Genomic DNA, 44,626 nt, shown 5'->3' on the forward strand with positions numbered 1-44,626 from the left:
GGACGATCCCGTCCGACACCGGCTCGGCTCCGCGTTCGTACCGCGCCGCCAGTGGGGCCAGCACGGGTGCCTCGGCGAGCGACTGATCAGCGTTCACGCCGTCCCCAACGCGCCCGCGCATCTCCTGCTTCCTCAGGGGATCGGGACGCGGCGCAGCACACCCTCGGCGGCATCGGCGCGCTCGACCTCGTCCCTGGTGATGCCCAGGACGAAGAGCACGACGTCCAGGTACGGGTGCGACAGCGCCGTGTCGGCGACCTCGCGCAGCGCAGGCTTGGCGTTGAAGGCGACGCCGAGCCCGGCGGTGGAGAGCATGTCGATGTCGTTGGCGCCGTCGCCGACCGCCACGCACTGCTCCAGGGGCACCCCGAAGCCGTCGGCGAACCGGCGCAGCGCCACTGCCTTGCCCGGCCGGTCGACGATCTCACCCACGACCCGCCCGGTGAGCCTGCCGTCGACGATCTCCAGCTCGTTGGCGGCACAGAAGTCCAGCCCCAGCTCGTCGACCAGACCCTTGATCACCCGCGTGAACCCGCCGGAGACGACCCCGCAGCGGAACCCGAGCCGCTTCAGCGTGCGGATCGTGGTGCGGGCGCCGGGCGTGAGCTCGAGCTTCGCCGCCACCTCGTCGAGCACCGTCTCGGGCAGCCCCTCCAGCACGGCCACGCGGCGGCGCAGCGACTCGGAGAAGTCCAGCTCGCCGCGCATCGCCGCCTCGGTGACGGCGCGGACCTCGGCCTCGGCTCCGGCGTGGGCCGCGAGCATCTCGATGACCTCGCCCTGCACGAGCGTCGAGTCGACGTCGAAGACGATCAGCCGCTTGCTGCGTCGGGCCAGCCCCGCGCGCTCGACGGCCACGTCGACGCCCGCGGTGCGCGCCACCTCCACGAGCCGCGCCCGCAGGGTGCCGGGCGGGTAGTTCTCACTGCCGCCGCCCGGCTCCGGCGAGACCATCAGCTCGAGCGCGGTGACCGGGTAGTCGGCCACGCGGCGGATCGAGTCGATGTTGGCGCCCACGTCGGCGAGCGCGGCCGCGACCGACCCGAACGCGCGCGCGGTGATCGGCCTGCCGAGCAGCACCACGACGTGCGAGGAGTACCGGCGGGCCGCCAGGTCGTCGCGCACCTCGAGCGTGGTGTGCACCTGCATGGCGATGCTCGCCATCGCCTGCTCGACGGCCTCCTGCAGGCCCTCCGGGTCGTGATGGGCCTCCACCACGACGCCGAGGGTCAGCCGGCCGCGGATCACCACCTGCTCGACGTCGACCAGGTCGACGCCGTGGCGCGTGAGCGCGGCGAACAGCACCGAGCTCACACCGGGCCGGTCCGGGCCCGTGACCGTGATGAGGACGCTCGTGCCGGTGTCTGTCATCGACTGGTGGTCATCGATGCGGTGGCCGCGCTGCCTAGCGCGACTTCGGATCGTCGCTGGGCAGCGTCTCCCCACCGATCTTCGCCGAGGCGAGCTCGCCCGGGTCGGCGTGCCCGATGTGCGCCTCGTTCCGGAAGCGCTCCACCAGGTGCGGGTAGTGCAGCTCGAACGCCGGGCGCTCGGAGCGGATCCGGGGCAGCTCGGTGAAGTTGTGCCGCGGCGGCGGGCAGGACGTGGCCCACTCGAGCGAGTTGCCGAAGCCCCACGGGTCGTCGACGGTGACCACGCGCCCGTAGCGGTAGCTGCGGAAGACGTTCCACAGGAACGGCAGGGTGGAGGCGCCGAGCACGAACGCCCCGATCGAGGACACCGCGTTCAGCGCGTTGAACCCGTCGATCGGCAGGTAGTCGGCGTAGCGGCGCGGGAAGCCCTCGTTGCCCAGCCAGTGCTGCACGAGGAACGTGAGGTGGAACCCGACGAACGTGAGCCAGAAGTGGACCTTCCCCCACGTCTCGTCGAGGAACCGGCCGGTCATCTTCGGGAACCAGAAGTAGATCCCGGCGTAGGTGGCGAACACGATCGTGCCGAACAGCACGTAGTGGAAGTGCGCCACCACGAAGTAGGTGTCCGAGACGTGGAAGTCCAGCGGCGGCGAGGCCAGCAGGATGCCGGTGAGGCCGCCGAACAGGAACGTGGCGAGGAAGCCGACGCTGAACAGCATCGGCGTCTCGAAGGTCAGGCGGCCCTTCCACATGGTGCCGATCCAGTTCACGAACTTGACGCCCGTGGGGATCGCGATGAGGAAGGTGGTGAAGGAGAAGAACGCCAGCAGCACGGCGCCCGTGGCGTACATGTGGTGGGCCCACACGGCCACCGACAGGGCCGCGATCGCGATCGTCGCGTAGATCAGCGTCTTGTAGCCGAACACCGGCTTGCGGCTGAACACCGGGAAGATCTCGCTGACGATGCCGAAGAACGGCAGGGCGACGATGTAGACCTCGGGGTGGCCGAAGAACCAGAACAGGTGCTGCCAGAGGATCACGCCGCCGTTGGCGGGGTCGAACACGTGGGCACCGAAGTGGCGGTCGGCCAGCAGGCCCAGCAGCGCGGCGGTGAGCACCGGGAACGCGATCAGGATGAGGATCGCCGTGACCAGGATGTTCCAGGTGAAGACCGGCATCCGGAACATCGTCATCCCGGGCGCGCGCATGCAGACGATCGTTGTGATGAAGTTGACGCCACCGAGGATCGTGCCGAGACCGCCGATCACCAGGCCGACGATCCACAGGTCGGCGCCCGCGCCCGGCGAGCGGATCGCGTCCGACAGCGGGGTGTAGGCGAACCAGCCGAAGTCGGCGGCCCCACCCGGGGTGAGGAAGCCGGACAGCACGGTGAGCCCGCCGAACAGGAACAGCCAGTACGAGAAGGCGTTCAGCCGCGGGAACGCGACGTCCGGGGCCCCGATCTGCAGCGGCACGATGTAGTTCGCGAAGCCGAACAGGATCGGCGTCGCGTACAGCAGCAGCATGATCGTGCCGTGCATCGTGAACAGCTGGTTGTACTGCTCGGTGGACAGGAACTGCAGTCCGGGAACGGCCAGCTCACCGCGGATCAGCAGCGCCATCGCCCCGCCGGCGAGGAAGAAGGCGAACGACGTGACCAGGTACAGGATCGCGATGTCCTTGGGGTCGGTCGTCCGCAGCATCTTCAGGAAGGTCGAGCCCTTGGGCGACTGTCGCGCCGGGTACTCCGGCGCGATCGGCTTGGGGGCGACGGCGGTCACTGGTCCTCCTGGAACTGCCGGCGGCACGAAGGTGGGCCGGGTGGCCCAGCTCGGGATGTTAGCTCTACCCGTCGTCGAAGGCCGAGCCCGGGTGGTGGGCCCCACGTTGCGGCTCCACGCGGCGCGCGGCCGGGAGGGTCGATGATCCCGGCATGGGATCGACCGGGGTCGTCATCGGACCGGGGCTCGCCGTCGCGGGTGTGCTCGCGGTGGCAGTGGTGCTCGAGCTCGTGGTGCGCGGCCGGCTGCGCCGCCCCGTCACAGAGGCGGCGTGACCATCGAGGCGCGATGGGCCTGGTGCGAGGAGGGGGAAGGGAAGTACGAGTTGTGCTCGACGTGGTCGCCGACCAGTTCGCGGACCGCGCCGACGACCTCCACGGCGAGATCCGTCGCCGCACCGGGCGCGCGGCCCGACACGTGCTCGAGCAGCTCGCGGTCGGCCACGAACCCGACCCCGGCGAGCACGGCGTCCAGCTGGCGGGCCACGGCTGCCCCGTCGCCACCGGGGGCGGTGCTCCCCGGCACCCGCAACGTCTTCCGGACGATCGTGCGCAGCAGCGGGTCCACAAGATCACCGTAGCGGCGTGAACAGCTCCTCGAACAGCTCGGACGCCGCCGGGCTGGGCACCGGGTCGACGATGTAGAACTCCGTGCCCATCCCCAGCGCGAACACCGGGTCGGGCATCGCGAGCAGGAAGTGGTCCGGCGCCATCTGGCTCGCGTGCGCCCGCATCGAGGCCCGCTTCTGCTCGACGAAGTCGACGGCCTCGACGCGGTGGGTGATCTCCGCCTCCGGCTTGCCGAACGTCGGGGCGTCGAAGTTCGGGGGCTCCCAGCCCTCCGGCATCTGACCGGACTCGGCCATGCCGCGCATCCCGCGGATCATCCAGTCGCGGTTGATCGTGTGCTGCGCCACCACCGGGACGGCGGACAGCTCGGCGGCGCGCATGCCGACCCGGTGCACCTGGATGTGGTCGGGGTGGCCGTAGCCGCCGTTGTCGTCGTAGACGGTGAGGACGTCCGGCTCCTCCTCGTCGAGGATGACCGCGAGGCGGCGCGCCGCGTGCTGGACGTCCGCCTGCCAGAAGCAGTAGGGCGCGTCGTTGGCCGGCTCGCCCATCATCCCGGAGTCGGTGTAGCCGAGGAACTCCACGCGCTTGGCCCCGATCGCCGCTGCCGAGGCGTAGCACTCCGCGGAACGGCGCACGGGGAGCTGCTCGCCCGGCTCCAGCACGCCCGGGACGGGCTCGCCGAGCTCCCCGCGGGTGGCGAAGACCAGCACGACCCGGTGGCCGGCCGCGGCCGCCTTGGCGAGGGTGCCCGCGGTGGCGATCGACTCGTCGTCGGGGTGTGCGTGGAAGGAGACGATGGTGCCCACGCAGATCACCCTACGCAGGAGCCGAACCGCGGGCGGGGGGTCGTGCGAAGGCATGGGCAGACCGGCACGACCCGGACCCACACGCCCGGGTCTGCGGCCGGCGGTCGATCCGTTCACCAGAACCGGGACGGCGGGGGCCGTTCACCCGGTCGTCTCGTGCTGCCCATGGAGGGAAGCGCATGTCCCGTCGCACATCAGCCGTCTCGGCGGCAGTCGGCACGGTGCTGCTCGGCGCCGTGCTGGCCGGCACCGGAGCAGGTCCGGCCGCTGCCTCGAGCCACCGCGAAGCGCCCTTGATCGCCGCGGACCCGGCCGTGGACAACACGGACCTGTACGCGTTCGTCAGCCCCGACCGGCCGGACACGGTGACGTTCGTCGCCAACTGGTTCGGGCTCCAGGAACCCAATGGCGGGCCCACGTTCTACCCGTGGGCCACCGACGCGAACTACGACATCAACATCGACACCGACGGCAACGCGAAGCCCGACGTCGGCTACCGGCTCACGTTCACCACGCAGGACCGGCGGGGCAACGACACGTTCCTCTACAACGACGGCCCGGTCACGAGCCTGGACGACGAGAACCTGCTGTTCCGCCAGCACTACACGCTGTCGGTCAGCAAGGGCGGCGGCTGGACGAAGCTCCTCGAGGGCCAGGTGGCGCCCTCGCAGCTGGGGGCGGCGTCGATCCCGGACTACGCGGCGCTGCGCGACCAGGCGATCAAGGACGTGCCCGGCGGCGGGAAGGTCTACGTCGGCTCGGCCGAGGACCCGTTCTTCGCCGACCTGCGCGTGTTCGACCTGCTCTACGGCGGCGACCTGTCCGAGGTCGGCCAGGACACCCTCGCCGGCACCAACGTCAACACGGTGGCGCTGCAGGTGCCGCTCACGGAGGTCACAGCGAACGGTGACCCGGAGCGCAACCCCGTGATCGGCGTGTGGAGCGACACGGAGCGGCGCTCGCTGCAGCTGTCCCCGGGCACAGCGACCGCGGTCGGCGAGCCGGTGCAGGTGTCGCGACTGGGCAACCCGCTCGTCAACGAGGTCGTGCTGCCCGCGGGCCTGAAGGACGCCTTCAACGGGCTGACCCCGGTGAAGGACGCCACGATCCCGGACGTCGTCGCACGGGTGACCGAGCCGGAGGTGGCGAGGCTCCTCGACGGCATCTACGGCGTGCCGGCTCCGGCGACGCCGCGCAACGACCTGGTCGAGATCTTCCTGACCGGGATCGCGAAGAACGCGCCGACGCTGGACGGGTCGCCGCCGCCGATCCAGGCGGACCTGAACAGCCACGTGCTCAACGCCGACACCGACCCGAAGCGGTTCCAGCCCTCGGAGATGCTGAGGCTGAACACGTCGATCGCTCCGGCGGACGACCCGAACCGGCTCGGCGTGCTGGGCGGCGACCTGCAGGGCTTCCCGAACGGGCGGCGGCTCACCGATGACGTGATCGACATCGAGGTGCAGGCGGTAGCGGGCGCGGCGCAGGCCGGGACGCTGGTCGACGCGCTGGCCGCGGGCGACGCGGTGGACGCCAACGACGTCGCGTTCCTCGACGAGTTCCCCTACGTCGCGCTGCCCGGCAACGAGACCCGGGCGGACACGGGCGGCACGAAGCCGTCGGCGGTGACCGGGCCGTCCACCACCGGCGGAGGGGACGCGGGCATCCCGACCGCCAGCGACTCCTGGGTCGGCAACGCGGCGTTCAGCTCGCCCATGATGCCGATCGCGCTGGGCGCCGGGATCGGTGGCGCGCTGCTCGCCACCAGCGTGGCGCTGCTCGCCGTGCGGCGACGCGGCCGGGCCGCCCCCACCGCACCGGGGCCGGCCGACCACGCCGGTCCGCCGGCGCCGCCACGCTGACCGGCCGGGGGCGGCCCTGACCGATCGGGCCGCCCCCGTGCCCCCCACCCCTCCCGCCCACGGACAGGACTTCGCATGTCGACCTCCACCCTGCCGCCCGCTCCGCGGGCGCTGTGGCGCCGGGTCCTCCCCGTCGCCGCCCTCGTGATCGCGGGCCTGTTCGTCGTCGGGCAGGCGTTCTGGCCGGCCACGCTGCCGGCAGCGGTCCCGCAGCCGGTCGGCGACCGGCTCACCGCCTCGATCGAGCAGCTGCGGGACCGCCTGCGCCGGGTCCCCGACGACCCGGTGACGTGGGCGAACCTGGGCGCCGCGTACGTCGAGCAGGCCAGGGCGCTCGCCAATCCGGCCTACTACCCGCAGGCGCAGGGTGCGCTGGACCGTTCCGTCCAGCTGCAGCCCGACGGGAACGCCGCGGCGCTCACCGGACTCGGCGCGCTCGCGGGCGCCCGGCACGACTTCGCCGCCGCCCGCCGGTACGCCGAGGACGCGGTGGCCCTCAACCCGGCGAGCGTGGAGGCCCACGGGGTGCTCGCGGACGCCACCACTCAGCTCGGCGACACCGCCGCCGCCACGGCCGCGGTGCAGCGGATGCTCGACCTGCGCCCGGGCGTCGCGTCGTTCACCCGGGCCTCGTACGAGCTGGAGCTGCACGGCCGCACGGACGGTGCCGTGGCGGCCATGCAACGGGCCCTCGAGGCCGCGACCGGCCGCGACGAGATCGCGTTCTGCCGCTACCACCTGGGCGAGCTGGCATGGGGTCGCGGGAACCTCGACGAGGCGGAGAGCCAGTACGCCCGCGGCCTCGCCGCGGTGCCCGGTGACCCGGCGCTGCTGCAGGGCCGGGCGAAGGTGCTCGCCGCGCGCGAGCGCACCGACGAGGCCGTCGAGGGCTACCGGCTGTTGACCGAGCGGGTGCCGCTCGCGCAGTACCTGCTGGAGTACGGGGAGTTGCTGGAGTCGGCCGGTCGGGTCGACGAGGCGCGGGCGCAGTACCGGCTGATCGCCGACCAGCAGCGGCTCTACGCCGCGCAGGGCTCGTCCGACGATCTCGTGGCGGCCCAGGTCGCGGCCGACCACGGCGACCCGGCGGAGGCGCTGCGTTCGGCGCAGGCGGAGTGGGACCGGCGGCACAGCGTGTTCACCGCGGACGCGCTTGCATGGGCGCTGCACAAGGCCGGCCGCGACGCCGAGGCGCTCCCGTACGCCGAGCAGGCCGCAGGGCTCGGGCGGCGCGACGCCACGGTCGCCTTCCACCGCGGCATGATCTTGACCGCGCTCGGCCGCACCGGCGACGCCATCGGTGCCCTCGAGGAGGCGTTGCGCACCAACCCGCACTTCTCACCCCTGCACGCCCCGGTCGCCCGGCAGACCCTCGACGCACTGGGGGCCGCGCGATGACCCGCTGGTGGTCGCGGGCAGGCGCGGCCGCCGCGCTCGCCGCGGTGGCCACGCTCGCGCTGCCCGCGCAGGACGCGCAGGCCCACCCGCTGGGCGACGTCACGGTCAACCACCACGACGGTCTGCGCCTGTACGCCGACCGGGTCGAGCTCTCCGCGGTGGTCGACCACGCCGAGATCCCGACGTTGCAGCTGACCCCCGTGCTGGACCGCGACGGCGACGGCACCGTCTCGCCCGCCGAGGCGCAGGGCGGCGCGGATGCCGAGTGCGCCGCGGTGTCCGGGGCGGTGTCGCTCACCGTCGACGGCTCCGAGGCGGCCTGGACGGTGGTGCACGCCGGCCTGACGACGCCTCCCGGCGAGGCAGGCCTCGCCACCACCCGCGTCGAGTGCGAGCTGCGGGCGGAGGCGGCGCTGGACCGGGCCGCCGAGGTGCGGTTCGCCGACTCCCACCTCGCCGACCGGATCGGGTGGCGGGAGATCACCGCGACGGGCGCGGGCGTGCGGCTGGCCGGCTCGACGGTGCCCGTGGAGAGCGTGAGCGGGCAGTTGCGGGCGTACCCGGTCGACCTGCTCGCCGATCCCCTCGACGTGCGCTCGGCGGTGCTCCGGGTCGAGCCCGGGGTCGGCGGGGGCGCCGGCGCGGGGCCGTCCGGGTTCGCACCGGTGACCAGCTGGCTGGGTGAGGTCGACCGGTGGTTCACCCGCCTCGTCGGCGGCGCCGAGCTGACCGCGGGCGTCGGCGTGCTCGCCGTGGCGCTGGCGCTCGTGCTGGGGGCGTCGCACGCGCTGCTGCCCGGGCACGGCAAGACGGTGATGGCGGCCTACCTGGCCGGCCGCCGCGGCACCCGCCGGGACGCGCTGCTGGTGGGCGCCACCGTCACCGCGACCCACACGGCCGGTGTGCTCGTGCTCGGGCTGCTGGTCAGCGTCTCGACGGCGGTGGCGCCCGACGGCGTCCTGCGCGCTCTCGCGGTGGTGAGCGGCGTGCTCGTGGCCGGGGTCGGGGTGGGCCTGCTGCGCTCCGCGGTGCGCGGGGAGGCCGCGGTCGCGGCCGGGCACGGCCACGGTCACGGGCACGGACATAGGCACGGCCACGGGCACGGGCACGACCGGCGCTACGGCCGCGCCGCGCTGGTCGGGCTCGGGGTGGCAGGCGGGCTGGTACCGAGCCCAACGGCCCTGCTCGTGCTGCTCGGCGCGATCGGGCTCGGCCGGAGCTGGTTCGGCGTCGTCCTCGTGCTCTGCTACGGGCTCGGGATGGCCGCCACCCTCACCGCGGCCGGGCTGCTGCTCGTGGGTCTGCGGGACCGGCTGGAGCGGATCCGCGTGCCCGAGCGCCTCCGGCGGCGGGCGGCCGGCCGAACCCCCGTGCTGACGGCCGCACTCGTCCTCGTGGTCGGTCTCGGCATCGCCGTTCGGGGGTTGGCAGGCGCCCTCTGAGCCCTATGGTTCACATCACACGAACCGGTGACCACTCCGGTGCGAACGACGTCACGTGAGGACCGCGCCGGTGGCCGAGGCCGATGCGCCCGACGAGGAGCTCGTCCGCGCCGTCGCGGCGGGGGCGCATCCGGCGCTCGCCGCGCTCTACGACCGGTACGGCCGGCGGGCCTACTCCCTCGCACGCCGGGTGTGCCGCGACGACAACCTCGCCGAGGACGTCGTACAGGAGGTCTTCCTCGCCTTCTGGCGCGATCCCGAGCGCTTCGACCCCGGCCGTGGCGGTTTCGCGACGTGGATCCTCACGCTCGTGCACCACAAGTCGGTCGACGCCGTACGGCGCGAGAGCGCGGTGCGCCGCCGCACGGTGGCCGTCATCGACGAGGGACAGGAGTGGTCGATCCCGCCGGCACCGGGCGCGGATCTGGGAGCGTTGCAGTCGATGGAAGCGGGACAGGTGCGCGATGCGCTCGGCCGGCTGCCCCCCGAGCAACGGGAGGCGCTGACACTCGCCTACTTCGGCGGGTACTCGCAACGCGAGGTCGCCGCGCTCACCGGGGTGCCGTTGGGAACGGTGAAGTCGCGGATGTTCACCGGCATGCGACGGTTGCGCGGGGCCCTCGGCCCGGTGCTCGGCGAGATCGCCACCGAGATGGGAGGGGGTGCGTGATGGACCACCGGTCCGGCACCGACGGCGCGCAGCCCTGCCCGTGGGACGAGGAGGCGGTGGCGCTCGCCCTGCACGCCCTCGCCCCCGACGAGGAGGCGGCGGTGCGCGATCACGTCCTGGGCTGCCGCGCCTGCTCCGAGGCGGTGCGCGAGACCGAGGTCGTCGCCGCCGCGGTGGGCGGTGCCGTGGAGCAGGTCGACCCGCCGGTGCGGCTGCGCACGAGCCTCATGGCCGCGGCGGCCGAGACGCCGCAGGTCGGCGCCGTGCAGCCGCATCCCCGGTTCGCCCGGCCACGACCGGCCAGGACGCGGTCCCTGGTCGCGGCCGCCGCAGCGGCCGCGCTGATCGCGATCGGCGGCCTCGGCGGCTACGCCGCCCAGGTGCACCGCGAACGCGACGCGCTGGCCGCGCAGGCACAGGCGCTCGCCGTGATCGTCACCCAGCTCGACACCCCCGGCAGCGCGCACGCCGTCCTCAGCACCGGGTCCGGGCAGCCCGTGGCCGCCGTGCTCGTCACCGCCGACGCCGGCACGGTCGTCACCACCGGGCTCGGCGCGAACGACACCAGCGCCACCACCTACGTGCTGTGGGGGCTCGGCACGGGCGATCCGCGCCCGCTCACCGCGTTCGACGTCGCAGGCACCGGTCCGGGGATCCACGAGATCGGCGCCACCGGTGCGCCGTACACGTCCTACGCCGTGTCCCTCGAGCCCGGACGCGAGATGCCCGCCGTGCCCACCGAGGTGGTGGCGAGCGGCCCGGTGCAGACCTGAGCGGAGTGCCAGCATGGTGGCTTTACTGGCGCAATGTGCCAGTAAAGCCACTTTGCCGGCATTCGGGGAGGAAGCCGGCCAGGGTGCTGCGGCTGCTCTGCAGCTCGTCGATCCTGGCGTCCATCTCGGCGAGCTCGCGCCGGATCGTGCGCACGAGGTCCGGGCACAGCTCCAGCTCGATCGGGTCGCCGCCCTCGGCGACGCACGGCAGCACGTCGCGGATCACGTCGGTCGACAGCCCCGCGCCGAGCAGTGCGCGGATCCGGGCCACCGTGCGGACGGACCCGGGGCCGTAGCGCCGGTAGCCGTGCACGTCACGCTCCGCGCGCAGCAGGCCCTGCTGCTCGTAGTAGCGCAGCGACCGCCGGCTCACCCCCGTGCGCCGCGCCAGCTCCCCGATCAGCACGTGATCTCCCCCACGACTCGTTGGCCCTGACACCGGTGTCAAACGCCAACGTCGGCCGCATGGCAGAACATTTCGCGCACGTCATGCGGGGCTCCGGCCCGGGAATCCTGCTCGCCCACGGCGGGGGCGGCAGCGTGGCGGGCAACTACGGCCCGATCCTCGACGACCTCGCCACCACCCACACCGTCGTCGGCCCCGACTACCCGGGCTCCGGGGACACGCCGCGCAGCGCCACGCCCCTCGTCCTCGACGACGTGGCCGACGCGCTCGTCGCCACAGCGGTAGACGCCGGCGTCGAGCGGTTCACGGTGCTCGGCTACTCGCTCGGCACCGCGGTGGCCGTGCGGATCGCGGTCCGGCACCCGGAGCGGGTGAACGGGCTCGTGCTCACGGCGGGGTTCGCGTACCCCGACAACCGGATCCGGCTCGCGGTGCGCGTGTGGCGGGACCTGCTCGCCACCGGCGACCGGACGCTGCTCGCGCGTTACCTCACCCTGCTCGGCACGGGCGCCTCCCACCTCGACGCGCTGAGCGGCGACCAGGTCGAGGCCGGCGTCGCCGCGCTCGCCGACTACATCCCGGCGGGCAGCCCGGAGCACGTCGACCTCGTGGCCGCGGTCGACACCCGGCCCGACCTGCCGCGGATCCACGTGCCGACGCTCGTGGTCGCCACCGCGGAGGACGACCTCGCCACCCCGGACCACTCCCGCCGGCTCGCCGCCGGCATCCCCGGCGCCGAACTCGTCGAGATCGCGGCGGGGCACGGCATCGGGGCGGAGGCCCGCGACGAGTGGCTCGCCGCGATCCGCTCGCTGCTCGCCCGGGTACGGTGAGCCGTGGATCTCGAGGTGGTGCTGCCCGACGAGTCGCCCGACATGCCGCCCGGCACGCTCGCGGAACTCGCGGGCACCGCCGAGCAGCTCGGCTACCGCACCCTCTACCTGCCCGACCACCTCCTCCCACCCGCGCCGTACGGCACCACGTACGGCGGCGTGTACGAGCCGCTGATGACCCTCGCCCACCTCGCGGCCGTCACGTCGACGATCCGGCTCGGCACGTCCGTGCTGGTGCTGCCGATGCGCAGCCCGTTCGTCGTGGCGAAGCAGGTGGCCACCCTGGACCGGCTGTCCGGCGGGCGGGCCGTGCTCGGCGTGGGCGTGGGCTGGGACCGTGCGGAGTTCGCCGCCGTGGACGCCGACTTCGCGACCCGCGGCGCCCGCACCGACGAGGACATCGCCCTGCTGCGCCACCTCTTCCGTGACGGCGGCGCGTTCCACGGCCGCTTCCACCACGTGGAGCAGGGCGTGTTCGCGCCGGTGCCCACCGGTCCCCTGCCGATCATGGTCGGCGGGTCGAGCCCCGCGGCCCTGCGCCGCGCGGCGACGCTGGCCGACGAGTGGCAGGGGGTCGGGCTCGACGCCGCCGGGTTCGCGCGGTGCGCCGCGCGGCTGCACGAGCTGTCCGATCACCCGCCGCGGCTCGGCACCCGGCTGGCCTGGACCGGCGGCGCGGACGAGCTGACGCGCACCGTGGACGAGGCGCACGCCCTCGCCGAGGCGGGCGCCGACGCCGTGGCCGTCTGGTTCGGCGAGGCGGACGGCACCGCGGACCGGATGGCGGAGTTCGCCGCCCGGATGTAGTCGCCCAGCAGGCGGGCGGGGCCCGGGCCTCACGGCCCATGATCGGGGAGTTGGCGCGTTCCCGGGTCGATTTCGCCCGACAATGCGCCAACTCGATGATCATGCCCTCATTGCACGACCTCCTGGTGGCGCCGCGCATTCTCCGGGGCGCTTCGCGGGCCGGCCAGCGGCCTGCCTGACCTGGCGCGGCGCCACCAGGAGGCAGCTTTCCTTGGAGGGGCGGAGCCGGAGGTTTCACCGCGATCAAGGGCAAATGGTCGCTCCCAGAGATCATCTAACGACCATCTCCCCTTGATCGACCACCCCGGGCCGCAAATTCGGCCCATGATCAGAGAGTTGGCGCATTCCCGTGTCGAAAACGCCCGGGAACGCGCCAAAGCCCTGATCATGGCCGCGGGACCGGCCGGAGGTGGCGCCGCGCGCCCACCGGGCAGGCCCTGCCTGCCCACGTGTACGCCCGGGAGGGGCCGCAGAGGCTCACGGGTCACGGGGCGCGAAGCGCTCGCGCAGCGACGCCGAAGGCGCCCTTGACGCGTGAGGAGCGGCCCCGCACGATGCGCGGCGCCACCGGAGGACCAGGCCGTCTCCCCACGAGCGGCAGCCGGCGCGGGGCAATCCCTAGCTTGGCGGGGGAAGCCGGCCGGCCGCCGCCGAGGCGAGGGTGGTGGCGGTGCTGCAGAGGTCGGCTCCGGTGCCGGAGCCCCAGTACGTCACCCAGACCGACTCGATGCGGTCGGTGCCGCCTGCGACGTAGGAGCGCTGCACGAACTGCACCCAGCAGTTCCCCTCCCGCGCGAGCACGGCGCCGGGGTGCCCGGCGAACACGGCGGGTGCGCCGTCGGCCTCGCTGAGTGCGTAGCCGCGGTAGTACGTCACCACCACGCTCTCGCCGGTGGCGGAGTTCCAGTTGCAGCCCCAGTCGCCGAACCGCGACCGGGCGGGTGGGGCGTCGCCGACGGCGGCGCTGATCTCCTCCCGCGCGAGCAGGCTGCAGGCGGGGACGCGGGCGAGCGGGCTCGTGGCGCTGAGCGGCGGGCGGGTGCCGATGCCGCGCTCCACGAGCCGGGCGACGGTGGCCGCGCGTCCGGCGTCGGCGATCGCGCAGAGGTCGGTGGTGCCCGTCGGGTCGCCGTAGTTCACGGCGGACACGAGCACGGCGTTGCTGTCGGCGAGCCGGATGCGGTGCTCGCAGACCCCGTCCCTCGGCGGGTAGCGCACGACCGGGTAGCCCGACTCCTGCGACTCGGTCCCGCCGGCGACCTGGGCGGTCTCGGCCGCATTCTCGAACGCGATGGTGAACCCGACGGAGCCGCCGTCGGGGCGCTCGATGTCGGCGCGGCAGCCGACGAAGGAGACGTTGTCGGCGTCGAGGGTGGCGGTTCCGAACGGCTGCACCGACGCCACGTCGAGGAGCGAGCACGGGTCGGCCGTGTCCGGGTCGGCGATGGTCGCGGTCTGCGGGGCGGCCGAGATCGCGGTGGGCGGTGGGGGCACGTCGTCGCCGGGCCCCGTGCCGGCGCGGGCCACGAGGGCGCCCGCCACCACGGAGAGGGTGATGGCGACGGCCACGGCCGCGCTCCGCCTCCCGCGCCGCGGCCCCGGGTCGGCGGGCGCGCCGTCGAGCGGTGGAGCGGCGGGCGGGCGGCCCTCGGCGATCGCCCGGAGCGCGGTGTGCGCCTGCGCGGCGGTGGGGCGGTCTGCGGGGTCGTCGGCCGTGAGCAGGCTCAGGAGCTCGGTGAGCGGCCCGGCCCGCTGCGGGACGGGCGCCCCGCCCCGTCCGATGCGTGCGAGCAGGGCGAGGACGTTGCCCGGCTCCGTGCCGAACGGCGGCTGCCCCTCCACCGCCGCGTACAGCGTGGCGCCGAGCGAGTACACGTCGGTGCGCGGATCCGTGCCCTCCCCCCGCGCCGTCTCCGGCGCGAAATACGCCGGCGTGCCCGTCACCACGTGCGTGGCCGTGAGCGCAGGCGCCGCGGCCGTGTGCGCGATCCCGAAATCGGTCAGCTTGACCACCGGCCCCGCGGCCGAGGGCCGCGACAGCAGCACGTTGTCCGGCTTCACGTCCCGGTGCACGATCCCCGCCGCGTGCGCCGCGGCCAGCGCACCCGCCACGTCCGCCCCGATCGCCGCCACCTCCAGCGGCGGCAGGGTGCCACGCTCCGCCAGCACCCCACCCAGGCTGCGCGACGGCAGGAACTCCAGCACCAGCCACGGCACCCCCTGCTCCACCACCACGTCGAAGATCGACACGATGTTCGGGTGGTGCAGCGCGGCCACGATCCGCGCCTCGCGCATCGTCCGCTCCCGCGCGAGCTCCGGATCGACGTCCGCGGGGTCCAGCCGCACCTGCTTCAGCGCCACGTCGCGGCCGAGCAGCTCGTCACGGGCCCGCCACACCGCACCCATGCCCCCGGTACCGACGAGCTCACTCAAGCGGTACCGGCTCGCGACGACGGCAGCCGGGGGACCGTCGGAGCTCCCGGTCATCTTCTCCCCCCACGTGAGATCGAACGGAGGATAGAGCAGCCGTTCGGGACGCCTCCCGGATCGATCTTCGCTACGCTCCGTGGCCGGGGGGGTGAGACGTGGGGGTCACGTTCGGGCGACGGGTCGTGTTCGGCACCGCCACCCCGCACCGCCTCGCCCGGCTCCGCGCGCTGCTCGTCGTCGCCTGCCTCGTCACCGCCGTGGTCAGCGCCGTGGCGGGCTGGTCGAGGGCCGACGCCGTGGGCACCGGTGGCACGCGGGTGGCCGCCGCGGCCACCGACGGGGGCCAGCTCTACCGGTCGCTGCACGAGGCCGAGACGATGGCGATCAGCGGCTTCACGAGCGACGGGCCGCCACCACCGGGCGTCGTCGCCCGCTACGACGACCACGTCGCGCGCGCCACCCAGCGGCTGGCCCACGCGGCGAGCCTGCTCCCGCCGGGCGGCCGGGAGGCCGCGTTGATCGAGCGGATGGCCGACCTGCTCCCCCGGTACACAGCGCAGGTTCGGGAGGCGCAGACGCTGCGCGCGCAGGGGGCGCCGGGCGCCCGCGACACCCTCACCCGCGCGTCCGACCTCATGCGCACGACCGTCCTGCCCGCGGCCGACGCCCTGCGGCGCGCCCAGGACGCCGCGCTCGCGGAGAACTACCGGCGGGCGGGCGAGTCACCCGCGTTCGTGCTGCTCGTCGGCCTCGTCGCGCTCCTCGGCACCGGTTACGCCGGGTTCCGGGAGCTGCGGCGCACCAACCGCATCCTCAACCCCGGCCTCGTCGTCGCCTTCGGTCTGCTCGCGGCCGCGCTGGCGTGGTGGGCGGTGGCCACGGTGGCCGCGAGCGACCGGCTCGACGCGTCGCGCGGGCACAACGCGGTGGCCGCGGCCCTGGACGAGGCCCGCATCACCGCCCTGCAGGCCCGAGCCGCGGAGAGCAGCGGGAACTCCCGGGAGTTCACCTACCGGATGGAGGCGATCACCGGTTCCGGCGGGCTGCTCGACGTGGCGGCCGGGCAGGCCGCGGGCGACACCGCCACGGCGGGTATCGACGGGGTGCGCGACGCGGCCACCGGGTGGTGGCAGGCGGCCCCGACCGGCCCGGACGCCTCCCGCAGCGCCTTCGACAGGCTCGGGGCGGCGCTGGCGGACGTGATCGGCGCCGAGCGCACGGCGCTGGCCGCCGACGTCCGCGGCGCGGACGACGTGCTCGCCGGCACGGCGGCCGGCCCGTCGGTGCTGGCGGTGCTCGCGGCGGCGGCCGCCGCGTTCGGGATCGGCAGGCGGATCGAGGAGTACCGATGACCGAGCACTGGTCCCGCCGCAGGCTCCTGCTGGGCGCCGCGGCGCTGGGTGGCGGCGCCCTGCTCGCGGGCTGCGCGTCGGACGGCTCCACCCTCGGCCGCGCTCGCGACGCCGGCGTCGTCACCATCGGCATCGCCAACGAGGCGCCCTACGGCTACACCGGTGCGGACGGCGCCGTCACGGGCGAGGCGGTGGAAGTGGCCCGCGCCGTGTTCGGCGCGCTCGGCGTGCCCGAGATCCGGCCGGTCACGGTCGACTTCGGCGAGCTGATCCCGGGTCTCCTCCTCGCCCGTCAGTTCGACCTGATCGCGGCGGGCATGTTCGTCACGCCGGCCCGCTGCGGCGACGTCGCGTTCTCGGTGCCGGACTACACCGCCCCCACCGCGTTCCTCGTGCCTGCGGGCAACCCGCAGGGCGTGCGCACCTTCGCCGACGTCCGCGACCGCAGGCTGCGCCTGGCCGTGCTCGGCGGCGCCGTGGAGTACCGCTACTCGCTCGACAGCGGGGTGCCGGACGACCAGGTCCAGCAGCTCGCCGACCAGCAGGCGCTGCTCATCGCGGTGGCGGAGGGGCGGGCCGACTGCGCCGCGCTCACCGGCATCTCGCTCAGGAACGCCCTCGCCGGCGCCCAAGACACCCCGGTCGAGGTCACGCCCGGGTTCTTCCCGGTGATCGGCGGGCGGACGATCGTCCCGGCCGGCGCGTTCGCGGTCCGGCCCGGCGACGACGACCTGCTCGACGGCGTGAACGCCCAGCTGCGGGCCCTGCACGAGTCCGGGGAGTGGCTGCGCATCGCCCAGCCGTTCGGGTTCGGCCCGGGCAACGTGCCGGGACCCGACCTCACCACGGAGCGCCTCTGCTCGGCCTGACCCGACGGTCAGGCCAGCACGCGTGTCAGCGCGGGCCCCACCTCGGCGAGCCTGCGCACGGTCTGCGCCCGGCCGCCGCGGCGACCGGCCAGCGCCGCCGCGGCCGCCTCGGCGTCGGCGCCGCCGAGGGGCACGAGCACCTGCAGCCGGTCGATGCCCTCCAGCGCGGTGGCGGGGTCGTCGCCTGCGGTGTGCAGGCAGTCCGAGAGCAGCACGACGAGCCGCTGGTCGACCGCCGCGCCCGCGAGCTGCCCCGCGGCCTCGCGCAGCCCGGCGGCGAGGTCGGTGGTGCCGTGGCCCCGCAGGGCGACGAGGTCGGACAGCAGCTCCTCGGGTGGGCGTCGCACGCCGTGGGCCTGCAGCACGCGCACGCCCGTGCCGAACGCGACCACGGCCGGCACGAGCCCGTCGCCCGCAGCCAGCACCACCCCGGCCGCCGCGACGGCCGCCAGCGCCACGGCCTGCCCCTGCATCGACCCCGACACGTCGACTGCGAGCGCGACCGCCCGCCGCGACGCGGTCCACCCGCGGGTGACGATGTCCTCCGCGCGCGGTCGGCGGCCGGCGCCGGGCTCCCACGCGTCGAGGGTGCGGTCCAGGTCGAGGTCGCCGTCGCCGCGGGGCACCGGTGCTAGCCGCCGCGTGCCGCGGGCGCGGGCGGGGCCGACCCGGCCCAGCCGCAGGAACACCCGGCCCGCGAGCTGCCGAGCCGCCGCGCGCAGGCCTTCGTCGGTGGCCACGGCGAGGTCGGCGAGCAGCGCGGCCGCGCCCTCGGGGTCGCGGGCGAGCAGGGCGTCGAACGCGGCGTCGTCGAGCGCGCCGACCTCCGGCGAGACGTCGGCGAACGCCGCGTGCTGCGCCGCTAGCTGGGCCCGCCCCTGGGTGCGGCCCGCGCGGTCGCGACCGGGCCGCGACCGCGGCCGGAAGCCCGCCGGTGGGGCCGGCGGGCCCTCAGCTTTTCCCGAGCCGTCCGGCGGCGGGTCGTCGGTGGGCCAGAGCGCGTCGAGAAGCTCGTCGATCACGGACTCCGGGGTGCGGTCCACGCCGTCGGCGATCCGGATCCGCCCCGACAGCGCGGCGTACGCGGCGTCGCGGCCGGTCTCGCGCGCGGGCACCGCCTCCTCGCGCAGCTCGGCGAGGCCCGTGAGCACGAGCGCCATGTCGATCGCGCCGCGCACCGAGGAACCCATCCGGACGTCGCGGTGCGTGCGGGTGGCCCGCGCCATGGCGACCGCCAGATCGACGACCTGGCCGTTCAGGCCCGTCACGGCGCGGGTGATGTCCTGCTCCGCCGGTTCGTCCTGGTAGCCGAGGACGACCCGGCACATCCGGTCGGCGATCGCCTGGCTCACCCGCGCGGTGCCGATCGCGTCGAACGGGTTCATCGCCGCGATCAGCCGGAACTCCGGGCCGGCCCGCACCGGCCCCAGCCTGGGCACCGCGATCTCGCCCTCGGCGAGCACGGTGATCAGGACGTTCAGCGTCTCCTCCGGGACGCGGTTGAGCTCCTCCAGGTAGAGCAGCCCGCCCTCGCGCATCGCCGTGAGGAGCGGGCCGTCCACGAAGCTCGCGGGGTGGTAGCCCTCGGCGAGGACCTGCGCCGGGTCGAACTGCCCGACGAGCCGCGCAGGCGTCAGCTCCGCGTTGCCCTCGACGAACACGACCGCCCGCCCGTTCTCGCGGGCGATCGAGCGCAGCAGCGTGGACTTGCCGGTGCCCGGCGGTCCCTCGATGACCACGTGCCGGCCGGTCGCGAGCGCGACGGTGAGGACCTCGCGCTCGCGACGCAGGCCGACCGGTGCGACCTCAGTAGACGATGACGCCACGGATGTTCTTGCCGTCGTGCATGTCCTGGTAGCCCTGCGCGATCTCGTCGAGCGAGTAGGTCTTGGTGATCAGCTCGTCGAGCTTGAGCACTCCGTCGCGGTAGAGCTGCAGCTGCCGAAGGATGTCCCAGTTGGGGTTGGACATGCCGAACATCGCGCCCTGCAGCCGCTTCTGGAACAGCGTGAGCTCGGAGATCGCGATCGGCAGGTTGGCCTCGGTCATGTCGCCGAGCCCCGTCACCACGGCGGTGCCCGCCTTCCGGATGGCCGAGAACGCCTGCGCGACGTGCTCACCGGTGGTGACGCCCACCGTGACGATCGCCGAGTCGGCGCCCTGGCCGTTGGTGAACTGCCGGGCGAGCTCGGTGGCCTCCTCCATGGACTCCACCGCGTGCGTGGCGCCCAGCTCCTGCGCCTTCTCCCGTTTGAACGCCACCGGGTCGACGGCGATGATGTTGGACGCTCCGGCGTGGGCGGCGCCCTGCACGGCGTTGATGCCGATCCCGCCGATGCCCATGACGATCACGGTGTGGCCGGGCTGCACCTGCGCGGCGTTCACCGCGGAGCCCCACCCGGTGCCCACGCCGCACCCCACCAGGCAGGCCTTGTCCAGCGGGATGTCGTCAGGCACCTTCACCGCGGAGTCCGCCGACACCGTGGTGGTCTGCAGGAACGTCGAGATGCCGCACATCTGGCCCACCGGCTGGCCGCTGTCGGCGAGCTTGACCCGGAAGTCGGTGGGGTCGCCCCACCGCGCCCCGGACAGCAGGGTGGCGCCGAGGTCGCAGAGGTTCTGCATGCCCGACGCGCACCAGCGGCAGTGCCCGCAGGCCGGCAGGAACGAGAAGACGACGTGATCGCCCTCCTTGAGCCCCTTGCCGTTGCGCCCCGCCTTGGTGACGATGCCTGCGCCCTCGTGACCGCCCGCGAACGGGTAGATGCCCGGCGTCATGTCACCGGTGGCCATGTGGTCGTCCGAGTGGCACATGCCCGACGCCACCATCTGGACCTGCACCTCGTTGTCGCGGGGGTCGTCGATCTCGAGATCCACGACCTCGTACTGCCCAGGTGCTTGCCGGATGATGGCTCCACGGGTCTGCAATGTCTTCTCCCTTGAAGAGCGGTCGGATCCCCGTCGTTCATAGCAGCGCGCGCATGGATCGGAAAGCGGAGCCACCGGTGAATCTTCTACGGATCGTTGACGGAGCGTGAGCAAGCAGTAGAGTTCGGACCCACCCGTGATCGGACCGGAGCCGCTCCATGACGGAACTGTTCAACGCCGCCGCCTACCTCACCGAGCGCCGCGTCCAGGCCGGCGACGGCGAGCGGGTCGCCATCCGCCACCCGGGCGGCACGCACACGTACGCCGAGCTCACCGAGGAGGTCCGCCGGGTCGCCGCGGGCCTTGCGGCCATCGGCGTGCGCCCCGAGGAACGGGTGCTCCTGTGCATGGCCGACGACATCGAACTGGCCACGGGCATCCTCGCCGCGATGTACGTGGGCGCCGTGGCCGTCCCGGCGTCCACGATGCTCACGGCGGGCGAGCTGGCCACGCTCGTCGTCGACTCGCGGGCCCGGGTGCTCGTGGGCAGCCCGCAGTTCGCGGAGGCCGTCACGGCAGCCGCCGCCGACGCCCCGGACCTGCGGCACGTCGTGCTCACCGGCGACACCGCACCCGACGTTCCCGGCCGCACGGGCCTCACCTGGCAGGACCTGCGCACCGCCGAACCACTCGCCGCGCCCTACGCCACCTGGGACGAGTCCCCGGCACTGTGGCTGTACACGTCCGGCACCACGGGCAAGCCCAAGGGCGCGATGCACCGCCACGTCGACATCCGCTACGTCTGCGAGACCTACGCGGCTCAGGTGCTCGGCATCGGCCCGGACGACGTCTGCCTGTCGGTGGCGAAGCTGTTCTTCGCCTACGGCATCGGCAACTCGCTGTTCTTCCCCCTGTCGGTGGGGGCGAGCAGCGTGCTCGAACCGTCCCGGCCCAACCCGGCGCTGTACGCCGACCGCGTGGCCGAGCACGGCGTCACGCTGTTCTTCGGCGGGCCCAGCTTCTGGGGCCCGCTGATGGCCGCCGACCTGCCGCGGGAGGCGTTCGCCACCGTGCGCAGCGGGGTGTCGGCGGGCGAGGCGCTGCCGCCGCGGATGTTCCACGGCGTCCGCGACCTGTACGGCTTCGAGATCCTCGACGGCATCGGCTCCACCGAGGCCCTGCACATCTTCATCTCCAACTACCCCGGCAAGGTCGTGCCGGGCAGCTCCGGGTACCCGGTGCCCGGCTACGAGGTGGAGCTGCGCCGCCCGGACGGCAGCGTGATCGAGGGCGCGGGCGAACCCGGGATGCTGTACGTGACAGGCGAGTCGCTGTGCACCGGCTACTGGTGCCGCACCAGCGTCAACCGGGCCGTGTTCCACGGGGAGTGGATGCGCACCGGCGACCAGTACGTCCGGGGCGACGACGGCAGCTGGACCTGCCTGGGCCGGGCCGACGACGTGCTCAAGGTCGGCGGGATCTGGGTGAGCCCCGCCGAGGTCGAGACCCGGCTGCTCGAGCACCCCGCGCTCGCCGAGGCCGTCGTCATCGGCGTGCCCGACGAGGACGGGCTGGACAAGCCGGTCGCCTACGTCGTCCCCCGGCCGGGAGCCACCGTCGACCCGGACGAGGTGATCGCGTTCTGCCGCGCCGGGCTGGCGGCGTTCAAGCGGCCCCGCCTGGTGGTGCAGGTCGACGAGCTGCCCCGCACGGCCACCGGCAAGATCCAGCGCTACCGCCTGCGGGAGCGGGCGGCGGCCACCCTCACGCCGCCGAGAGCCGCCGACGAGGTGGCGGAGGTGAAGGCCTGAAGTTCTACAACACCTTGCCGTTGAGGCAGGAGTCTGTAGAGTGACAGGGGTCCGCCGCGCCGCCGCAGGAGGTTCGTCAGCGATGACCACCAGCCCCGCCGAGCCGGCCCCGGAACCGCAGGTCTCCTTCGACGCCGAACCGGGCTCCTACCGGCACTGGCAGCTCGACGTGCAGGGCGAGGTGGCCTACCTGCGGCTCGACGTCGCCGAGGACGGCGGGCTGGTGCCGGGCTACGAGCTGAAGATGAACAGCTACGACCTGGGCGTCGACATCGAGCTGCACGACGCCGTCCAACGGCTGCGCTTCTCCCACCCGCAGGTGCGGGCGGTGGTGCTCACCAGCGCGAAGGACCGCAACTTCTGCGCGGGCGCCAACATCCGGATGCTCGCCCAGAGCAGCCACCCGTGGAAGGTGAACTTCTGCAAGTTCACCAACGAGACCCGCAACGAGATCGAGGACGCCACGGCCCACTCGGGGCAGACCTGGATCGCCGCCGTCAACGGCACCGCGGCCGGCGGCGGGTACGAGATGGCGCTCGCGTGCGAGCAGATCCTGCTGGTGGACGACAACTCCTCCGCCGTGGCGCTGCCCGAGGTGCCCCTGCTGGGCGTGCTGCCCGGCACCGGCGGCCTCACGCGCGTCACCGACAAGCGAAAGGTGCGCAAGGACCGCGCCGACGTGTTCGCCACCCGCTCCGAGGGCATCCGCGGCAAGCAGGCCGTGGAGTGGCGGCTGGTGGACGAGGTGATCCCCAAGCGGCAGTGGGACGAGACCGTGGCCGAGCGCGCGGCCGAGGCCGCGGCCCGCTCCGCCCGGCCCGCCGACGCCCGCGGGGTGGACCTGCCGCAGCTGCAGCGCGAGGAGACCCCCGACGGCCTGCGCTACCAGCACGTCGAAGCGCGGTACGACCGCGACGGCGGGATCGTCGAGATCACCGTGCACGGCCCGGAGGGCCACGTCCCCGACACCGTCGAACGCGTCCACGAGCTGGGTGCGCAGTTCTGGCCGTTGGCCATGACCCGCGAGCTGGACGACCTCATCCTGCGACTGCGCGCCAACGAGCGTGAGCTCGGCACGTGGCTGATCCGCACGAAGGGCGACGTCGAGGACGCGCTGGCGTTCGAGCGGGTGATCGCCGAGCACTCGCGCGACGACTGGTTGGTCAACGAGATCCGCCACTACTTCAAGCGCGTGCTGAAGCGGCTCGACGTCACGTCCCGCTCGCTGATCGCGCTGATCGAGCCGGGCTCGTGCTTCGCGGGCGCCCTGCTGGAGCTGGCGCTGGCCTGCGACCGGCAGTACATGCTCGACGGCTTCCTCGAGGAGGACTCCCAGGAGGGCGAGCCGGCGCAGCTCGTGCTGTCCGAGAGCAACTTCGGCACGTTCCCGATGGGCAACGGCCTGTCCCGGCTCGCGAGCCGCTTCTACGACGACGAGGACCACGTCGCCAAGCTGCGCCAGGAGACCGGGCGCCGGATCGACGCCGCCGAGGCGCTGGAGCTGGGGCTCGTCACCGACGCCCCCGACGACATCGACTGGGAGGACGAGATCCGGATCATGCTGGAGGAGCGGGCCTCCCTGTCGCCGGACGCGCTCACCGGCATGGAGGCCAACCACCGCTTCGTCGGGCCGGAGACCATGGAGACGCGGATCTTCGGCCGGCTCTCCGCATGGCAGAACTGGATCTTCGTACGACCGAACGCGGCGGGCCCCGACGGCGCGCTGCGCCGGTACGGCACGGGCCGCAGGGCCGACTTCGACCGCAGGCGGGTGTGAACAGCATGTCGATCGACTACTCCGAGAAGATCCCGAACAACGTCGACCTCGCGGGCAACCGCAAGCTGCAGCGGGCGCTCGAGTCGTGGCAGCCCAACTTCCTGAACTGGTGGCGCACGATGGGCCCGGCGGTGCCCACCGAGGACGTCTACCTGCGCACGGCCGTGGCCGTCGGGCGCGAGGGGTGGGCGCACTTCGACCACGTCCCGATGGACGAGTACCGCTGGGGCGTCTTCCTCGCCGAGCGCAACTCCGACCGCCGCATCGCCTTCGGCGAGCAGAAGGGCGAGCCGGTGTGGCAGCAGGTGCCCGGCGAGTACCGCGCCGACCTGCAGCGGCTCATCGTGATCCAGGGCGACACCGAGCCGGCGTCCGTGGAGCAGCAGCGCAGGCTCGGCGAGACCGCACCCAGCCTCTACGACCTGCGCAACCTGTTCCAGGTGAACGTCGAGGAGGGCCGCCACCTCTGGGCGATGGTCTACCTGCTGCACGCCTACTTCGGCCGCGCCGGGCGCGAGGAGGCCGAGGCGCTGCTGCAGCGCAACTCCGGCGACATCGACTCGCCCCGCATCCTCGGCGCGTTCAACGAGGAGACGCCGGACTGGCTGTCGTTCTACATGTTCACCTACTTCACCGACCGGGACGGGAAGTACCAGCTCGGCACGCTGAAGGAGTCGGCGTTCGACCCCCTGAGCCGCACCTGCGAGTTCATGCTCAAGGAGGAGGCGCACCACATGTTCGTCGGCACCACGGGTGTCGACCGCGTGGTGGCCCGCACCGCCGAACTCATGCGCGAGCACGACACCGACGACATCGCGCCGCGCGGCGGCATCCCGCTCGACGTCATCCAGAAGTACATCAACTTCCACTACTCGGTGTCGCTGGACCTGTTCGGCTCCGAGCGCTCCACCAACGCCGCCAACTACTTCACGGCCGGGCTCAAGGGCCGCTGGCAGGAGGAACGGCGCAAGGACGACCACGTCCTCACCGAGGACGCCGCCCACATCGACGTGGTGCGCGACGGCGAGATCACCACCGACGAGGTGTCAGCCCTGCTGGCGCTCAACCACGATCTGCGCCGCGAGTACATCGCCGACTGCGAGACCGGGCTCAAGCGCTGGAACCGCGTGCTGGAGAAGGGCGGGATCGACCGCAGGCTGTACCTGCCGCACGTCGGGTTCAACCGCGAGGTCGGCGTCTTCGCCGACCACCACGTCACACCCAAGGGCGACCTCGTCGGCGAGGACGTCTGGGAGGCCAACCGCGACAAGTGGCTGCCCAGCGAGGCCGACAAGACCCACGTCCGGTCCCTGATGCGGCCCGTCTACGAGCCCGGCAAGATCGCCGGCTGGATCGCGCCGCCGTCGAAGGGCATCAACGACAAGCCCGTCGACTACGAGTACGTGCACTTCCCCTGACGCACACCCCATGGTCTCGTCAAGATCGCCGGTCTGGCGCGTTTCCCGACGCCTCGCGTCGGGTTTTGCGCCGGAGCAATGATCATGCCCTCGTACCTCGGGCTTCCCCGGGGCCTGGGTTCCGCGGTGATCAGGGCCACACGGCGGATCTCACGGCGACCTCGGAGCGCAAATTTCGGCCCATGATCAGAGAGTTGGCGCATTCCCGTGTCGAAAACGCCCGGGAACGCGCCAAACCCCTGATCATGGCCGCAGAACCGGCCGCAGGTTGGCGCCGCGCGCGAAGAGGGCAGGCCCTGGCCTGCTCTCGTGTATGCCCGGGAGGGGCCGCAGATGCTCACGGGTCACGGGGCGCGAAGCGCTCGCGCAGCGACGCCGAAGGCGCCCTTGAGGCGTGAGGAGCGGCCCCGCACGATGCGCGGCGCCATCGGAGGCCAGCCCCGCCGAGCGCCGAGGCCGGGGCCGCGCCTCAGTAGAACTCGACCGTGTCGACCACGTTGCGCATGGGCCTGCCGTCGAGCAGGCGGCCGGCGTTGTCGGCGAAGAGCTCCGCGATCCGCCGGCCCTCCGCCGGGGTGAGGGTGGCGTTGTGCGGGCTGATCACCACGTTCGGGAGGTCCCACAGCGGGCTCGCCGGGTCGAGGGGTTCCTCGGTGAACACGTCGAGCGCGGCGAAGCCGATCCGCCCGTCGCGCAGGGCCTGCACCAGCGCCTCCTCGTCGACGACGGTGCCGCGCCCGACGTTGACGAGCGTGGCGCCGGGCTTGACCGCGGCGAGCACGTCCGCGCTCACCAGGCCCTTCGTGGCAGTGGTGCCGGGCAGCGTGACGACGATGCCGTCCACGCGTCCCACCACGTCGGCGAGCTCGGAGGGGTGCACCAGTTCCGCCACGCCGTCGACCGGCTCGCCGCGCCTGCTCGTGCCGATCACGCGGGTGCCGAACGCCGCGAGCAGCCGGGCCACCTCGCTGCCGATCCCGCCGAGCCCGACGACGAGCACGGTCTGCTCGCGCAGCTGGCCCATCAGCCAGCGGTCGGGCCACAGGTGGCGCGTGGCGTCGGCCTGCAGGCGGGGGAGGTTCTTGGCGCCGGCGAGGAGCCCGAAGAGGGCGTACTCCGCAAGAGGGCCGCCGTGCACGCCCGCCGACGTCGTGAACGTGACGCGCTCGAGCTGCTCCGCCGACAGCGCGGCGGCCTTGACGGAGGCACCGCCGCCCGCGGCCATCGTGTGCACCCAGCGCAGGCGGGGGTTGGCCTCGATGGCGTGCCGCAGGGCGGCCGGGTCCTCCCCGGGGAGGCCGTAGAGCGCGTCGGCCTCGGCGATGAGCTCCGCGAACCGCCGTTCCTGGGCTGAGGTGCGGGTGAACGTGGGATCGCCGTGGTGGTCGGCCGGGTACCGCACCGGGGGCAGCAGGTCCTGCTCGCAGAGCATCTCCACCCTGGGCTCGAGCAGGGAGACGAGATCGCACAGCTCGTCGGTCAGAGGCGTCACCACTGCGACCCGGAGCCGATCACCCACCGGCCCAGCATGCCAAAGGGCACTCAGTCGTCGTCCTCTGCGTCCTCGATCGCGTCCTCCTGCTCCTCGGCCAGCTCCTCCTTCTCCTCGGCCGTGAGCTCGCCCGGGCGCAGCACGTCGATGTCGCTGAACGCGCCGGTGACGTCGACGACGACCTCGGGGCCCGGGCCCGCGCAGGCGAGGTCGCAGTGGGTGTCGCCGAACACCAGCCCGCCGGTGGTGCGTGCCCGCATCCCCTCCGGGACGACCACCCGGACGTCGCTGAACAGCGAGCCGACCTGGATGCGCTCCGTGCCCTCGCCCGCCGTGAGCGACCGGTCACCGAAGATCGCCACGGCGTCGTCGGCGGTGACGACCTGCGCGCCGACGAACAGCGCGGCCGCGGCGGCGAGCACTCCGACCGCGCCCCGGACGAGGCGCTGGCCGCCGGTCCGCTGCTCACCGACCGCGCCCGGCTCGGGCACCGCCACCGTGGGCGCCTCGTCCGGGCCCGGTCGGTACGGGGGCAGGTCGCGGACCAGCTCGTCGAGATCGCTGCGGGTGCGCGCGGCCCAGCACTTCGCGGCGCGCTCGTCGTACTCGATGAGCGTGAGCACGCCATCGGCGTGCGCCTGCTGCAGGTGCGAGTCGACGGCGCGGCGCTCGCGGTCGCCGATGCGCAGCTCCGGTCCTGGCGGTTCGTCCACGCCCCCATCGTGCCGTTACGGGCGGCCTGCTGCGGCAGCGGTCGGCACCGGGGTGTGCCAGTCGATGTGGTGCCCGTGCAGCCACGCGGCGGCCTCCGCTGCCTGCCGGCGCAGGAACAGGGGCAGGAACGCGTCGCGCAGCACCCGGGCGACGGGACCGGCCGCCTTCGCGTTGCTCGACCGGGCGCCGTTCGCCACGACCCGCTCCACGCGCTCACGACGCAGCCCTTCGTACGCCGCGAAGGCGGTGTCGGGGTCGGGCAGGTCGCGCAGGCAGCGGCCGAGCTCGACCGCGTCCTCGATCGCCATCGAGGCGCCCTGCCCGGACGAGGGTGAGGTGGCGTGCGCCGCGTCGCCGACGACGATCATCCGGTCGCGGTGCCACCGGCGCACCGACGGCACGTCGTAGGTGGCCCAGGCCGTGAGCTCGCCCGGCGTGGCGTCGATGATCGCGCACGCCGCGGTGCGGTCGGGGGCGAAGAGCTCGTGCAGCCGCGCGCGCCAGTGCTCCGTGGTGAGCGCGGCGAGCTCGCCCGGGGCGGGCTCGGTGGGCTGCGGCGGGTTGGCGAACCACCAGACCAGCCCGTCCGGCGCCACCGCGTAGCCGAAGAACGCGCGCTTCCCGAAGATCATCTCGAACTCGCCCGGCGCCGCGTCGACGGCGCTCGTGCGGGCGTAGCCGCCGGTGTTGAGCACCGGCACGTACCGGGCGGGCGGCGCCTCCGGATCGATCACCTGCCGCACCCGCGACCGGATTCCGTCGGCGCCGACGAGGAGGTCGGCCGTGGCGGTGGTGCCGTCGGCGAACTCGGCGACCACTCCACCGGGCACCGGCCGGGCGTCGACGAACCGGCGCCCGTGCTCGATCGCGATCCCCCGGCTCCGGGCCTCGTCGCGCAGCACGCGGTAGAGGTCGGCGCGTCGCAGCGTGACGGCGACGGTGCCGTCGGGGAGGGCGAGGCCGGTGCTCACCTCGCCCAGCACCTTGCCGGTGCCGCTGCGGAAGCGCATGCGCGGCGTGGCGAACCCGAGGCCCTCCGGGACGTGGCCGAGGTCGAGGGCGCGCAGCGCGTCGATGCCGTTGACCTGCAGCGTGAGGAACGCCCCCACGTCGTCGGCCGTGCCCTCGTGGGCCTCGTACACGGTGGCCGCGATGCCCGCCCGGCGCAGCGCGATCGCCGCGACCGGGCCCGCGATCCCGGCTCCGATCACCACTGCGGTCCGCATGTCCTACCCTTCCCTCGCAAGTCCGAATATCTCGACAAGTCGAGTATCTCGGTAATCCGAGATGTCTGTCAAGGAGGTCGGGTGTCGGCCGACGAGCTGCGCACCGCCATCCAGCGCTCGACCCTGCGGTTCATCGCGAGCGCCGTGCTGCACAACCACGCCGTGGCGCAGCGGGTGGGGCTGGGCGCGAGCGACTCCCAGCTGCTCTCGCTGCTCAACCTGCACGGCCCGCTCACCCCGGGCCGGCTCGCGGAGCACACCGGGCTCACGACCGGCACGGTGACGGGGGTGATCGACCGGCTCGAGGCCGCCGGGTTCGTGCGCCGCGAACGCGACACCGCCGACCGCCGCCGGGTGCTCGTGACGCCGGTGCCGGAGGCGATGGCCGCGCTGGGCGAGCACTACCGCGAGCACGCCGAGCACCTGGACGCCGTGCTCGCCGCGCGCGACGAGGCCCAGCTGCGCGTGATCGCGGACTTCCTCGCCGATCTCACCGGCTCCTAGGATGGCCGGGGTGTCCCTCCCCGCCGTCTTCGACGCCACCGCCGACGCCTACGACGACGATCCGCACCACCGGCGCATCGCCGAGCTGCTGGTGAGCGGGCTGCAGCCCGCACCGACCCCCGATCTCGTGGTCGACGTCGCGACCGGCACCGGGTTCGCCGCCCTCGCCGCGAGCGAGGTGCTCACGCCGCGGCGGGTGGTGGCCGTGGACATCTCGCCCCGGATGATCGAGGCGGCCGCGGCGAACCCGGGTGCCGAGGCGATCGAGTGGCGGGTCGGGCCCGCGGTGCCGCTCGACCTGCCCGACGGCGCGGCCGACGTGGTGGTGTGCGCGTCCGCGCTGCACCTCCTCGGGGCGGGCGCCCCGCCCGAGTGGCGGCGGGTGCTGCGGCCCGGTGGGCAGGTGGCGTTCAGCATCCCGGTGGCCGCGGACTTCTCCCCCTCGCCCGCGTTCGCCGCGCTGCTGCCCGCCGACCTCCCCGTCCCGGCCGACGAGGAGGGCGCCGCGCGCATCGCGACCGCGGCGGGGTTCGGGTCGGTGCGGGTGACGACCACCGCTCCCCCGCGCCGGTCGTTCCTCGTGTTCGCGCGGGTGCCCGCGTGAGCGCCCGGGTGGTCGCCCTGCGCACCTACCCGGTGAAGGGCTGCGCGGGCACCGCGCTCACCAGCGCGTTCCTCGGCCCGGCCGGGATCGCGCACGACCGGACGTTCATGGTCGTCGACGAGCACGGGGTGTTCCGCAGCCAGCGCCGCGAACCACTGCTCGCCACGATCCGGCCGGAGGTCCTCGACGAGGGCCGCACGCTGGTGCTGCGCGCCCCCGGGGTCGACGCGCTGCGCCTCGCGGTGGACATCGACGGCCCCCGCAGCGCCGTCGAGATGTTCCGCACGCCGTACCGGGGGATCGACCAGGGCGACGCCGTGGCCCGCTGGCTCACGCACGTCCTCGGCGTGCCCAGCCGCCTGGTGCGCGTGCCACCCGAGCAGGACCGCGTCACCGACGGGGAGACGCCCGGGCGGGCCGCGTACGCCGACAGCGGCGCGGTGCTCCTCGCCGGCCACGCGTCCTGGGCCGAGCTGGACCGGCGGATCGCGGAACGCGGCGGCCGGGCCGTCGCCATGGAGCGGTTCCGCCCGAACGTGGTGGTGGACGGCTGGACCGAGCCGCACGTCGAGGACCGGGTCCGCGGGTTCACGGTCGGGGATGCCGAGCTGGCCTTCGCCAAGCAGGCGATCCGGTGCGCGGTGACCACGGTCGACCAGGACACCGGGGAGCGGGTCGGGCCCGAGCCCTTGCGCACGCTCGCGGACTACCGGCGCGTGACGGGCGGGGTCGTGTTCGGCGTGAAGTTCTCGGTGGTCCGCACCGGGCAGCTGGCCGTCGGTGACGACCTGCGCGTGCACCGGTGGGCGGACGAGCCCGCGGACGAGGGCACCGCCACGGCCCCGCGGCTACCGTGACCCCATGAGCACCGCGGCTCGGAACGGCTGGTGGGCCGGCCCGATCCCGACGGTGGTCGTGCCGCTGGCCGTGGGTGCGTTCACGGTGGTCGGCACGTTCCGGGCCGCCGAGGACCAGCCGTTCGCCCGTCCCCTCGACGCGCTCGGGGTGGCACTGCTCCTCATGGGTGCCGCGGCCCTGGTGGTGCGGCACCGCCACCCGGCGGCGGCGCTCGGCACCGCGGCCGTCGCGGCCTGGGTTTACCTCGCCCTCGCCTACCCCTACGGCCCGGTGTTCCTGGCCGGCCTGGTGGCGCTGTGCAGCGCGGTCCTGTCCGGGCACCGGCGCAGCGCCTACCTCCTCACCGGCGCAGCGTTCGTCGCCCTGCTGGTGTTGCACCTGCTGCGCTACCCCGGCGAGCCGCCGCCGCTGTTCGGGGCGGGGGGCTGGCTGTCGTCGCTCGCGGTCGTCATCGCGGTCTGCGAGTGGTGGCGGGCCCGCCGCGAGCGGCTCGCGCAGGTGCAGCTGGCGCAGGAGGAGGCCGAGCGCAGGCGCAGCAGCGAGGAGCGGCTGCAGATCGCCCGCGACCTGCACGACTCGCTCGGCCACCACGTCAGCCTGATCAACGTGCAGGCGGGCGTCGCCCTGCACCTCATGGACGACGACCCGGAACAGGCCCGGTCCGCGCTGGCGGCGATCAAGGCGTCCAGCGGCGAGCTGCTGCGCGAGATGCGGGCCACGCTCGGGGTGCTCCGCGGGGTCGACGAGGGGCCGCCGCGGGCGCCCGTGGCCGGTCTCGCCCGCCTCGACGACCTGCTCGCGGAGAACCGCGCTGCGGGTCTGCCCGTGGACCTCGAGGTCACCGGCCCGCGCCGGGACCTGCCACCCAGCGTCGACCAGGCGGCCTACCGGATCGTGCAGGAGTCGCTGACCAACGTGCGCAAGCACGCGGGCCCGACGGCCAGGGCCACCGTCCTGCTGGGGTACGCCGACGACGGCGTGAGCATCCGCATCGACGACGACGGCCGGGGCGTCCCGGCGTCCGCCGAGCCGGGCGGCGGGAGCGGGCTGCCCGGGATGCGGGAGCGCGCCACCGCGCTCGGCGGCACCCTGTCCGCGGGCCCGCGGCCCGGTGGGGGCTTCCGCGTGGAGGCCCGGCTCCCGGCTCCCGATCGCGCCCCGTCGACGGGGGTCAGCCCGCAGGCGTGAGCGCGGTGATCCAGAGGTTGAGCTGGTCGCGCACCGACCGCAGCTCCGCCACCCACGGCGTGAGGTCCTCCACCGCACGCACCGACCGCAGCACGCCCGTGGAGGGCCGGAACGCGAGCCGCACCGAGGTGTGCACCATCTGGAAGTGCAGCAGCACGAGGTCGGACAGCCGCCGCTCCAGCGAGCCGTCGCCCGCGGACGGCGCGAAGTCCAGCGACCAGCGCCACAGCCGCTGGTACTCACCCGCCACCCGGGCACCCTCCCGGGCGACCGACTGCAGTGGCTCCTCCGGCTCCGCGCACGCCTCCAGGACGGCCTCGGCGCGCTCCTGCAGGAGGATGGCCTGATCGGCGATGGCGAGGAGGGCCAGCAGATCGGCGAGAACGCGTTCCGGACGGTCCGGACTGTTCATCGCTCATCACCTCGCGATCTCCCGGGTAAGTGGCCTGGGTCACGCAGCCTAGTGGCGGTGTGCCACCTGGACGAGTGGTGCTAGCGGGTATTGGTCTTTCCGGCCTCAGCGGGTAGTGGGCGGGCAGGCATAGTGATCGGTTTCCACCCGTTCCATCGCGGCGGATGCGTTCGTGACCAGGGACCGCGCGCTGAAGTAGGCGGCACCGCGCACCTCGGGGTGCTCGCGGTCGAGCGCGATGTGCTCGGTGAGCTCGCCGTCGTCCCACGCGGGGCTGCTGCCCACCTTGTACGCCGCCTGCCCGATGTACAGCTCCACCCCGGTGCCGGCCACGGCCTGCGCCCACCACGGCACGAGCACCGCGTAGTCGGCGCTGGGGTGGCCGATCTCCCAGTAGACCTGCGGCACGACGTAGTCGACCCAGCCCTCGCGCACCCACCGGTAGCTGTCGGCGAAGGTCGTGTCGTACGACTGCGTCCCGCTGGTCGCCGACCCGCGCGGGTCCTGGCTCGCGTTGCGCCAGATCCCGAACGGGCTCACCCCGAAGGCCAGGTCCGGCTCCACCGCCGCGAGCCGCGCGGCCACCCCTTCGACGAACTCGTCGACGTTGTGCCGTCGCCAGTCGCCGACGTCGGGGAAACCCGCGCCGTGGGCGGCGTGGGTGGCGGCGTCCGGGATCTGCTCCCCGCCCGCCGGGTAGGGGTAGAAGTAGTCGTCGAAGTGGATCCCGTCCACCGGGTAGCGCTCGGCCACGTCGGCCACCACGTCGGTCACGAACTCGCGGACCGCGGGCACGCCGGGGTCGTAGTACAGCTGGCCGCCGTAGGAGAACACCCAGTCCGGGTGCACGCGGGCCGGGTGCTCGGGCACCAGCTGCGCCGGGTCGGCCTGCCTGCTCACCCGGAACGGGTTGAACCACGCGTGGAACGCCAGGCCCCGCGCGTGCGCCTCTTCCACGAGGAACGCGAGGGGGTCGTAGCCGGGGTCCTTGCCCTGCTCGCCGGTGAGCCAGTGCGACCACGGCTCGTACGGGGAGGGCCACAGGGCGTCCGCGGTGGGGCGGACCTGCACGAACACGGTGTTCAGGCCGTGGCCGCGCACGTCGTCGAGCAGCTCGCGGTACTCCCGCTGCTGGTCGGCCACCGCCAGCCCCGGCCGGCTCGGCCAGTCGATGGTCTGCACGGTGGCGATCCACGCGGCCCGGGTCTCGCCCGCCGCGCAGGTGACAGGTTCGTCGGCGGGGGCGGCGTGCCACAGCCCGAGCCCGAGCACCACGGCGGCCACACCCGCCTGCACCGTCCGCGCCCGCATGATCGCCAGTATCGGGTGCGCGGGTGCCGGCCCGCCGCACCGCGCGAGCGACACCCGGGATCGTCGCCCGCACGGGGGCACCGTCGCCCGTCCGGTCGCCCGTTTGGCCGCATCGGCCCCGGGTACGCCCGGCCACGGACGACGGGGAGGTCGGACATGGCTGAAGAGTTCCGCAAGGGCGACCGCGTGACCTGGAAGTCGCACGGCGGCACCGCTGAGGGCGTGGTCGAGGAGAAGATCACCTCCGACACCGAGGCCGCCGGGCGCACCGTGCGGGCGAGCGAGGACGAGCCGCAGTACCGCGTGCGGAGCGAGAAGAGCGGGGGCGACGCCGTGCACAAGCCGTCGGCGCTGGACCGCAAGAAGTCATGAGCGACGACAAGGGCCAGGTGCGCACCGACTTCCGCGACGCGGTGAACATGACCGGCCGCGAGCTCGAACGCTGGCTCGGGACCGACGAGTCGAAGTCGGTGGGCGCGTCCGGCAACGGCGGCGAGTCGGTCGGGCACGAGTCCGGGCGGCGGATCGTGGAGCTGCTCGGGACGAAGGCGGACCAGTTCACCGACGACGACTACGCACACATGCGCAAGGTCGTGGGCTACGTGCACCGCCACCTGGCCCAGCGCCCGTCCGAGGAGGACATCGAGGACTCTCGCTGGCGGTACTCGCTGATGAACTGGGGCCACGACCCGCTCAAGGGCTGAGCACCGGCCCCGCGGCGGGCACACTGGCCCGATGGAGCAGCCGACGCCCACCCCGGCCGAGCCGGCGCACCGAACGGCTCCGGCCGACCCGCGGCTCGACCTCGTCGCCGGCACGCTCGACCTGCACCACGGCCGGATGCGGTTCGTGCACCCCCGCGACCCCACCGCTCTGCTCTACGAGGAGGACGTCGCCCGCGACCAGGCCTACCCGCCCTACTGGGCGGAGCTGTGGCCCAGCGGGATCGAGCTGGCCCACGCCGTGTCGGAGCACGACTGGACCGGGGTGCGCGCCGTGGAGCTGGGCTGCGGGCTGGGCCTCCCGGCCGTCGCCGCCGCGCTCGCGGGCGCGCAGGTGCTCGCCACGGACCGCTCGGCCGACGCGCTCACGTTCGCCGCGGTGAACGCCGAGCAGAACGGCACGAGCATCGACACCGCCGTCTGCTCGTGGGACGTCCCCGACGCGCTGGTGGCCCACGGCCCGTTCGGGCTGGTGCTCGCCTCCGACGTGCTGTACGGCCAGCGCAACGTGGACGAGATGCACGCGCTGCTCCCCCGGCTCGTCGGGGCCGGGGCACAGGTGTGGATCACCGACCCGCAGCGCCCGCTCACCGGGGAGTTCCTCACGGCCGCGGCGCGCTGGGCGTCGGTGCAGAGCGCGCCCACCCGCCTGCCGACGGTGTGGCTGCACCGGCTCACGCCGACGGGCTGACCCGCGGCCGCGACAGCCCGTACCCGACGAGGATCGCGGCGGCCACGAGCGACTGCCCCGCCACCAGCGCGACGCCCACCCCGGCGAGCCCGAGCAGAGGCATGAGCACCAGCGCGGGCGGGATGACCAGCACCGCGACCACCGCGGGCACCCCGACCAGCACGGCGCGCCGCTGCTGCACCCGGGCACCGAAGAGCGCCGCCGTGATCACCGCGTTCGGCACCGCGGCGAGCGCGGCGAGCGCGAGCAGCGCGGTGCCGGTGGCGGCGTAGTGCGGACCGAAGATCGAGAGGATCGGCCCGGCACCCGGCACCACGACGAGCGCCGCGGGCCCGATCAGGGCGAGCGAGCGCGTCACCGTGCCGCGGCGGGCGGCGTCCAGCGCCGCGGGGTCGGCCGCCACGTGCGCCACGAGCGACTGCCCCATCCCGTGGGACACGAGGTACAGCCCGTACGCGATCGCCCACGCCACGCCGAACGTCGCGGCCTGCTCGGCGCCCAGCGTCACGAGGACGAGCAGGGGGAGGCCGAACTCGACGGCGTTGGTGAACAGGCCCCCGGTCCAGTCGGCCGACGCGAACCGGGCCACGGCGCGAGGTCCCACCGGCGACGCGGCCTGCGGCCCACCCGCGGGCAGGACGCGCAACAGGTAAGCGGTGATCGCGAGCACGACGAGCGCGGTGGCGACCATCCACGACACGGCGATCGCGACGCCGAAGGCCAGCAGCGCCCCCACCGCGAGCAGGCCGATCTTCAGCAGGGAGAACACCAGGTTCTCCAGCGGCACCACCGTGGCCCGCCGGACCGCCGTGAGCACGTAGTCCTGCACGACGAACACGGTCCAGACCGGCGTGGACAGCACGAAGAACAGCACCAGGGGCGCGGCACCGACGGCCTCCTGCAGCTCGGGCGCCCACCACCCGGCGCCGAGCGCGAAGACGCCACCCGCCGCGGCGGCGGCCCCGGCGCCCACCGCGTAGCAGGTGAGCACGAGCCGGCGCGCCGAGCGCCCGGCCACCGGGACGAAGCGCAGCAGCGCGTTTCCCAGGTTCAGCTGCGCGGACACCGCGATCAGCGTCATCGTCGAGATCAGCGTGTTGTTGACGCCCACGACGCCGGGCGGGAACAGCCGGGCCGCCGCCACCCAGTAGATCAGCCCGATGACGGAGGTGAGCCCCGAGCTGAGCACGAGCGCGAGCCCGTCGCGGTGCTGCGGGGCCCTCCAGCCGGCGAGCACCCCCCGCAGGCGGACGAGCAGGCCGGGCGCCTGCCCGTCAGGCATCGCCCGCGTGGTCGGCGGCCCGGGTGGGGACGTCCGGGTACTCCGGCGCGAGCGGGGTGTTGCCGAGCACGATGTCGGCCGCCTTCTCCGCGATCATCAGCGCGGGCGCGTAGGTGTTGGCGTTGGTGATCGACGGGAACGCGGCGGCGTCGACCACCCGGAGGCCGTCGAGCCCGCGTACCCGCATCGTGGCCGGGTCGAGCACCGCGCCGTCGTCGGTGCCCATCCGGGCCGAACAGGACAGGTGCAGGCCCGGCTGCGCGGTGCGCGCCACCCACTCCATGACCTCGTCGTCGGTGCGGACGTCGGCCCCGGGCAGCCACTCGCCGCCGTCGAGGTGGCTCATGGCCGGCTGCGCGAGCAGCTCGCGGGCCGTCCGCACGGCGGCGAGCCAGCGCGTGCGGTCCTCGGGGCCGGACAGGAACTCCAGCCGCACCGCCGGGTGCGCCGCGGGGTCGGCGGACCGGATCAGCGTGGACCCGCGCGCCTCGGAGCGCATCACCTCGACGTGCATCTGGTAGCCGTGCTGGTCGACCGGCATCGACCGCTCCTCGCTCTGCATGGCCAACGGCGCGAGCACGAAGAACAGGTCGGGATGGGACTGGTCCGGCGAGCTGCGGGCGAACCCGCCGACCCGCATCGGGTTCCAGGCACCGGGGCCACGGCCGAACAGCAGCGCCTCGGCCACGATCCCCGGCCACCGGGACTTGCGCCGGACCGCGGCCATCGACACCGGCTGCAGGCAGGTGTGCTGGATGTGCACGGCGAGGTGGTCCTGCAGCGACCGCCCGACGCCCGGCAGGTCGTGCACCACGGGCACCCCGAGCGCCTGCAGGTGCGCGGCCTCGCCGATCCCGGACAGCTGCAGGATCTGCGGGGAGCCGATCGCCCCCGCGGACAGCACGACCTCACCGGCCCGCACGAACGTCTCGGCGCCGCCGTGGCGGAACCGCACGCCGACGGCGCGGCCGCCCTCGACCTCGACCTTCGTGACGAGCACCCGGGTGCGGACGTCGAGGTTGGGCCGCGTGCGCACCGGCCACAGGTAGGACCGCGACGCCGACTCGCGCCGCCCGCCGCGGACCCCCTGGTCGAGCGGCGCGAACCCCTCCTGCCGGGATCCGTTGGTGTCGGGCAGCACGGCGTGCCCGGCCTGGCGCGCCGCGGCGAAGAACGCCTCGAATATCGGGCCGTCGACCGGGCTCGGGGCCAGCGCGTGCGGCCCGCCGCGCCCGCGGAAGGCGTCCTCGGCCTCGCCGACGCGGCCCTCCAGCCTGCGGAAGTAGGGCAGGCAGTGGGCGTAGTCCCACGCCTCGGTGCCGGTCTCCTGCGCCCACCGGTCGTAGTCGGCCCGGTTGCCCCGGGTGTAGAGCATCCCGTTGATGCTCGTGGAACCGCCGAGCACCTTGCCCCGGGGGTGCTCGATCCGCCGGCCCTGCAGCAGCGGCTCCGGCTCGCCGACGTAGCGCCAGTCGTGGGCGGAGCTACCCACCGGCACGCCCATCGCGAGGGGCAGGTGGACCGCGAGGTCCCACCAGTGGTCCGGCCGGCCGGCCTCGAGCAGCAGGACCCTGTTGGCGGGGTCGGCGCTCAGCCGGTTGGCGAGCACGCACCCCGCTGCGCCGGCGCCCACGATCACGAAGTCGTACGGCTGCTCGGACGTCAGCTCGGCCACGAGCGCCAGGCTAGCCGGGGCGGCGGGAGGCGAACGGCGCGTGCCGGGCGGGCGAACACCGGGTGGCGCGCACCTTGCGCCGGGCGATTGTGACCGGCATCACGTCAACCGCGGGTCCCCGTCGAGCGGACCCGTGCGTCCCCCTCGCGTCACGCTGGACGGCGTGCCGGGGAACCGGCAGGAGGACGAGGGACACCGATGCGATACGCACTGTTGATCAACGAACGGCCCGGGGCCGACGACGGGCTCGACCCGCAGGAACGCGCGGCCCTCACCGCCGAGTACCTGGAGATCCGCGCCGACCCGCGCGTGCTCACCGGGGAGCGGCTGCAGCCCGCGGAGACCGCCACCACCGTGCGGATGGCCGATGAGGAGGTCCTGCTCACCGACGGCCCGTTCGCCGACACGAAGGAGATCTTCGGCGGGTACTTCCTCGTGGAGGCGCCTGACCTGGACAGCGCGCTCGAGCTGGCCGGCCGCATCCCCGCGTTGCGCTCCGGCGGGTCGGTGGAGGTGCGCCCGCTCGTCGAGTACGCGCACGCCCCGTGATCGACGAGATCTTCCGGGCCGAGTGGGGCCGGGTCGTCGCCTCCCTGGTCGGCTTCTGCCGCGACGTCGACGTCGCGGAGGAGGCCGCCCAGGAGGCGTTCGCACTGGCCGCACAGCGGTGGGGCCGGGACGGGACGCCCGCCGAGCCGCGGGCGTGGCTCGTGGCCGTCGGCCGCAACAAGGCCCTCGACCGGCTCCGCCGCGAGCGCAGGCTCGCCGAGAAGCTGCAGCTCCTCCCGCCGCCCACGGAGACCGTGATGCCCGCGACCGCCATCCCCGACGAACGCCTCGAACTGATCTTCCTCTGCTGCCACCCCGCGCTCGCGCCGCAGGCGCGGGTGGCGCTGACGCTGCGCGCGGTGGGCGGGCTGTCCACCGCGGAGATCGCGCGCGCGTTCCTGGTACCCGAGGAGACGATGAAGCGCAGGCTCACCCGTGCCCGCACGAAGATCAAGGCGGCGGGGATCCCGTTCGCGGTGCCCGGCGAGGACCTGCTGCCCGCCCGCCTCGGCACCGTCCTCTCCGTGCTCTACCTGATCTTCAACCAGGGGTACGGCGACCAGCGCGTCGACCTGGCCGCCGAGGCGATCCACCTGGCCCGGATGCTGGCGCAGCTCATGCCCGGGGAGCCGGAGGTGAGCGCCCTGCTCGCCCTGATGCTGCTGCACGACGCCCGCCGCGACGCCCGCACCCGCGACGGGGAGCTCGTGCTGCTGGCCGACCAGGACCGCTCCCGCTGGAACGCCGCGCAGATCGAGGAGGGACGCGCCCTGCTGCGCGGTACCGACGGCCCGTACGCCGTGCAGGCCGCGATCGCCGCACTGCAGACCGAGGAGCCGATCCGCTGGGCGGCCGTCGCCGACCTCTACGCCCGGCTCGGCGAGCTCACCGGTTCCGCCGTCGTCGAGCTCAACCGCGCCGTCGCGGTGGCCGAGACGGCAGGCCCACGCGCCGCGCTGGCGATCGTCGACGCCGTCGCACCCGCACTCGACGGCTACCGCTACCTGCACTCCACGCGGGCCGAACTGCTGCGCCGCATCGGCGACCCGGACGGCGCCTGCCGCGCCTACCGCCGTGCCCTCGAGCTCACCACCACCGAGCCCGAGCGGCGGTTCCTCGAACGACGCATCGCACACCTCTGACATCAGGGCTGGTCCACGCGGCCCCGAGGTGTGATCATCGGTCGCATTCGAGAGCGGGGAGCTGCCATGGCGCATCGTGAGGAGACCGGCTTCATCAGGGCGCTCGGGCGCTGGGACACCCTCGCGGTCGGGTTCGGCGCGATGATCGGCTTCGGCTGGGTCGTGCTGGTCGGCGGGTGGCTCGAGGACGCGGGCACCCTGGGCGCTGCGCTGGCGTTCCTGGCGGGCGGGCTGGTGATGACGCTGGTGGGGCTCGCCTACGCCGAGCTCGTGTCGGCGATGCCGAGGGCGGGCGGCGAACACAACTACGCGCTGCGCGCGCTCGGGTCGCGCCCCGCGTTCGTGACGTCGTGGGCGATCGTGCTCGGGTACGTCTCGGTGGTGGCGTTCGAGGCCGTCGCGCTGCCCCAGACCGTCCTCTACCTCGCCCCGGACATGCTGGCCGGGCGGCTGTGGTCGGTGGCCGGGTACGACGTGTACGCCACGTGGGCGCTGGTCGGGGTCGTCGGCGCCGTGCTGATCACGTGGATCAACTACGTCGGGATCCGGCCGGCGAGCATCGCGCAGACCATCGCCGTCGCGTTCCTGATCGGGGTGGCCCTCGTCCTGCTCCTCGGCTCGTTCGTCGGCGGCGAGGCCCGCAACCTCGAGCCGTGGCTCACCGGCGGCCTGGCCGGGTTCGTCGGGGTGCTCGTCGCCACGCCGTTCCTGTACGTCGGGTTCGACGTCATCCCGCAGTCCGCGGAGGAGATCAACCTGCCCCAGCGGCAGGTGGGCAAGCTGCTCGTCCTGTCCGTGCTGATGGCCACCGCGTTCTACGTCGTGGTGATCGTGAGCGTCAGCTCGTCGATGCCGCACTCCGAGCTCGCCGCCGCGGAGCTCGCCACCGCCGACGGCATGGCCGCGCTGTGGAACAGCCCCGTGATGGGCGACGTGCTCATCCTCGGCGGCATCGCAGGCATCCTCACCAGCTGGAACGGCTTCCTCATCGGCGCCAGCCGGATCATCTACGCGATGGCCGAGTCCGGCATGCTCCCCCGCTGGTTCGCCTACCTGCACCCGCGCTACCGCACGCCCACCCACGCGATCCTGGCCGTCGGCGGGCTGTCGGTGCTCGCTCCGCTGTTCGGGCGGCAGATGCTGGTGTGGCTCGTCGACGCGGGCGGCATCAACATCGTGATCGCGTTCTTCCTCGTCTCGCTGTCGTTCCTGGTGCTGCGCCGCCGCGAGCCGGACATGCCGCGCCCGTTCCGCGTGCCCGCGGGCCCCGTGGTCGGCTGGGCGGCGGCCGGGCTGAGCCTCGTGCTCGCGGTGCTCTACCTGCCCGGCATGCCCGCGGCGCTCGCCTGGCCCGCCGAGTGGCTGATCGTCGGGCTCTGGTGGCTGGTGGGCCTCTGGTTCGTGCTGCGCCTGCCGCGGGTCACCCCGGGGCCGGACGCCGAGGAGCGGCTCGTGGCGGCCACCCAGGGCCGATGACCGCCGTCGACCCCTCCAACGCCGACGCCGCCGCCGCGTGGGACGGCCCAAACGGGGACGTCTGGGCCGAGCACGCCGACATGTTCGACAACGGCGTGGCCCGCTACCTCCCGCCGTTCCTCGACGCCGTGGCGCTCGAACCCTCCTCGCAGGTGCTCGACGTCGGCTGCGGCAACGGCATCACCACCCGCGAGGCAGCGCGGCGGGCCGCCCACGTCACGGGCGTGGACCTGTCGACGCGGATGCTCGACCTCGCCCGGCGCCGCGCCGCGGCCGAGGGCCTCACCAACGTCTCGTTCGTGCAGGCCGACGTGCAGATCGCCGACCTCGGGGATGCCCGCTACGACCGGGTGATCAGCCGCAACGGCGTGATGTTCTTCGGCGACCCGGTCGCCGCCTTCGCCAACCTCGCCCGGACGCTGCGGCCCGGCGGACGCCTCGTGCTGCTGGTCTGGCAGACCATGGCCGACAACCCCTGGTTCACCGCGTTCCGCGACGCGATCGCCGTCGGCAGGCAGCTCCCGGTGCCGCCGCCGGACGGGCCCGGCCCCTTCGCGCTGGGCAGCCCCGACCGCGTCCGCACCCTGCTCACCTCGGCGGGCTTCGCCGAGCCGGACCTCGTCGGCCTGCGGGAGCCGATGTACTACGGCCCCGACGCGGCCACGGCCCAGCGGTACCTCAGCGCGATGCTCGGCGGCCTGCTCACCGAGCTCGACGACGGGCCCCGCGCCGACGCCGACGCCGGCCTGCGCGCCGAGCTGGCGGCGCACCTCGGGCCGGACGGCGTCACGTACCCGTCGGCGATGTGGATCGTGACGGCGCGGCGCAGGTAGGTTCTGACCATGATCGCGACGGGGCGGGTGGTACGAGTACTGGTGGGTGGCCTGGCCGCCGCAGCTCTCCTGGCCGGGTGCTCCGCCGAACCGGCACCCGCACCCGCGGAGGCGCCCGCTCCGCAGGGGAGCGTGCTCGACGCCGTGCTCGAACGCGGCGAGATCAAGGTCTGCAGCACCGGCGACTACCGCCCCTTCACCCACCTCGACGAGGCCACGGGCACGTGGGAGGGCATCGACGTCGACATGGCGGGAGACCTCGCCGCCGACCTCGGGGTGCGCCTCACGCTCGTGCGGACCACCTGGGGCACCCTCGTGGACGACCTCGGCACCACCTGCGACATCGCCATGGGCGGCATCTCCGTCACCACCGAACGCGCGAAGCGCGCGTTCTACAGCGACTCCTACCTCATGGACGGCAAGACGCCGATCACGAAGTGCGAGAACGTGGCCCGCTTCCAGACCGTCGAGCAGATCGACCAGCCCGGCGTGCGGGCGGTGGTCAACCCGGGCGGCACGAACGAGCAGTTCGCGAAGACCAACCTGAAGCAGGCCACCATCGTGCCCCACCCGGACAACAACACGATCTTCGATGAGATCCTGGCCGGGCGCGCCGACCTCATGATCACCGACGCCACCGAGACCCGGTGGCAACAGCAGCAGCACCCCGAGCTGTGCGCCGTGCACCCCGAGGCGCCGTTCACCTTCTCCGAGAAGGCCTATCTGCTGCCCCGCGGCGACGTCGTACTGCAGGAGTGGGTGAACGGCTGGCTGCGCATCGCCCGCGCCGACGGCACCTACGACGGCTTCGCGCGCCCGCGCCTCGGCTGAAACTCAGACGCTGCGCAGCACCGAGACGATGACGCCCAGAACCACGGCCTCGTCGCCGTCGATCACCTCGTAGGCCGGGTTGCGCGGCTCTAGGTAGACGTGCCCGTTCCGCCGCCGGTACACCTTGACCGTGGCCTCACCGTCGATCATCGCGGCCACGATCTGACCGGAGTGGGCCTCGGACTGCTGGCGCACCACCACGGTGTCGCCGTCGCAGATCGCGGCGTCGACCATCGAGTCGCCGCGCACCCTCAGCGCGAACACGGTGCCCCGGCCGGCGAGCTCGCGCGGCAGCGTGAGGACGTCGTCGACGTGCTCCTCGGCGAGGATCGGCGTGCCGGCGGCGATGTCGCCCACCACGGGAACGGGCACCGAGTCGCCACCGCCCGCGGCCTGCGGCTCCTGCAGGAAGGCCCGCACGTCGATCGGCCGCGACACCGCGGTGCCCCGCCGGAGGAACCCCTTCTCCTCCAGGCTCGCCAGGTGCCTCGACACCGCCGACGCCGACCGCAGCCCCACCGCGGACCCGATCTCGCGCGTGCCGGGCGCGTAGCCGTGCCTGCCCACGAAGTCGCGGATGGTGAGCAGGATCCGCTGCTGTCGAAGAGGCAGGTCGGAGGCATCGAGGAGATCGAAGTGATCCACAGGCAGATGCTAGGCGACTGCCCTGACACACCGTGGAGCTACCAGTGCCCCCGGTGCACGACCTCCTCCACCGTCCGGCGCCCCCTCCGCAGCGAGGGCGAGCGCACGTCCTCCCCACCCGGGAAACCCACCGACACGCACCCCACCGGCGAGTACGCCTCCGGCACGCCGAACGCCGACCGGAACCCCTCGACCCGCCCCGGCGGGATGCCGAAGAAGCAGGCGCCCAGCCCTTCGTCCACGGCCGTGAGCAGCATGAGCAACGCCGCCATCCCCGTGTCGACGTCCCAGTACGGCACCGGCCAGCGGCGCTCGTCGCGGTCCTCCCAGCCCTTGTCCGGCTCGGCGTAGCGGTCCAGGTAGGCAGCCTTGTGCGACAACGGCACGATCAGCAGCGGCGCCCGCCGCATCCGGCTGAGCCAACGGTCCGGCGCCCCCTCGCCCGCCGTGGCGGCCCAGAACCGCTCCCGCTCCTGCGGCGACTCCAGCACCAGGAACGCCCACCCCTGGCTGAACCCCGCCGAGGGCGCCCGGATCGCGTGCTCCAACAACCGCTCCCGCACCTGCGGCGGCACCGGGCGGTCGGGGTCGTAGTCCCGCACCATGCGGCGGCGGCGGACGACATCGGCGAACTCCACGCGCCCAGCCTGCCTCACCGCGCGCCCCCGGCCCGCTCGGGACGATCGCCGGGCCGGCCACCGCGGCCTCACCGCCGCCCGGCCTCCTGGTGGGGCCGCGCATCCTCCAGGTATCGAGGGCTGACGGACCCACGGGAGGTTCCGCGGAACCCACCGGAGCGACCCACGCCGGCCGGGGCCCTCCCGGCGGCGCCGCCGCATCGCACCGGTCAGCCCGAGCGCCCAGGCCGGGTTCCGCGGAACCCACCGAGCGATCCCACGTCGGCCGGGGCCTCCTGGTGGCGCCGCGCATCGTGCGGGGCCACCAGGAGACTGACCCCCTTGGAGGGGCGGAGCCGGAGGTTTCGCGGCGATCAAGGCGAAATGGTCGCTCCCAGAGATGGCGGTCTCAACTGGTTGTTGCAACGAGCAGCTCGTCGAGTGCCTGGGCGGGATTCTTCCATCCGAGGGTCTTGCGGGGGCGGCCGTTGAGTTCGTGGGCGACGGTGTCGAGGTCGGCCTGGGTGTAGGCGCGGAAGTCGGCGCTGGTTTTGGGGAAGTACTGGCGTAGCAGCCCGTTGGTGTTCTCGTTCGACCCGCGCTGCC

The 44,626-nt window shown here is 73.8% G+C and carries 44 protein-coding genes (1 of these 44 cut by a window edge); 25 read left to right on the forward strand and 19 right to left on the reverse strand.

What is annotated here, in order from left to right:
* The 3 genes in view from ACFPL3_RS24330 to ctaD are tightly spaced (at most 35 nt apart) and all read right to left on the reverse strand, a layout consistent with a single transcriptional unit that may run on beyond the window.
* Positions 1–97, reverse strand: the beginning of a protein-coding gene (locus tag ACFPL3_RS24330) for a peptidyl-tRNA hydrolase (RefSeq protein WP_379589661.1). It extends 617 nt beyond the left edge of the window; 97 of the gene's 714 nt are visible here — the first part of the coding sequence; the start codon lies at positions 95–97; the stop codon falls past the left edge of the window.
* Between the two features lie 35 nt (positions 98–132).
* Entirely contained in the window at positions 133–1,371 is a 1,239-nt protein-coding gene (gene serB / locus ACFPL3_RS24335) for a phosphoserine phosphatase SerB (RefSeq protein WP_343945183.1), read from the reverse strand.
* Positions 1,372–1,405: 34 nt separating this feature from the next.
* Positions 1,406–3,154 carry an aa3-type cytochrome oxidase subunit I gene (gene ctaD, locus ACFPL3_RS24340; RefSeq protein WP_343945184.1) on the reverse strand — a complete coding sequence of 583 codons (1,749 nt, stop codon included), beginning with the start codon at positions 3,152–3,154 and terminating at the stop codon, positions 1,406–1,408.
* 152 nt (positions 3,155–3,306) lie between these two features.
* On the opposite strand from ctaD, the gene ACFPL3_RS24345 reads away from it, so the two are divergent.
* On the forward strand, positions 3,307–3,429 hold the full coding sequence (locus ACFPL3_RS24345; protein WP_343945185.1) for a hypothetical protein: 123 nt from the start codon (positions 3,307–3,309) through the stop codon (positions 3,427–3,429).
* Here the strand turns inward: ACFPL3_RS24345 and ACFPL3_RS24350 are convergent.
* Positions 3,413–3,721, reverse strand: a complete 309-nt coding sequence (locus ACFPL3_RS24350; protein ID WP_343945186.1) for a hypothetical protein — start codon at positions 3,719–3,721, stop codon at positions 3,413–3,415. The genes ACFPL3_RS24345 and ACFPL3_RS24350 overlap by 17 nt on opposite strands.
* Positions 3,722–3,725: 4 nt before the next feature.
* Positions 3,726–4,532 carry a PIG-L family deacetylase gene (locus tag ACFPL3_RS24355; RefSeq protein WP_343945187.1) on the reverse strand — a complete coding sequence of 269 codons (807 nt, stop codon included), beginning with the start codon at positions 4,530–4,532 and terminating at the stop codon, positions 3,726–3,728.
* Positions 4,533–4,711: 179 nt separating this feature from the next.
* Between ACFPL3_RS24355 and ACFPL3_RS24360 the strand changes: the two genes are divergently transcribed.
* The 5 genes from ACFPL3_RS24360 (at position 4,712) to ACFPL3_RS24380 (ending at position 10,677) form a co-directional block, all read left to right on the forward strand.
* Complete coding sequence (locus tag ACFPL3_RS24360) at positions 4,712–6,394, forward strand: DUF4331 domain-containing protein (protein ID WP_343945188.1); 1,683 nt, start codon at positions 4,712–4,714, stop codon at positions 6,392–6,394.
* A 75-nt stretch (positions 6,395–6,469) separates the two neighbouring features.
* The gene (locus ACFPL3_RS24365; RefSeq protein ID WP_343945189.1) at positions 6,470–7,792 is read left to right on the forward strand and encodes a tetratricopeptide repeat protein; all 1,323 of its coding nucleotides are present in this window, start codon (positions 6,470–6,472) and stop codon (positions 7,790–7,792) included.
* Complete coding sequence (locus ACFPL3_RS24370; RefSeq protein WP_343945190.1) at positions 7,789–9,234, forward strand: High-affinity nickel-transporter; 1,446 nt, start codon at positions 7,789–7,791, stop codon at positions 9,232–9,234. Before ACFPL3_RS24365 ends, ACFPL3_RS24370 begins: the two co-directional genes overlap by 4 nt.
* A gap of 55 nt (positions 9,235–9,289) precedes the next feature.
* Entirely contained in the window at positions 9,290–9,904 is a 615-nt protein-coding gene (locus ACFPL3_RS24375) for an RNA polymerase sigma factor (RefSeq protein ID WP_343945191.1), read from the forward strand.
* Positions 9,904–10,677 carry an anti-sigma factor domain-containing protein gene (locus ACFPL3_RS24380; protein ID WP_343945192.1) on the forward strand — a complete coding sequence of 258 codons (774 nt, stop codon included), beginning with the start codon at positions 9,904–9,906 and terminating at the stop codon, positions 10,675–10,677. The genes ACFPL3_RS24375 and ACFPL3_RS24380 overlap by 1 nt, the downstream gene beginning before the upstream one ends.
* Positions 10,678–10,699: 22 nt before the next feature.
* Here ACFPL3_RS24380 and ACFPL3_RS24385 read toward each other — a convergent pair whose 3' ends face one another.
* Positions 10,700–11,083 (reverse strand): MerR family transcriptional regulator, encoded by a 384-nt coding sequence (locus tag ACFPL3_RS24385; protein WP_343945193.1) that lies wholly within the window; start codon positions 11,081–11,083, stop codon positions 10,700–10,702.
* A 59-nt stretch (positions 11,084–11,142) separates the two neighbouring features.
* Between ACFPL3_RS24385 and ACFPL3_RS24390 the strand changes: the two genes are divergently transcribed.
* Complete coding sequence (locus tag ACFPL3_RS24390) at positions 11,143–11,916, forward strand: alpha/beta fold hydrolase (protein ID WP_343945194.1); 774 nt, start codon at positions 11,143–11,145, stop codon at positions 11,914–11,916.
* A gap of 3 nt (positions 11,917–11,919) precedes the next feature.
* On the forward strand, positions 11,920–12,723 hold the full coding sequence (locus tag ACFPL3_RS24395; protein WP_343945195.1) for a TIGR03619 family F420-dependent LLM class oxidoreductase: 804 nt from the start codon (positions 11,920–11,922) through the stop codon (positions 12,721–12,723).
* A 618-nt stretch (positions 12,724–13,341) separates the two neighbouring features.
* Here the strand turns inward: ACFPL3_RS24395 and ACFPL3_RS24400 are convergent.
* On the reverse strand, positions 13,342–15,210 hold the full coding sequence (locus ACFPL3_RS24400) for a serine/threonine-protein kinase (RefSeq protein WP_379589662.1): 1,869 nt from the start codon (positions 15,208–15,210) through the stop codon (positions 13,342–13,344).
* Between the two features lie 98 nt (positions 15,211–15,308).
* Between ACFPL3_RS24400 and ACFPL3_RS24405 the strand changes: the two genes are divergently transcribed.
* Together ACFPL3_RS24405 and ehuB are read left to right on the forward strand one after the other, a co-directional pair.
* Positions 15,309–16,505, forward strand: a complete 1,197-nt coding sequence (locus ACFPL3_RS24405) for a hypothetical protein (RefSeq protein WP_379589663.1) — start codon at positions 15,309–15,311, stop codon at positions 16,503–16,505.
* Positions 16,502–17,374: an ectoine/hydroxyectoine ABC transporter substrate-binding protein EhuB gene (gene ehuB / locus ACFPL3_RS24410; protein WP_343943501.1), complete on the forward strand. Its 873-nt coding sequence runs from the start codon at positions 16,502–16,504 to the stop codon at positions 17,372–17,374. Before ACFPL3_RS24405 ends, ehuB begins: the two co-directional genes overlap by 4 nt.
* 8 nt (positions 17,375–17,382) lie before the next feature.
* Here the strand turns inward: ehuB and ACFPL3_RS24415 are convergent, their stop codons facing one another.
* The gene (locus tag ACFPL3_RS24415) at positions 17,383–19,200 is read right to left on the reverse strand and encodes an AAA family ATPase (RefSeq protein ID WP_379589664.1); all 1,818 of its coding nucleotides are present in this window, start codon (positions 19,198–19,200) and stop codon (positions 17,383–17,385) included.
* Positions 19,181–20,302 carry an NDMA-dependent alcohol dehydrogenase gene (locus ACFPL3_RS24420; RefSeq protein ID WP_343946394.1) on the reverse strand — a complete coding sequence of 374 codons (1,122 nt, stop codon included), beginning with the start codon at positions 20,300–20,302 and terminating at the stop codon, positions 19,181–19,183. The genes ACFPL3_RS24415 and ACFPL3_RS24420 overlap by 20 nt, the downstream gene beginning before the upstream one ends.
* A gap of 158 nt (positions 20,303–20,460) precedes the next feature.
* Between ACFPL3_RS24420 and ACFPL3_RS24425 the strand changes: the two genes are divergently transcribed.
* The 3 genes from ACFPL3_RS24425 (at position 20,461) to boxB (ending at position 25,248) form a co-directional block, all read left to right on the forward strand.
* The gene (locus tag ACFPL3_RS24425) at positions 20,461–22,053 is read left to right on the forward strand and encodes a benzoate-CoA ligase family protein (protein ID WP_343946395.1); all 1,593 of its coding nucleotides are present in this window, start codon (positions 20,461–20,463) and stop codon (positions 22,051–22,053) included.
* Positions 22,054–22,135: 82 nt separating this feature from the next.
* The gene (gene boxC, locus ACFPL3_RS24430) at positions 22,136–23,830 is read left to right on the forward strand and encodes a 2,3-epoxybenzoyl-CoA dihydrolase (RefSeq protein WP_343946396.1); all 1,695 of its coding nucleotides are present in this window, start codon (positions 22,136–22,138) and stop codon (positions 23,828–23,830) included.
* Positions 23,831–23,835: 5 nt separating this feature from the next.
* Entirely contained in the window at positions 23,836–25,248 is a 1,413-nt protein-coding gene (boxB, locus tag ACFPL3_RS24435; protein WP_343946397.1) for a benzoyl-CoA 2,3-epoxidase subunit BoxB, read from the forward strand.
* A gap of 469 nt (positions 25,249–25,717) precedes the next feature.
* Here boxB and ACFPL3_RS24440 read toward each other — a convergent pair whose 3' ends face one another.
* The 3 genes from ACFPL3_RS24440 to ACFPL3_RS24450 are packed head-to-tail and all read right to left on the reverse strand — an operon-like array spanning position 25,718 to position 28,680.
* The gene (locus ACFPL3_RS24440) at positions 25,718–26,767 is read right to left on the reverse strand and encodes a D-2-hydroxyacid dehydrogenase (RefSeq protein WP_343946398.1); all 1,050 of its coding nucleotides are present in this window, start codon (positions 26,765–26,767) and stop codon (positions 25,718–25,720) included.
* Between the two features lie 23 nt (positions 26,768–26,790).
* Positions 26,791–27,453, reverse strand: a complete 663-nt coding sequence (locus tag ACFPL3_RS24445; protein WP_343946399.1) for a DUF1707 SHOCT-like domain-containing protein — start codon at positions 27,451–27,453, stop codon at positions 26,791–26,793.
* A 15-nt stretch (positions 27,454–27,468) separates the two neighbouring features.
* Complete coding sequence (locus ACFPL3_RS24450) at positions 27,469–28,680, reverse strand: FAD-dependent oxidoreductase (protein ID WP_343946400.1); 1,212 nt, start codon at positions 28,678–28,680, stop codon at positions 27,469–27,471.
* 81 nt (positions 28,681–28,761) lie between these two features.
* On the opposite strand from ACFPL3_RS24450, the gene ACFPL3_RS24455 reads away from it, so the two are divergent.
* From ACFPL3_RS24455 to ACFPL3_RS24470, 4 genes are read left to right on the forward strand one after another with little or no spacing between them, the layout of a single operon-like run.
* The gene (locus tag ACFPL3_RS24455; RefSeq protein WP_343946401.1) at positions 28,762–29,184 is read left to right on the forward strand and encodes a MarR family winged helix-turn-helix transcriptional regulator; all 423 of its coding nucleotides are present in this window, start codon (positions 28,762–28,764) and stop codon (positions 29,182–29,184) included.
* A 1-nt stretch (position 29,185) separates the two neighbouring features.
* On the forward strand, positions 29,186–29,788 hold the full coding sequence (locus tag ACFPL3_RS24460) for a class I SAM-dependent methyltransferase (RefSeq protein ID WP_379589665.1): 603 nt from the start codon (positions 29,186–29,188) through the stop codon (positions 29,786–29,788).
* Positions 29,785–30,645, forward strand: coding sequence for an MOSC domain-containing protein (locus ACFPL3_RS24465; protein ID WP_343946403.1), 861 nt, complete (start codon positions 29,785–29,787; stop codon positions 30,643–30,645). Before ACFPL3_RS24460 ends, ACFPL3_RS24465 begins: the two co-directional genes overlap by 4 nt.
* Positions 30,646–30,649: 4 nt before the next feature.
* On the forward strand, positions 30,650–31,834 hold the full coding sequence (locus ACFPL3_RS24470) for a sensor histidine kinase (protein WP_343946404.1): 1,185 nt from the start codon (positions 30,650–30,652) through the stop codon (positions 31,832–31,834).
* Here the strand turns inward: ACFPL3_RS24470 and ACFPL3_RS24475 are convergent.
* A complete protein-coding gene (locus ACFPL3_RS24475) occupies positions 31,818–32,246 on the reverse strand; it encodes a hypothetical protein (protein ID WP_343946405.1) in 429 nt (142 codons plus the stop codon). The two genes, ACFPL3_RS24470 and ACFPL3_RS24475, sit on opposite strands and share 17 nt — an antisense overlap.
* 105 nt (positions 32,247–32,351) lie before the next feature.
* Positions 32,352–33,557 carry a glycoside hydrolase family 10-like protein gene (locus tag ACFPL3_RS24480; protein ID WP_343946406.1) on the reverse strand — a complete coding sequence of 402 codons (1,206 nt, stop codon included), beginning with the start codon at positions 33,555–33,557 and terminating at the stop codon, positions 32,352–32,354.
* Positions 33,558–33,713: 156 nt separating this feature from the next.
* Here ACFPL3_RS24480 and ACFPL3_RS24485 point away from each other — a divergent pair, with 156 nt between their 5' ends.
* From ACFPL3_RS24485 to ACFPL3_RS24495, 3 genes are read left to right on the forward strand one after another with little or no spacing between them, the layout of a single operon-like run.
* Complete coding sequence (locus tag ACFPL3_RS24485) at positions 33,714–33,929, forward strand: hypervirulence associated TUDOR domain-containing protein (protein WP_343946407.1); 216 nt, start codon at positions 33,714–33,716, stop codon at positions 33,927–33,929.
* Positions 33,926–34,261, forward strand: coding sequence for a DUF3140 domain-containing protein (locus ACFPL3_RS24490; protein WP_343946408.1), 336 nt, complete (start codon positions 33,926–33,928; stop codon positions 34,259–34,261). Before ACFPL3_RS24485 ends, ACFPL3_RS24490 begins: the two co-directional genes overlap by 4 nt.
* Before the next feature lie 31 nt (positions 34,262–34,292).
* Positions 34,293–34,970 (forward strand): class I SAM-dependent methyltransferase, encoded by a 678-nt coding sequence (locus ACFPL3_RS24495; RefSeq protein WP_343946409.1) that lies wholly within the window; start codon positions 34,293–34,295, stop codon positions 34,968–34,970.
* On the opposite strand, the gene ACFPL3_RS24500 is transcribed toward ACFPL3_RS24495, so the two are convergent.
* Positions 34,954–36,252, reverse strand: a complete 1,299-nt coding sequence (locus tag ACFPL3_RS24500; RefSeq protein ID WP_343946410.1) for a lipopolysaccharide biosynthesis protein — start codon at positions 36,250–36,252, stop codon at positions 34,954–34,956. The genes ACFPL3_RS24495 and ACFPL3_RS24500 overlap by 17 nt on opposite strands.
* Positions 36,245–37,927 (reverse strand): choline dehydrogenase, encoded by a 1,683-nt coding sequence (locus ACFPL3_RS24505; RefSeq protein WP_343946411.1) that lies wholly within the window; start codon positions 37,925–37,927, stop codon positions 36,245–36,247. Before ACFPL3_RS24505 ends, ACFPL3_RS24500 begins: the two co-directional genes overlap by 8 nt.
* 198 nt (positions 37,928–38,125) lie before the next feature.
* Here ACFPL3_RS24505 and ACFPL3_RS24510 point away from each other — a divergent pair, with 198 nt between their 5' ends.
* From ACFPL3_RS24510 to ACFPL3_RS24530, 5 genes are all read left to right on the forward strand, one after another.
* Positions 38,126–38,476 (forward strand): YciI family protein, encoded by a 351-nt coding sequence (locus tag ACFPL3_RS24510; RefSeq protein ID WP_343946412.1) that lies wholly within the window; start codon positions 38,126–38,128, stop codon positions 38,474–38,476.
* Positions 38,473–39,618: an RNA polymerase sigma factor gene (locus ACFPL3_RS24515; protein ID WP_343946413.1), complete on the forward strand. Its 1,146-nt coding sequence runs from the start codon at positions 38,473–38,475 to the stop codon at positions 39,616–39,618. The genes ACFPL3_RS24510 and ACFPL3_RS24515 overlap by 4 nt, the downstream gene beginning before the upstream one ends.
* A gap of 66 nt (positions 39,619–39,684) precedes the next feature.
* Complete coding sequence (locus ACFPL3_RS24520; protein WP_343946414.1) at positions 39,685–41,094, forward strand: APC family permease; 1,410 nt, start codon at positions 39,685–39,687, stop codon at positions 41,092–41,094.
* Positions 41,091–41,927 carry a class I SAM-dependent methyltransferase gene (locus ACFPL3_RS24525; RefSeq protein WP_343946415.1) on the forward strand — a complete coding sequence of 279 codons (837 nt, stop codon included), beginning with the start codon at positions 41,091–41,093 and terminating at the stop codon, positions 41,925–41,927. The genes ACFPL3_RS24520 and ACFPL3_RS24525 overlap by 4 nt, the downstream gene beginning before the upstream one ends.
* Before the next feature lie 9 nt (positions 41,928–41,936).
* On the forward strand, positions 41,937–42,758 hold the full coding sequence (locus ACFPL3_RS24530) for a transporter substrate-binding domain-containing protein (protein ID WP_343946416.1): 822 nt from the start codon (positions 41,937–41,939) through the stop codon (positions 42,756–42,758).
* Positions 42,759–42,761: 3 nt separating this feature from the next.
* Here ACFPL3_RS24530 and lexA read toward each other — a convergent pair whose 3' ends face one another.
* The 3 genes from lexA to ACFPL3_RS24545 all read right to left on the reverse strand — a co-directional run.
* Positions 42,762–43,403: a transcriptional repressor LexA gene (lexA, locus tag ACFPL3_RS24535; protein WP_343946417.1), complete on the reverse strand. Its 642-nt coding sequence runs from the start codon at positions 43,401–43,403 to the stop codon at positions 42,762–42,764.
* A 38-nt stretch (positions 43,404–43,441) separates the two neighbouring features.
* Positions 43,442–44,041: a nitroreductase family protein gene (locus ACFPL3_RS24540; protein WP_343946418.1), complete on the reverse strand. Its 600-nt coding sequence runs from the start codon at positions 44,039–44,041 to the stop codon at positions 43,442–43,444.
* Positions 44,042–44,429: 388 nt separating this feature from the next.
* Positions 44,430–44,626, reverse strand: a 197-nt coding sequence (locus tag ACFPL3_RS24545; RefSeq protein ID WP_379589666.1) for a transposase, incomplete at its 5' end; no start/stop codon positions are given.

It is taken from the genome of Pseudonocardia zijingensis (genome assembly GCF_042657305.1).
Classification (GTDB): Bacteria; Actinomycetota; Actinomycetes; order Mycobacteriales; family Pseudonocardiaceae; genus Pseudonocardia; species Pseudonocardia zijingensis.

Coding starts and splice junctions, on each gene's coding strand:
- serB (WP_343945183.1), bottom strand. CDS start 1,371: ATGACAGACACCGGCACGAGCGTCCTCATCACGGTCACGGGCCCGGAC.
- ACFPL3_RS24345 (WP_343945185.1), top strand. CDS start 3,307: ATGGGATCGACCGGGGTCGTCATCGGACCGGGGCTCGCCGTCGCGGGT.
- ACFPL3_RS24360 (WP_343945188.1), top strand. CDS start 4,712: ATGTCCCGTCGCACATCAGCCGTCTCGGCGGCAGTCGGCACGGTGCTG.
- ACFPL3_RS24365 (WP_343945189.1), top strand. CDS start 6,470: ATGTCGACCTCCACCCTGCCGCCCGCTCCGCGGGCGCTGTGGCGCCGG.
- ACFPL3_RS24370 (WP_343945190.1), top strand. CDS start 7,789: ATGACCCGCTGGTGGTCGCGGGCAGGCGCGGCCGCCGCGCTCGCCGCG.
- ACFPL3_RS24380 (WP_343945192.1), top strand. CDS start 9,904: ATGGACCACCGGTCCGGCACCGACGGCGCGCAGCCCTGCCCGTGGGAC.
- ACFPL3_RS24390 (WP_343945194.1), top strand. CDS start 11,143: ATGGCAGAACATTTCGCGCACGTCATGCGGGGCTCCGGCCCGGGAATC.
- ACFPL3_RS24400 (WP_379589662.1), bottom strand. CDS start 15,210: ATGACCGGGAGCTCCGACGGTCCCCCGGCTGCCGTCGTCGCGAGCCGG.
- ehuB (WP_343943501.1), top strand. CDS start 16,502: ATGACCGAGCACTGGTCCCGCCGCAGGCTCCTGCTGGGCGCCGCGGCG.
- ACFPL3_RS24425 (WP_343946395.1), top strand. CDS start 20,461: ATGACGGAACTGTTCAACGCCGCCGCCTACCTCACCGAGCGCCGCGTC.
- boxC (WP_343946396.1), top strand. CDS start 22,136: ATGACCACCAGCCCCGCCGAGCCGGCCCCGGAACCGCAGGTCTCCTTC.
- boxB (WP_343946397.1), top strand. CDS start 23,836: ATGTCGATCGACTACTCCGAGAAGATCCCGAACAACGTCGACCTCGCG.
- ACFPL3_RS24450 (WP_343946400.1), bottom strand. CDS start 28,680: ATGCGGACCGCAGTGGTGATCGGAGCCGGGATCGCGGGCCCGGTCGCG.
- ACFPL3_RS24460 (WP_379589665.1), top strand. CDS start 29,186: ATGGCCGGGGTGTCCCTCCCCGCCGTCTTCGACGCCACCGCCGACGCC.
- ACFPL3_RS24470 (WP_343946404.1), top strand. CDS start 30,650: ATGAGCACCGCGGCTCGGAACGGCTGGTGGGCCGGCCCGATCCCGACG.
- ACFPL3_RS24475 (WP_343946405.1), bottom strand. CDS start 32,246: ATGAACAGTCCGGACCGTCCGGAACGCGTTCTCGCCGATCTGCTGGCC.
- ACFPL3_RS24480 (WP_343946406.1), bottom strand. CDS start 33,557: ATGCGGGCGCGGACGGTGCAGGCGGGTGTGGCCGCCGTGGTGCTCGGG.
- ACFPL3_RS24485 (WP_343946407.1), top strand. CDS start 33,714: ATGGCTGAAGAGTTCCGCAAGGGCGACCGCGTGACCTGGAAGTCGCAC.
- ACFPL3_RS24490 (WP_343946408.1), top strand. CDS start 33,926: ATGAGCGACGACAAGGGCCAGGTGCGCACCGACTTCCGCGACGCGGTG.
- ACFPL3_RS24495 (WP_343946409.1), top strand. CDS start 34,293: ATGGAGCAGCCGACGCCCACCCCGGCCGAGCCGGCGCACCGAACGGCT.
- ACFPL3_RS24500 (WP_343946410.1), bottom strand. CDS start 36,252: ATGCCTGACGGGCAGGCGCCCGGCCTGCTCGTCCGCCTGCGGGGGGTG.
- ACFPL3_RS24510 (WP_343946412.1), top strand. CDS start 38,126: ATGCGATACGCACTGTTGATCAACGAACGGCCCGGGGCCGACGACGGG.
- ACFPL3_RS24520 (WP_343946414.1), top strand. CDS start 39,685: ATGGCGCATCGTGAGGAGACCGGCTTCATCAGGGCGCTCGGGCGCTGG.
- ACFPL3_RS24525 (WP_343946415.1), top strand. CDS start 41,091: ATGACCGCCGTCGACCCCTCCAACGCCGACGCCGCCGCCGCGTGGGAC.
- ACFPL3_RS24530 (WP_343946416.1), top strand. CDS start 41,937: ATGATCGCGACGGGGCGGGTGGTACGAGTACTGGTGGGTGGCCTGGCC.